51 protein-coding genes and 1 pseudogene (2 of these 52 cut by a window edge) are annotated in these 56,884 nt (G+C 72.4%); 23 read left to right on the top strand and 29 right to left on the bottom strand.

Features of this window, described 5'->3' with window-relative positions:
• The 3 genes from KME66_RS31505 to KME66_RS31495 all read left to right on the top strand — a co-directional run.
• Nucleotides 1-68: the end of a uracil-DNA glycosylase gene (locus tag KME66_RS31505; RefSeq protein WP_073225137.1), read on the top strand. 610 nt of this gene lie to the left of the window's left edge; the window shows 68 of its 678 coding nt (coding positions 611-678); its start codon lies off the left edge, out of view; its stop codon occupies nt 66-68.
• Entirely contained in the window at nt 65-1,231 is a 1,167-nt protein-coding gene (locus KME66_RS31500) for an N-acetylglucosamine kinase (protein WP_216328365.1), read from the top strand. Before KME66_RS31505 ends, KME66_RS31500 begins: the two co-directional genes overlap by 4 nt.
• A 156-nt stretch (nt 1,232-1,387) precedes the next feature.
• A complete protein-coding gene (locus tag KME66_RS31495; RefSeq protein ID WP_216328363.1) occupies nt 1,388-2,338 on the top strand; it encodes a sirohydrochlorin chelatase in 951 nt (316 codons plus the stop codon).
• A 134-nt stretch (nt 2,339-2,472) separates the two neighbouring features.
• On the opposite strand, the gene KME66_RS31490 is transcribed toward KME66_RS31495, so the two are convergent.
• Nucleotides 2,473-3,534, bottom strand: a complete 1,062-nt coding sequence (locus tag KME66_RS31490; RefSeq protein WP_216328361.1) for a lactonase family protein — start codon at nt 3,532-3,534, stop codon at nt 2,473-2,475.
• Between the two features lie 605 nt (nt 3,535-4,139).
• On the opposite strand from KME66_RS31490, the gene KME66_RS31485 reads away from it, so the two are divergent.
• The gene (locus KME66_RS31485; protein WP_216328359.1) at nt 4,140-4,886 is read left to right on the top strand and encodes a helix-turn-helix transcriptional regulator; all 747 of its coding nucleotides are present in this window, start codon (nt 4,140-4,142) and stop codon (nt 4,884-4,886) included.
• A 31-nt stretch (nt 4,887-4,917) separates the two neighbouring features.
• On the opposite strand, the gene KME66_RS31480 is transcribed toward KME66_RS31485, so the two are convergent.
• The 6 genes and pseudogenes from KME66_RS31480 to KME66_RS31455 all read right to left on the bottom strand — a co-directional run bounded on the left by KME66_RS31480 (nt 4,918) and on the right by KME66_RS31455 (nt 15,762).
• Nucleotides 4,918-5,502 (bottom strand): flavin reductase family protein, encoded by a 585-nt coding sequence (locus KME66_RS31480; RefSeq protein WP_216328357.1) that lies wholly within the window; start codon nt 5,500-5,502, stop codon nt 4,918-4,920.
• The gene (locus KME66_RS31475; RefSeq protein WP_216328355.1) at nt 5,499-5,957 is read right to left on the bottom strand and encodes a thioesterase family protein; all 459 of its coding nucleotides are present in this window, start codon (nt 5,955-5,957) and stop codon (nt 5,499-5,501) included. The genes KME66_RS31480 and KME66_RS31475 overlap by 4 nt, the downstream gene beginning before the upstream one ends.
• An 84-nt stretch (nt 5,958-6,041) precedes the next feature.
• A pseudogene (locus KME66_RS31470) lies at nt 6,042-11,902 on the bottom strand (SDR family NAD(P)-dependent oxidoreductase).
• On the bottom strand, nt 11,899-12,873 hold the full coding sequence (locus KME66_RS31465) for an RnfABCDGE type electron transport complex subunit D (protein WP_216328353.1): 975 nt from the start codon (nt 12,871-12,873) through the stop codon (nt 11,899-11,901). Before KME66_RS31465 ends, KME66_RS31470 begins: the two are co-directional and overlap by 4 nt.
• Nucleotides 12,874-12,878: 5 nt before the next feature.
• Nucleotides 12,879-14,726, bottom strand: a complete 1,848-nt coding sequence (locus KME66_RS31460; protein WP_216329734.1) for a CRTAC1 family protein — start codon at nt 14,724-14,726, stop codon at nt 12,879-12,881.
• A gap of 64 nt (nt 14,727-14,790) precedes the next feature.
• Complete coding sequence (locus KME66_RS31455) at nt 14,791-15,762, bottom strand: DUF1702 family protein (protein WP_216328351.1); 972 nt, start codon at nt 15,760-15,762, stop codon at nt 14,791-14,793.
• 263 nt (nt 15,763-16,025) lie between these two features.
• Between KME66_RS31455 and KME66_RS31450 the strand changes: the two genes are divergently transcribed.
• Nucleotides 16,026-16,778, top strand: coding sequence for a DUF899 domain-containing protein (locus KME66_RS31450; protein WP_216328350.1), 753 nt, complete (start codon nt 16,026-16,028; stop codon nt 16,776-16,778).
• Nucleotides 16,779-16,839: 61 nt separating this feature from the next.
• Here the strand turns inward: KME66_RS31450 and KME66_RS31445 are convergent, their stop codons facing one another.
• From KME66_RS31445 to KME66_RS31415, 7 genes are all read right to left on the bottom strand, one after another.
• Nucleotides 16,840-17,931, bottom strand: a complete 1,092-nt coding sequence (locus tag KME66_RS31445; RefSeq protein ID WP_216328348.1) for a ScyD/ScyE family protein — start codon at nt 17,929-17,931, stop codon at nt 16,840-16,842.
• 17 nt (nt 17,932-17,948) lie between these two features.
• The gene (locus KME66_RS31440) at nt 17,949-18,746 is read right to left on the bottom strand and encodes a class I SAM-dependent methyltransferase (protein ID WP_216328346.1); all 798 of its coding nucleotides are present in this window, start codon (nt 18,744-18,746) and stop codon (nt 17,949-17,951) included.
• On the bottom strand, nt 18,743-19,477 hold the full coding sequence (locus tag KME66_RS31435) for an SDR family oxidoreductase (RefSeq protein ID WP_216328344.1): 735 nt from the start codon (nt 19,475-19,477) through the stop codon (nt 18,743-18,745). Before KME66_RS31435 ends, KME66_RS31440 begins: the two co-directional genes overlap by 4 nt.
• Before the next feature lie 37 nt (nt 19,478-19,514).
• Nucleotides 19,515-19,985, bottom strand: a complete 471-nt coding sequence (locus KME66_RS31430; RefSeq protein WP_216328342.1) for an SRPBCC domain-containing protein — start codon at nt 19,983-19,985, stop codon at nt 19,515-19,517.
• Between the two features lie 37 nt (nt 19,986-20,022).
• Nucleotides 20,023-20,535: an SRPBCC family protein gene (locus KME66_RS31425; protein ID WP_253208528.1), complete on the bottom strand. Its 513-nt coding sequence runs from the start codon at nt 20,533-20,535 to the stop codon at nt 20,023-20,025.
• An 84-nt stretch (nt 20,536-20,619) separates the two neighbouring features.
• Nucleotides 20,620-21,822: a sugar MFS transporter gene (locus tag KME66_RS31420; protein WP_253208527.1), complete on the bottom strand. Its 1,203-nt coding sequence runs from the start codon at nt 21,820-21,822 to the stop codon at nt 20,620-20,622.
• A gap of 71 nt (nt 21,823-21,893) precedes the next feature.
• The gene (locus KME66_RS31415; RefSeq protein ID WP_216328340.1) at nt 21,894-22,328 is read right to left on the bottom strand and encodes a DUF1428 family protein; all 435 of its coding nucleotides are present in this window, start codon (nt 22,326-22,328) and stop codon (nt 21,894-21,896) included.
• Nucleotides 22,329-22,839: 511 nt separating this feature from the next.
• On the opposite strand from KME66_RS31415, the gene KME66_RS31410 reads away from it, so the two are divergent.
• The gene (locus KME66_RS31410) at nt 22,840-23,484 is read left to right on the top strand and encodes a helix-turn-helix domain-containing protein (protein WP_253208526.1); all 645 of its coding nucleotides are present in this window, start codon (nt 22,840-22,842) and stop codon (nt 23,482-23,484) included.
• Between the two features lie 124 nt (nt 23,485-23,608).
• Here the strand turns inward: KME66_RS31410 and KME66_RS31405 are convergent, their stop codons facing one another.
• Nucleotides 23,609-24,805: a HEAT repeat domain-containing protein gene (locus KME66_RS31405; RefSeq protein ID WP_216328336.1), complete on the bottom strand. Its 1,197-nt coding sequence runs from the start codon at nt 24,803-24,805 to the stop codon at nt 23,609-23,611.
• A gap of 178 nt (nt 24,806-24,983) precedes the next feature.
• Between KME66_RS31405 and KME66_RS31400 the strand changes: the two genes are divergently transcribed.
• Complete coding sequence (locus KME66_RS31400) at nt 24,984-26,294, top strand: AarF/UbiB family protein (RefSeq protein ID WP_253208525.1); 1,311 nt, start codon at nt 24,984-24,986, stop codon at nt 26,292-26,294.
• 96 nt (nt 26,295-26,390) lie between these two features.
• On the opposite strand, the gene KME66_RS31395 is transcribed toward KME66_RS31400, so the two are convergent.
• Nucleotides 26,391-27,104, bottom strand: coding sequence for a maleylpyruvate isomerase family mycothiol-dependent enzyme (locus tag KME66_RS31395; protein ID WP_216328332.1), 714 nt, complete (start codon nt 27,102-27,104; stop codon nt 26,391-26,393).
• Between the two features lie 27 nt (nt 27,105-27,131).
• Nucleotides 27,132-27,683: a carboxymuconolactone decarboxylase family protein gene (locus KME66_RS31390; RefSeq protein WP_216328330.1), complete on the bottom strand. Its 552-nt coding sequence runs from the start codon at nt 27,681-27,683 to the stop codon at nt 27,132-27,134.
• Nucleotides 27,684-28,080: 397 nt separating this feature from the next.
• Between KME66_RS31390 and KME66_RS31385 the strand changes: the two genes are divergently transcribed.
• Entirely contained in the window at nt 28,081-28,644 is a 564-nt protein-coding gene (locus tag KME66_RS31385) for a hypothetical protein (protein ID WP_216328328.1), read from the top strand.
• A 4-nt stretch (nt 28,645-28,648) separates the two neighbouring features.
• Nucleotides 28,649-29,125, top strand: coding sequence for a hypothetical protein (locus KME66_RS31380; RefSeq protein WP_216328326.1), 477 nt, complete (start codon nt 28,649-28,651; stop codon nt 29,123-29,125).
• Here KME66_RS31380 and KME66_RS31375 read toward each other — a convergent pair.
• On the bottom strand, nt 29,088-30,593 hold the full coding sequence (locus KME66_RS31375; RefSeq protein WP_216328324.1) for an FUSC family protein: 1,506 nt from the start codon (nt 30,591-30,593) through the stop codon (nt 29,088-29,090). The genes KME66_RS31380 and KME66_RS31375 overlap by 38 nt on opposite strands.
• A gap of 325 nt (nt 30,594-30,918) precedes the next feature.
• Here KME66_RS31375 and KME66_RS31370 point away from each other — a divergent pair, with 325 nt between their 5' ends.
• A complete protein-coding gene (locus KME66_RS31370; protein ID WP_216328322.1) occupies nt 30,919-31,422 on the top strand; it encodes an Lrp/AsnC family transcriptional regulator in 504 nt (167 codons plus the stop codon).
• A 310-nt stretch (nt 31,423-31,732) separates the two neighbouring features.
• On the top strand, nt 31,733-33,004 hold the full coding sequence (locus KME66_RS31365; RefSeq protein ID WP_253208524.1) for a serine/threonine-protein kinase: 1,272 nt from the start codon (nt 31,733-31,735) through the stop codon (nt 33,002-33,004).
• 81 nt (nt 33,005-33,085) lie between these two features.
• On the opposite strand, the gene KME66_RS31360 is transcribed toward KME66_RS31365, so the two are convergent.
• Complete coding sequence (locus tag KME66_RS31360) at nt 33,086-34,078, bottom strand: aldo/keto reductase (protein ID WP_216328318.1); 993 nt, start codon at nt 34,076-34,078, stop codon at nt 33,086-33,088.
• A gap of 112 nt (nt 34,079-34,190) precedes the next feature.
• Nucleotides 34,191-35,096, bottom strand: coding sequence for a family 16 glycosylhydrolase (locus KME66_RS31355; RefSeq protein ID WP_216328316.1), 906 nt, complete (start codon nt 35,094-35,096; stop codon nt 34,191-34,193).
• A 307-nt stretch (nt 35,097-35,403) separates the two neighbouring features.
• Between KME66_RS31355 and KME66_RS31350 the strand changes: the two genes are divergently transcribed.
• Both KME66_RS31350 and KME66_RS31345 read left to right on the top strand, forming a co-directional pair.
• Nucleotides 35,404-35,970 carry a DNA polymerase ligase N-terminal domain-containing protein gene (locus KME66_RS31350; protein WP_073225000.1) on the top strand — a complete coding sequence of 189 codons (567 nt, stop codon included), beginning with the start codon at nt 35,404-35,406 and terminating at the stop codon, nt 35,968-35,970.
• A 313-nt stretch (nt 35,971-36,283) separates the two neighbouring features.
• Complete coding sequence (locus KME66_RS31345; protein ID WP_216328314.1) at nt 36,284-37,651, top strand: geranylgeranyl reductase family protein; 1,368 nt, start codon at nt 36,284-36,286, stop codon at nt 37,649-37,651.
• A gap of 85 nt (nt 37,652-37,736) precedes the next feature.
• Here KME66_RS31345 and KME66_RS31340 read toward each other — a convergent pair whose 3' ends face one another.
• From KME66_RS31340 to KME66_RS31325, 4 genes are all read right to left on the bottom strand, one after another.
• The gene (locus KME66_RS31340) at nt 37,737-38,771 is read right to left on the bottom strand and encodes a hemolysin family protein (RefSeq protein ID WP_073224997.1); all 1,035 of its coding nucleotides are present in this window, start codon (nt 38,769-38,771) and stop codon (nt 37,737-37,739) included.
• Nucleotides 38,768-40,144: a hemolysin family protein gene (locus KME66_RS31335; RefSeq protein WP_216328312.1), complete on the bottom strand. Its 1,377-nt coding sequence runs from the start codon at nt 40,142-40,144 to the stop codon at nt 38,768-38,770. The genes KME66_RS31340 and KME66_RS31335 overlap by 4 nt, the downstream gene beginning before the upstream one ends.
• A 389-nt stretch (nt 40,145-40,533) precedes the next feature.
• Nucleotides 40,534-41,466 carry a M56 family metallopeptidase gene (locus KME66_RS31330; protein WP_216328310.1) on the bottom strand — a complete coding sequence of 311 codons (933 nt, stop codon included), beginning with the start codon at nt 41,464-41,466 and terminating at the stop codon, nt 40,534-40,536.
• 2 nt (nt 41,467-41,468) lie between these two features.
• Entirely contained in the window at nt 41,469-41,900 is a 432-nt protein-coding gene (locus tag KME66_RS31325; RefSeq protein ID WP_073224994.1) for a BlaI/MecI/CopY family transcriptional regulator, read from the bottom strand.
• Nucleotides 41,901-42,126: 226 nt separating this feature from the next.
• Here KME66_RS31325 and KME66_RS31320 point away from each other — a divergent pair, with 226 nt between their 5' ends.
• The 3 genes from KME66_RS31320 to KME66_RS31310 all read left to right on the top strand — a co-directional run bounded on the left by KME66_RS31320 (nt 42,127) and on the right by KME66_RS31310 (nt 44,194).
• Nucleotides 42,127-42,702, top strand: coding sequence for a TerD family protein (locus tag KME66_RS31320; protein WP_073224986.1), 576 nt, complete (start codon nt 42,127-42,129; stop codon nt 42,700-42,702).
• 32 nt (nt 42,703-42,734) lie between these two features.
• Nucleotides 42,735-43,316: a TerD family protein gene (locus tag KME66_RS31315; protein WP_065479425.1), complete on the top strand. Its 582-nt coding sequence runs from the start codon at nt 42,735-42,737 to the stop codon at nt 43,314-43,316.
• 110 nt (nt 43,317-43,426) lie between these two features.
• Nucleotides 43,427-44,194, top strand: coding sequence for a hypothetical protein (locus KME66_RS31310; protein WP_216328308.1), 768 nt, complete (start codon nt 43,427-43,429; stop codon nt 44,192-44,194).
• Here the strand turns inward: KME66_RS31310 and KME66_RS31305 are convergent.
• The 3 genes from KME66_RS31305 to KME66_RS31295 all read right to left on the bottom strand — a co-directional run bounded on the left by KME66_RS31305 (nt 44,097) and on the right by KME66_RS31295 (nt 47,256).
• On the bottom strand, nt 44,097-44,846 hold the full coding sequence (locus KME66_RS31305; RefSeq protein WP_216328306.1) for a gamma-glutamyl-gamma-aminobutyrate hydrolase family protein: 750 nt from the start codon (nt 44,844-44,846) through the stop codon (nt 44,097-44,099). The two genes, KME66_RS31310 and KME66_RS31305, sit on opposite strands and share 98 nt — an antisense overlap.
• Nucleotides 44,847-44,902: 56 nt before the next feature.
• Nucleotides 44,903-46,372 (bottom strand): ethanolamine permease, encoded by a 1,470-nt coding sequence (eat, locus tag KME66_RS31300; protein ID WP_216328304.1) that lies wholly within the window; start codon nt 46,370-46,372, stop codon nt 44,903-44,905.
• Between the two features lie 152 nt (nt 46,373-46,524).
• Entirely contained in the window at nt 46,525-47,256 is a 732-nt protein-coding gene (locus tag KME66_RS31295; RefSeq protein WP_216329728.1) for a FadR/GntR family transcriptional regulator, read from the bottom strand.
• A gap of 139 nt (nt 47,257-47,395) precedes the next feature.
• Between KME66_RS31295 and KME66_RS31290 the strand changes: the two genes are divergently transcribed.
• Genes KME66_RS31290 through KME66_RS31280 form a run of 3 tightly spaced genes read left to right on the top strand, consistent with a single transcriptional unit; the run spans nt 47,396 to nt 50,973 of the window.
• Nucleotides 47,396-48,760 carry a glutamine synthetase family protein gene (locus tag KME66_RS31290; RefSeq protein WP_216328302.1) on the top strand — a complete coding sequence of 455 codons (1,365 nt, stop codon included), beginning with the start codon at nt 47,396-47,398 and terminating at the stop codon, nt 48,758-48,760.
• A 27-nt stretch (nt 48,761-48,787) separates the two neighbouring features.
• Nucleotides 48,788-50,182: an aldehyde dehydrogenase gene (locus KME66_RS31285; protein WP_216328301.1), complete on the top strand. Its 1,395-nt coding sequence runs from the start codon at nt 48,788-48,790 to the stop codon at nt 50,180-50,182.
• 5 nt (nt 50,183-50,187) lie between these two features.
• Nucleotides 50,188-50,973, top strand: coding sequence for a 3-oxoacyl-ACP reductase (locus KME66_RS31280; protein WP_073224977.1), 786 nt, complete (start codon nt 50,188-50,190; stop codon nt 50,971-50,973).
• Nucleotides 50,974-51,033: 60 nt separating this feature from the next.
• Here KME66_RS31280 and KME66_RS31275 read toward each other — a convergent pair whose 3' ends face one another.
• Nucleotides 51,034-52,239: a helix-turn-helix domain-containing protein gene (locus tag KME66_RS31275; protein ID WP_216328299.1), complete on the bottom strand. Its 1,206-nt coding sequence runs from the start codon at nt 52,237-52,239 to the stop codon at nt 51,034-51,036.
• Complete coding sequence (locus tag KME66_RS31270; protein WP_178379095.1) at nt 52,236-52,388, bottom strand: hypothetical protein; 153 nt, start codon at nt 52,386-52,388, stop codon at nt 52,236-52,238. The genes KME66_RS31275 and KME66_RS31270 overlap by 4 nt, the downstream gene beginning before the upstream one ends.
• 185 nt (nt 52,389-52,573) lie before the next feature.
• On the opposite strand from KME66_RS31270, the gene KME66_RS31265 reads away from it, so the two are divergent.
• The 4 genes from KME66_RS31265 to KME66_RS31250 all read left to right on the top strand — a co-directional run.
• On the top strand, nt 52,574-53,557 hold the full coding sequence (locus KME66_RS31265; RefSeq protein WP_073224975.1) for a DUF3068 domain-containing protein: 984 nt from the start codon (nt 52,574-52,576) through the stop codon (nt 53,555-53,557).
• Nucleotides 53,558-53,818: 261 nt separating this feature from the next.
• Complete coding sequence (locus tag KME66_RS31260) at nt 53,819-54,988, top strand: glycosyltransferase family 4 protein (RefSeq protein WP_073224974.1); 1,170 nt, start codon at nt 53,819-53,821, stop codon at nt 54,986-54,988.
• Nucleotides 54,985-55,704, top strand: coding sequence for a class I SAM-dependent methyltransferase (locus KME66_RS31255; protein ID WP_073224973.1), 720 nt, complete (start codon nt 54,985-54,987; stop codon nt 55,702-55,704). Before KME66_RS31260 ends, KME66_RS31255 begins: the two co-directional genes overlap by 4 nt.
• A protein-coding gene (locus KME66_RS31250) for an alpha-(1->3)-arabinofuranosyltransferase family protein (RefSeq protein ID WP_216328298.1) crosses the window boundary here: on the top strand, nt 55,701-56,884 show its start. Its footprint extends 3,103 nt past the window's final position; only the first 1,184 of its 4,287 coding nucleotides appear in the window; the start codon lies at nt 55,701-55,703; the stop codon falls past the right edge of the window. The genes KME66_RS31255 and KME66_RS31250 overlap by 4 nt, the downstream gene beginning before the upstream one ends.

Raw genomic sequence — 56,884 nt, 5'->3', positions numbered from 1 at the left:
CGTTCAGCCGGGCCAACGAGCTCCTGGAGCGCCAGGGAGCGCGGCCGGTGGACTGGCGGCTTCCGTGACCCACGCCGCGTCGGCGGTGCCGCGGGCCGTGCCGGCCGGCTCCGGCGCGTATGTCCTGGGGGTCGATTCCGGGGGCTCCGGGCTGCGGGTGGCGCTCGGGCGGGTGGAGGATCCGGGACCTCTGGTGACGACGGTCTGCGCCGAGCCGGTGCGGACGGGTCCGGGCGGCATCGACGCCGGACACCTGCTGGACCAGCTGCTGCCCGCCGCCCGGGAGTTGCTGGACCGGGCGGCGTCCGCCGGCCCGGCCGAGGCCCGGAGCGGCGCCGCCCGGGACCGGGCGACCGCGGCCGATGGCACATCGCCTCTTGAGGTCGTGGCGGTGGCGGTCGGGGCCGCCGGGATGGCCACACTGGGCGAGCGGTTGCGGGCGGAGCTTCCCGGCACGCTCGCGGACGCGCTGGGGGTACGCCGGGTCGCGCTGGCCGCCGACGCGGTGACGGCCTACGCCGGTGCGGTGGGACAGCGCCCCGGCGCGGTCGTGGCGGGCGGGACGGGCATGATCGCCCTCGGCACGGACCTGAAGGAGTGGCACCGGGCCGACGGCTGGGGTCATCTTCTGGGTGACAGCGGCGGCGGTGCGTGGATCGGCCGGGCCGGGCTGGACGCGGCGATGCGTGCCCATGACGGGCGGCGCGGCGGTTCCGCCGCCCTGCTGGACCGGCTGCGGGCCGTGTTCGGGCCGCCGGAGGAGCTGCCGGGGCTGCTCTACCCGCGTTCCGACCGCCCCGCCGTGCTGGCCTCCTTCGCCCCGGAGGTGGCGGCGTGCGCCGGAGCGGATGCGGTCGCCGCCGGCATTCTGCGGCAGGCGGCGGGCCATGTCGCCGAGGCGGCTGCGGCCGTGTGTCCGGTGTCCGCCGGACCGGACGGCCAGGGCGACGACGTCAGCGAGACCGGTGAAGTGGCCCTGACCGGCGGCCTGTTCCGGATGGGCGAGCCCCTGCTCGCCCCCCTGCGCGAGGAGCTGGCGCGGCTGCTGCCCGGGGCCCGGGTGACCACCGCGACGGGCGATCCCCTGACGGGCGCACTCCGGATCGCGCGCGCCCTCGCAATCGGAGACCTGCGCCTGCCGCGTCACCCGACGATGTTGTTCGTGCCGCTGGAGCAGGAGAGCGGGCAGGGCGGCAGGACGGCGGTGTGCGAAGAGCCCCGGCCCTCGTGACGGGGAGAGGAACGGGCGGGAGAACCGGCCGGACAACGGGCCGACAGACAGGGACACTCCGGCGGTACATCACTCATCGGACATAAGCGGATAGTTAACGCCCGACCTGCCCCTCCCCGAACAGAGGGGCAGGTAAAACCAGTAGCATGCGGCGCCATGAGCACCCCCACTGGGCCCGCTTCCGGCCTGCCAGTACGAATGCCGCGACCTCGCCAGTCCGGACGGCACCGCCGCCCGGAGCCCGTGGTCGCACCCGAGGGCGCTGCCGCGCTCGTTCTCGCCGTTCCCGGTACTCCTTCCTCGGCGACGCGCAGCCTGGCCGAGGAGGTGATCAGCATCGCCCGGTCCGAGCTGCCCGGTCTCAACGCCCGGATCGGCTACCTCGACGGCGACGATGCCGAGTACCCCGCCCTTTCCACCGTTCTCACCCACCATGCCGCCGAGCGCGTCGCGCTCTTCGAGCAGGCCGTCGCGGCCGGCCGTGAGGTGACCGAGCCGACCGGCCCGTCGGCCGTCGTGGTCCCGCTGCTCGCGGGGCCGGACAGCGCGCTGATCCGCCGGATACGGCAGGCCGTGATGGACAGCGGCACACAGGCAGAGCTGACCGATGTGCTCGGCCCGCACCCGCTGCTCGCCGAGGCGCTGCACGTACGCCTGTCGGAGGCCGGCCTCGCTCGCGCCGACCGCGCCCGGCTGTTCACCGTCGCGACGGCGGCCGACGGCATCGTCCTGGCCACCGTGGGCGGCGAGGAGGCCGTGCAGGCCGCCGGGATCACCGGCATGCTGCTGGCGGCCCGGCTGGCCGTGCCCGTGATGGCCGCCGCGCTGGACGTGGAGGGCTCGGTCTCCTCGATCGCGGAGCAGCTGCAGGGATCCGGCTCCGCGCAGCTGGCGCTGGCGCCGTACCTGGTGGGCCCGGAGGTCGACCCCGGCCTGCTGGACGCCGCCGCCAAGGAGGCGGGCTGCGCGACGGCCGAGCCGCTGGGCGCCTACCCGGCGATCGGCAAGCTGGTGCTGTCCCTGTACGCCACGACGCTGGGCATCACGCCGGCGACGCCGCAGGGCGCCCAGGGAGCTCAGGGAGCTCAGGGAGCTCAGGCTCACTGACCGGGGGCCGTCGCCGTCGGGCGGCGGCTCGGGAAGCCGGACAGCACGGCGGGCCCGGACCGGGATTCTCCCCCGGTCCGGGCCCGCCGTGCTGTGTCCCTGCTGCCGCGACCGGGCGGGGGCGGCGACGAAGGTCAGACGAGGACGACGCAGGAGGCCGCGGGGACCTCCACGGAGCCCGCATGCCGGGGGATGCCCGTCTCGGCGTCCACGGCGAACCAGCTGACGTTCCCGGAGTGCTCATTGGCCGCGTACAGCCACTGGCCGCTCGGGTCGAGGGTGAGATCGCGCGGCCAGCGGCCGCCGCAGCCGACGGTCGCCACCAGGGCCGCCTTCTCGCCGCTCTCGTCGAGGGTGAAGACGGAGATGCTGTCGTGCCCCCGGTTGGCCGTCCACAGGAAGCGGCCGTCGCGGGCGACGACCACCTCGGACGGGTAGGTGCGCGCCGTCCGGCCGGCCGTCTCGTGCTCGGGCAGCACGGGAGTCTCCCCCAGCACGTCGAGGCGGCCCGCCGCCGCGTCCCAGCGGCACACGGTGAGAGTCGGCTCCAGCTCGCCCAGCACGTAGACGAGGGCGCCCGAGGGGTGGAAGGCCAGATGACGCGGGCCGGTGCCCGGGCGCAGCGCCGTCTCGCCGTGCAGGCTCAGTGCGCCGGTCGCGGGATCCAGGGCGCAGACGCGTACGGAGTCGGTGCCGAGGTCCACGCTGACGAGCCAGTTCCCGGAGGGGTCGGCGAGGACCTGGTGGGCGTGCGGGGCTTCCTGACGGCCGGCGTCCGGGCCGCTGCCCTCGTGCCGCAGCACCGAGGCCGCCGCCCCGAGCGCTCCGTCGGCGAGGACCGGCAGGGCGGTGACGCTGCCGGAGGCGTAGTTGGCGGTGACCAGATGGTTCGCGGCGAGCGCGAGGTGGGTGGGCGCGTCGCCGTCGACAGCCCGTGCGGGCCCGAGGAGCGTCGGCAGGCCGTCGTCGACGGCGAAGGCGGCGGCGACGCCCGGGGCGCTCTCGCCGACCGCGTACAGGACCGTGCCGCCCTCCCGGGGGCCGACGGCGAGGAAGGAGGGGTCGGGTACGGCGTCCGTCGATCCGAGGAGGGTCAGCGCCCCGGTCTCCCGGTCCACGGCGGCGGCGGTGACGCCGAGCCCGCCCGCCGAGGTGAACGACCCCACAAATGCCCGCTCGGCGCTGTTGCCGGTCATCGCGCTACCCCTCTTCGCCCTCGCCACGATCTTCAGGGGCGACGGTAGCAGGCAGCACGCTGCGGTCCAGACCAATCGAGCGGGCGATCCTCGCGGACCGGCAGCGGCCCCCGAGGGGGGCGTACCAGCGGCGCGGAAGACGCGCGTCGTTCGTCGCCGTGCCCCCTTCCGCTCCTTCCGCTCCTTCCGCCCGACGCGTTCGCCACTGCTGACATTCAGACACGGAGTCCCGGTATACCGCGCGTTACAGAGACCTTTTCGGTCATTTTTGCCCTACGTATCAGGATGAGCCGGACACCTAAGACGTCAAAATAAGCCGCTGAACAAAGGGCAACCTGTCGCCGTCGATCCGTTCCGGTCACGATGTCAGGGTTTACCGACCGGGCCGGGGCGGCGGCCCGAGTCGGTGAAAATCTCCTGCTCTCTTCGGACCGAGAGAGAGCCGATGCCCGGTCCTCACCCAGCGCGTCCGCCCACCGGACTCACCCGCAGGATGCGGCCGGGCGGCGCCCGGCCGCATACCACTGCGCATGCGCTCGCATACCCCGTTCGAACCGCACGACGAGAGCTTCGACAACTGGGCAGTTCCTGATGAGGGAGAGGCTATGGACTCCGCAATCACACAGGCCGTGGTCAGCGTGATCGCGAATATGCATCACAACTTCAGGGAAGACCTGACCATCAACGAGATAGCCCAGGCAGCGGGATTCAGCAGATTCCACTTATCCCGTGAGTTCACCCACCTCATCGGGGTATCTCCCCGGCGTTTCCTCAGAGCGATCCGCTTCGAGGAAGCAAAGCGGCTCCTCGCCGAATCCGGGCTCAACATCGCGGAGATCAGCCACACGGTCGGATACAGCAGCGTCGGCACCTTCAGCTCGTGCTTCAAGTCCTGCACGGGCGTCACCCCGTCCGCGTACCGGCAGCTCCGCTCGGCGGACCCCCGTGCCGCCGCAGGGGATCCGCACCCGGCCACCGGCACGCCGACGGCTCCGGCACCGCTCCGCGGACACGTGCAAGCGCCCTCCGAGGACCAGTCCGGGGTGGTCTTCGTGGGGCTCTTCCCCACGCCCTTCCCGCAGGGGCACCCCGTGCGGTGCACGGTGCTGCCCCGACCCGGGGCCTTCGTGCTCGACACCGTACCCACGGGACGATGGCACGTTCTGGCACGCTCCGTCACGCGCAGGACCCACGAAGGGCGTCCGGCCCGCCACACACCGACGGTCGGCGGCTCCGGGGCGATCACCATCGCGGCGGACCACGCACCGGAGCCGGTCGTGATCCGCCTTCGCCGGGTGAGCCTGGCTGCTCTCCGCCTCTTCTCCGTACCCGAGGAGCCGCGCCCGGCATAGGCCGGTTCATCACGCGCCCCGGACCCCGGTCTCACCGGTGCGGCCCCCGGGCTCCGGGGTCCAGCCCGCGAAGCCGCCCGCGGAAGTACAGCAGAGCGTCCCCGGCCGCCCCCCGGACCGCCGACCCCGCCTCCGCCACCGGCGGACCGTGCCAGGCGACCACCGCGCCGACGAGGATCGTGTGGTCGCCTCCGTCGTACGCACGCCACTTCTCGCATTCGAACCGCGCCGGCGCCGCGTCGATCAGGGGCACCGACGTGGTGGCGCCGGGGGACCAGCCGACCCCGTCGAACTGCCGCAGGCCCGCGGGGCGGGAATCGTCGGCGAAGTGCCGGGCCAAGGCCTCCTGGCCGGCACCGAGCACCGACACTCCGAAGTGCCGCGCGGGACGGAGGGCCCGCAGCATGACGGCGTCGTTGCTGACGCAGACGAGCAGCAGCGGTGGGCACAGGGACACCGAAGTGAAGGAGTTCGCCGTCATACCGCGCGGGAAGGGCCCGCCCACCGTCACCACCGTGACCCCGGTGGCGAACTCCGCGAACGCGCGACGCAGATCCGCCTCGCCCGCGTCCCGCGGCGCAACCGGCCGGGGGGCGGTCTCGCGTGGGCCGCTCACGAGCTCGCCCCGGTCCGCGGCCGGGACGGTGGAGCGTACGGCTCCAGAGCCCGCACCAGGGCTTCGGGCACGGGTGTCGGGACGGTGGCCGCGTTCGGGCCCCGCATGAAGGCGACCCGCTGCCGGCCCCGGGCCACGAGCCGCTCCGCGCCCCCGGGGTCGAGTCGGACGAAGTCGAAGGTGAACTCCAGCTGGGTCTGGCGCAGTTCGGCCAGCCTCATCCTGATGGACAGCTCGTCGAAGACGCTGATCTCGGCGAAGAACTCGCAGTCGACCTTCAAGGTGAACAGTTTGAGGTCCGCGAGGACGTCGGCGAGCAGCTCCGGAGTGTGGGTCCTCAGGAACAGCTCCCGGCACCTTCCCTGCCACCGGAGGTAGTTGACGTAGTAGACATTGCCGACGAGGTTGGTCTCCTCGAACCCGACGACATGCCGGTACTCGAAGTGGTCCGCCACGATCCTCTCCTTTCCTTCAGAGCGGTGCGGAGCCGGCCGCACGGATGCGGCGGGTACGCGCGGGCCCGGGGCGGGCCGTCATGGTCATGGCTCCGTCCGGACGAGAACCGCGATCGCGACCGGTTCCGGCAGGCCCTTGAGCCGGGTCGTCAGGACCGCCACGCGCACCCCGCCCGAGGCGAACACCGTCCAGTTGTCGGCGGTGCGCGGTGTCAGCGAGAGCGGGGCACGCGTGGTGAGACCGGCCTTCTGCAGGCACTCGATGGCGGTCCACACGGCCGTGGCCGCGGTGTCGTAGCCGTCTCCCGTCTCCTTCTCCAGCAACGCGGCCAGCGGCGCGTGATCGCCGAGGAGCCCCTCCCATGCGGCGGTCGTCCTGGGGACGACGCGCTCGATGTCGCAGCCCACGACGGCTCCTTCGGCCACCGCGCACAGCGTCCAGCCGGCCGTGTGCGAAGCGGAGACGACCAGGCCGTCCGCGACGAGCTCGGGCCGGCCGTCCGGCCGGTGGGCGACGGCGACGGCAGCGCCCAGCGCACGGCTGGCGGCACGCGCCGTCATCCGGCGCCGCGCCCCGGTGCCCGCCCGGGCGTCGGCCGGAGCGTTCTCGTCGTCCGGTTCCACCGCCAGGGCGACCCGCCGGCCGGTCAGCTCCTCCACGGTTCGCTCCATGTGCGAGGCGAGCAGCGGCCCGGCCCACGCCGTGGTCCGTGTCCTTCGGCGCACCGCCGTCAGCCGCAGTCCCTCCCACCGTTCCACGACGCGGCCGTCGGGGGCACAGGCGGCGATGTCGTACACGTACGTCTGGCCCTCGCGCTCCCGCTCGACCGCGGCGTAGCGCAGCTCCTTCGGTACATCAGCGCCCGCGGCGAGCGGGTACAGCCGGTCGATGCCCGACGGGAGCAGGGTGGCGTCGGGGACGCAGACCTGGTTGCCGTGCATCAGCGCGTCCCGCATCCCCGGATCGGCCAGGAGCAGCCCGCCGGGGAGGTACGCGGCGAACCAGTCCGCCACCTCGTCCACCGACACGTCCGCGTCCACGTGCCGCGCCGAGACGCGGTGGAAGCGGCGCAACCGCTGGAACCGGTCGCCCTGGAAGAGAACATCGCCGTACAGGTCCGCCACCGGATCGAGCGGTACGTCCCCGAGGCCCGGCCGGCCGGGAGCGGGAGGTCCGGCCGGCGCCGGCGGGCCGGGGAACACCAGCCGTGCCCGGAAGTGCTCGGCGACGAATCCGGACTCCTCCGCGTGCAGGACGGCCTCCACGGTGCCGGTGTCCGTGACGGTGGCCGCGATCCGCACCCGGGCCGATCCCTCGGGGGGCACCACGACGGGACGGAGGAACCGGACGTCCTCCAGCACGGGGACGCCGTCGCACCCGGTGACCGCGGCGGCCACCTGGCACATCGCCTCCATCCCGATCACGGCGGGGAGCAGCAGGTTTCCGTCGAGCAGATGATCGGCGAGGTAGGGGTCGGTGCCGACGTTCAGCTCCGTCTCCGTGACCAGTTCGGCTCCGTGGTAGTGGACCAGCGGAGCGACGGTGAACCGGTGCAGGGGCAGCTGCGGCCGCTCCCGACGCAGCGTGTCCATCTCGCCCGTACGCCCGGTGACGACGGTGACCGGCGGGGCGTCGGGATCGGCGATCAGACGCAGCAGCACCTCGACACCCTGGTCCGGCGAGATCGGGGTGATGCCCTCCCGGGCCAGGGACTCGACGACGGACAGCTTCTCGCCCATGCCGACTCCGGACCACACGGACCACTCCAGGCACCGCACACGGCAGTGCGGCGAGACCGCGGCGAACCGCTGGGCGAGGTCGGCGAGGCGTTCGTTGGCGGTGGCGTAATGCGCCTCGCCCCGCAGCCCGGTGCGTCCGATCACGCTGCCGAAGCAGACCAGCAGCTTGAGGGCGCCCGGGTCGACCGCCGCGAGGACTGCCCGCAGGCCGTCGACCTTCGGCGCGAGCGTGCGCTCGAAGTCCTCCTCGGTGAGATCGGCGAGCGCTGTGGGTTCGTTCCGTCCGGCCCCGTGCAGGACCGCGGTGACGGGCCCCAGCTGGGCGGTCAGTTCGGCGACCGCCGCACGCACCCGCTCCGCGTCGGTGACGTCCGCACGGGCGTAGCCCACCCGGATGCCCCGCTCCGCCATCCGCCGCAGGTTCGCGGCCAGGGCCGCGTCACCGGCCGGATCGGAGCGGCCCACGATCGCCACGGCGGCGCCGCTGCGGGCCGCCACCTCGAGCGCGCACTCCGCGGTGATGCCCTTGCCGCCCCCGGTGACCAGGAGGACGTCGGACGGGTCCAGCGGCTCGTCGGTGCGCTCCCCGCGCACCGGCAGCACCCGCAGCACCGGCACCCGGCGGACCCCGGCGTCGTCGTACGTCACCTCGGAGAAGCGGGCGGTGGCCACCACGTCGGCGACGATCCGGTCCACCACCCCCTGTGCGGCCGGGGTGTCCACGACGGTGGTCCGCAGGTGCGGAGCCTCCAGGTGAAGGGACTTCGCGAGGCCCGAAGCCCCCAGGCCCTCCTGCACCAGGACGAAGCGATGCCCGGCGCCACCCGCGAGGGCGCGCCGCGCCCCCTCCAGCGCCGAGGCCAGCCGGTCACTCGGGCACCGGGGGGGCAGACACACCAGGACACCGGGTCCCACGCGGGCACCGCGCAGCGCGCTCCGCAGCTCCTCGGCGTACGGGTGCTCCCGCGCCGCGAACAACTCCCAGTCGCCGTCCTGGGCTTCCGCCCGGACGGCCACCCCCCGCGGCTCCTCGTCGAGGTCCACGGCGAAGGCCCGCACCCAGGAGGCGGCGCCCAGCACGGCCGGTGCCGTCCCGGCTCCGTCGTCCGGGCCGATACCGCCCAACGACTCCAGGGCCTCGCCGAGTTCGGCCAGAGTCGCGGTGGCGAAGTTGGCCGGGGCGTGGGCGGCGGCGAGACCGAGCCGCCCGGCCGCCTGCTGGACGATCTGGCCCACGGTGATGGAGCTCATGTGCAGGTCGTCCAGCAGACTGCTGTCGTCCCGCACCAGGTCCACGGGAAGCTCCGTCCGCTCGGCCACCAGGGCGCGCAGTACCTCGACGGCCGACCGCTCCTCGCCGGGCACCGGGGCTCCCGTGCCGTCCGGCCGCTCGTCGGCCCCGGTCACGCGCGGCGGTGCGCCGGCGGCCGGCCCGGCCCCGTCGGCGGTCCGCTCCCCGCGCGCGCCACGGCCGCCAGGCCGTCGGGCGCGACACTCTCACAGGGGCTCGCCAGGAAGTCGAACTCGGCGTCGGTGTCGAGGGGCCGGGTGAGCCGGTCGGCGAACAGGCGCTCGTGCATCACGGGGGCACCGATCACGTACGCGGCTCCGGCGACCCGGAGCAGACCGCGCAGGGACTGTTCGTCCGTGTCCAGCGCGACGGACGGAACGCCTGTCGCACCGGTGGCCAGGGAGCTGAGCACCTGACCGGGCCCCACCTCCACGAACAGGCCGACGTCCCGGCCCGCCTCCTGGACGGCCCGGGTGAAGAGCACCGGCTCGACGATCTGCCGGTGCAGCAGCTCGCGGAGGTCGGTGTCCCGCGCCAGCTCGCGGCCGGTCACGGTGGACAGCACCCGGCCCCGGACCGGTCCGAAGCGGACCTCCTCCAGCCAGGCCCCGAAGACCTCGGCGGCCGGTGCGACCAGCGGGGAGTGGAAGGCGTGGGACACCGCGAGCGGCGTGCAGCCGACACCCTGCCCCGTGGCCCGCTCCGTCACGGCGGCCACGGCGTCGGCCGTTCCGGCCACGACCGTCCGCTCGGGGCCGTTGTATCCCGCGATGACCACGTCGAGGCCACGCGTCAGCGTCCGCACGCGCTCGGGTGGCGCCGCGAGGGACGCCATGGTGCCGGGCTCGCCGTGCGTGGCCATGGCCTCGCCGCGTACCCGGGCCGCCTCCGACAGCCGCGCCTCGTCCAGGGCTCCCGCCCAGTGCAGCGCGACGAGTTCGCCCAGGCTGTGCCCGACGGCCGCATCGGCCTCGATGCCCAGCCAGTCGAGCACGCGCAGTCCGGCGGTGGCGGCGGCGACGATCCTCGGCTGCGCCACCTCGGTCGCCACCGGGTCCCCGGCGCCGGACAGCCCGGCCCGTTCGTAGACCTCGGCGGCCTGCGCGAAGCGCCGGCGGAGGGCGCCGCCGTCGGTGCCGCGGCCGGAGCCCTGCCCGGGGAAGAGGAAGCCGATGCTCGCGGCCTCGTCGCTCACGCACCCGATGAAGGCCCGGTCGTCGACCGGGACCAGACCGCCCGGGTGCTGCTCCAGCGCGTCGGTCAACTGCCGCAGCCGGCGTTCCGCGTCGTCCGGCGAGGTGACCACCGCGGCCGCACGCCACGGCCGTTCCCTCAGGTCGCGCTGGAGGGAGTGGGCCAGGTCGCCGAGTTGCGCGTAGGAGAGCCGGGTCGCGAGACCGGCCGTTCTCGTCAGGCGCTCGCGGAGCTCGGCCGGCGACTCGCCGTCCAGGAGGAGCAGTTCGCAGTCCTGGAGCGCGCCGGCGAGTGTGAGGTGGCGCCGGTGGGGCGCCCGATGGCGCGCGGGCGCCTCCTTGTCGATGACGACATGGGTGTTGATGCCGCCGAAGCCCATCGCGGTGACCCCGGCGCGCAGCGGCATGTCCTGCGGCCAGGGCTCGGCGCTGCGCAGCGCGCGCAGGCCCGCCCCGGGTCCGGTGAGCAGGGGGTGCGGCTCCTGGCAGCCGATGGTGGGAGGCAGCAGGCGCGCGTCCACCGCCATCACGGCCTTGATCAGTCCGGCGACCCCGGCGGCGGCCTTGGTGTGGCCGATCATGGCCTTGGCGGAGCTGATGGCGGCGGCCGGTGCGCCGGGGTCGGCCTCCGTACGGGCGGCGGTGAGCGCGCCGAGTTCGTTGGCGTCGCCCACCGGGGTGCCGGTGCCGTGCCCCTCGAAGAAGGGGACGGTTTCGATGCCGAACCCGGCCCGTTCGTAGGCGCGTGCCAGGGCCAGCCGGTAGCCGCCCGACTCGGGGCGGGTGATGCTTCCCTGCCCGTCGGACGAGACGCCCCAGCCGGCGATCGTGGCGTAGCGGCGCAGGCCGGCCGCGCGGGCGTCCTCCTCGCGCATCATCACGACCATGCCGCAGCCCTCACCGGGCCAGAATCCGTTGGAGCCGCGGTCGTAGACCCGCATCTCGGACCGGGCCAGGGCCCCCGTCTTGGCGAAGCCCACGATCTCGAACGGGTCGATGGACAGGTCGACACCGCCGGCGACCGCGACGTCGAGGTCCCCGCTCAGCAGGGATCCGGCGGCGGAGGTGACCGAGAGCAGCGAGGAGGAGCACGCTCCGTCGACGGTGTAGCCGCCGCCGCCCAGACCGAAGTGGTTGCAGATGCGGCCGGCGATGGTGTTCGACAGGGCTCCGGCGAGCGAGTCCTCGTCGATCGCGGGGAACGGCTGCTTGTAGGTCTTCTCGACGCCGTCGAGAAACCCGGCGAGCCGGTCGTCGTCCCAGCCCTCGCCGCGGAGGGCCGCCGCGAGCACCCGGCGGACGTAGGGCCACCGCAGCCGCATGCCGCTCGCGCGGGTGAACTCCCCGGTGAGGGTGTTGCCGACGACGACACCGGTTCGGGCGCGGGGCAGGCCGCCTCCCTCCGGGAACCCGGCGTCGGCCAGCGCCCGGCCCGCGGTCTCCAGGGCGAGCCAGTGGGTGAGGTCCGTCGAGCGGTAGGTGCTGCCGGTGACCCGGTGCGCGACGCGGTCGAAGGCGTAGCCCTCCAGGACGGCGGCCGTACGCGCGTAGAACCGGTCGGGGGCGGCCGGGTCCGGATCCCAGTAGTCGTCCAGCCGCATGCGGACGTCGGGGATGCGGCGGAAGGCGCGCCGGCCGGCCACCGCGTTCTCCCACAGCTCGCGGGGCGACGCGGCGTCCGGGAACCGGCAGGCCATGCCGACGATCGCTACCCGGGTCATGCCGCCACCGGTGCCTTCCCGGTCTCCGACGAGACATCACGGGCCTCGACGGCCTGCACCGGGGCGGGGGGAGCCGTCCCGGCCGTCTCGGTACGCAGGTGCACCAGCCAGAGGTAGCCGCCGCGCACCAGGCACACGACGGCGGTGGCGAAGAACAGGCCGTACGCGATGCCCAGTCCGGTCATGACCCCGTACGTGACGGCGACGCCGCCGCCGAAGGCGACCTGGGCGACGGGCCGCGACGGCGTGGTGCCGGGGTCGGTGACCATGTAGTTGGTGAAGAGCACGAAGGCCACCCCGGTCATCATGCCCAGGGCCGGAGGGATCGCGGTGTCGAAGAGCACCCCCCGCAGTACGGCCTGGAGCACGAAGGCCGCCAGCCATCCGCCGATCAGCCACATGCGTCCGGTGAGCTTCGCGTTGAGCAGGGTCCCCAGGGTGACGATCACCGCGGGGATGATCCAGTCGACCGCCCCGTCGGTGTACTCGGTGAACTGGTACGGGGGCGCGATACTGGCCCAGGGGAACAGCAGCAGCACCACCGCGATGCCGAAGTTGGACGGGTTCATGAAGTGCCGGGGCTTGCCCCGTACCGGTGCGCGCAGGACCCACTTGGCGGAGACCGCGATGACAACCCCGAGGACCATCACCCACAGCCGGTCGTTCACGTAGAGCAGCATGTTGACGGCGAGGGCGGTGATGTGGCTGGGGTACAGGAACTCCATCACTCCCTTCGCCCCGCCTCCGGCGTAGCGCGGACGGCGTTCCTCGACCCGGGCTCCGACGTATTCCAGGAACGTCTCGACCGCGTAGGCGACGGCGACGGCGATGAAGGGCCACAACCAGGGCTGTTCGAAGCCGAGCACGGTGTAGCCGGCGATGTTGAGCACGGTGATCGAGATGGCGAACCGGCGCAGCGCGGTGACGATCTTCGGATCGTGCCGTGGGGGTGTGGTGGATGCCTCGGTCATCGCGATCACTTCTCCTTGACGTCGGACGCAAGCTGGAGGTCATGCCGGCCGGGGGCCAGCCTCAGGTCCTTCTCGTGCACCGTGCCGGAGCGGTCGCGCCACTTCAGGCGCACCGGCAGGGGTGAGGCGTTCTGCTCGCCCAGGCCGATGTGCACCTCGTGGCTGCGCTTGCCGGAATGTCCGCCGCCGCCGTCGACGCGGCTGACCCTCCGGGTGCCGTCGGGCAGGGTCACGGTCACCTGGGCGTCGACGACCGGTGATCCGGAGGGGTGGGTCAGGGTCAGGCCCAGGAAGTCGCCGGGGGCGGGGCTCTCGTTCAGGAAGAAGCCGGGTTCGCCCCACTGCCGTGCCACCGCCAGGTCGAGCCGGCCGTCCCCGTTGGAGTCCCCCACGGCGATGCCCCGGGTGGGAATGGGCACGGCGAGGCCGAGCCGGTCCGACAGGTTCGCGTAGTCGCCGCCGGAGGTCCTGGCGAAGAACCGCATGGTCTGGTCCCCGGCGAGGTCGTCGCCCTTGCGGACGTGGGGCCACCAGCCGGGGTGGGCGACGAGTCCGTCGTTGGCGGTGGCCAGCTCCTGGAGCTGGGCCCAGCGGTTGTTCCGGCCCTTGACGAAGCCGGTGGCCTGGGTGATCTCCAGTTGGCTGTCGTTGTCGAAGTCGCCCATCTTCACGTCCCAGCCCCAGCCCGACCAGGCCAGGTTGAGGGGGCCGCTGCGGTCCACGTACGGCGCCTCGCCCCGGAGCATCCGCTCGCGCACGTCGTCGGCGTCGGCGGCGGTGCTCATGAACGAGAAGTTGCTCTCCTGCAGACCGAAGGAGGTGGTGATGTTGGAGACGAACATGTCGTACAGCCCGTCCTGGTCCAGGTCCCCGAAGTCGATGCCCATTCCCTTGAAGGAGCTGGCGCCGATCCGCTTGGACTTGGGCACCAGCGGGTGGTGTGCGCCCTTCACCTCGGCGAACTCGATACGGCCGGGCTTCGACCGGTTGTGCAGCAGGCGTGAGGTGCCGAAGTCGTGGGCGACGTACATCTCGGGCAGGTGGTCGCCGTCGAGGTCGGTGGCGGCCGCGCCGAGCGTCCAGCCGATCCGCATGTCGCGGGGCATCACGTCCTCGGCCGGGACGAAGCCGTCCGGGGTCCACCGCAGGATGTGGTCCTCACCGCCGTTGAGGGCGTTGGACAGCGAGTCGTTCATGACCACACCGCCCCGTACGGAGGGGTCGAGGACGGGGCTGTCGGGGAAGTAGTTGCCGATGAAGACGTCCTCGTGGCCGTCCCCGTCGAAGTCCGCGATCGTCACCGCGTTGCTGTGCCAGCGGGGCCCGTCGTACGGTGCGCCGCCCACGCCCGCGACCAGTTCGACGGGCTCGAAGGAGTCGGCGCTCATGGCGTCCTGGCCGGGGCGGGCCTGGAAGATGACCGGGGTGCGGCCCCAGTAGTAGACGAGCAGGTCGCTGTGGCCGTCCTCGTTGAAGTCGCCGGCGACGCAGCCCATCGGCGCCATCAGGTCGTCCATGGGGAGCGGGGCGGGGTCGAGGACGAACGGCGTGTAGCGGTCGCCGCGTTCGTCGGGCGCGGGCGTCACCACGACCTGGTCGATCCGGGGGTCGGTGACGCAGAGGTCGTTGGAGAAGCCGTCGCCGTCGACGTCGTTCATGGCGACGGCGGCGCCCACCGAGGAGATCCATGCCTCGATGTGCTTGTACGCCTTGTTGACCTGGCGGATCTCCTGCTGGTCGTGGCCCGCGGGCATGGCGACGGTCTTGGGGGTGAAGGCGAAGGAGCCCGCCAGTTCGTCCGCCTGTGCCGCGGACGGGGTCGCGGGGCGCACCACGACGTAGGTCACCACCATGAGCAGGACGGCGACGATTCCGGGGAGCCTGGCATAGAGGCGGGATCGCACGGTGGACACGTGTCTAGCTCCTTCCCTCGCGGTCGATTGCTCCGGCTATGTGCTGACGCCATGTCTCGTACGCGGGGGCGTCCGACCGGTCGGACGCCCCCGGCCGCAGTTCTCGGCAGACACCCGCCGCCTCGTGCGGCTTCATTCCGCACAGCACCTCGGTGGCGAGCTCGGTGTGAGGGACCGTCAGGCCGGCCTTCTCGCGCGCCTCCGCGGCGAACGCCGAGCCCTGGAGGAGCTGCGGCCGGTAGGCGCCCGCGTTCTCCCGCAGGCGCAGCAGTTCGTCCGCACCGGCGCCGCCCGCGTAGGTCGCGGCCAGTCCCACCCCACTGAACAGGTCACCGCGCCGGGACGGCGGGAAGGCCTCGACGAGCGCCTGTACGGCGTCGACGTCGGTGCCGCCGACGAACCACAGCGCCCGGCCGATTCCCTGGTCCACCGCGCGTTGCGCGTAGGACGCCTGCCCCTGCGGCCAGGGCAGCCTCCGCTCCTGGTGCTGGGCGTGGACGTAGCGCCCGGTGTGGAAGTAGGCCTGGTGGAAGCCGTATCCGTCCAGGATCAGCCATCTGAGGAGCGGGTCCGTCTTCCGGATGTCGGGGTGCAGCATCCGCGGCAGCCGTGCCATGGCCCAGCCGACACCCACGTAGGCCATGTAGACGTGCCGGCCACCACGCCCGGCCAGCAGACCGCTCAGGCGCCGTCCTCTGCCGCCGGGCAGCGCGTCCATGACGGAGCACGCCATGGCCGCACCCTCGTAGGCGAATCCGCGGAACTGCCTGGGAATCGCTTCCAGTCGGGGCTCCGCGGCTTGCGAATGAGGCGCTTCGGCGATGTGCCCGTAGCCTTCGAGAAAGCTCCGCCCCACGGATTCCAGCAGTTCCCGGGCCGCCGGGTCTTTTTCCCGGAATCCGCGCTCTTCCAGACTGATGTTGGACAGGGCGGGGGTCAGTATTCTGCGCCGGAGCGCACGTAATCCAGCCGTCACTGTGCGGTACCCCCTCGTTTGGGTGCCTGCAGGCCGGTGCGGAAAAAACTATGCCGAATGTACCCGGGGGTTCCGGTCCGCTGTCCACTCCAAATGTGCGCTCCCCATTCCCGGTTCTGCGCGCCGGCTCGCGTGAGCACGGTTTCGAACACCGGAAGGGGGCCGAATGCACTGAGTGCCGCCGTCGGCGCCGAGCGCTGCGTCCGCGGCGCTTCCGGTAGGGTTCCCTGTGCTGGGAAAGCACGACGAAGGCGAGGCCAGAAATGAACCGTCCGGCGATTGTGTCCAGGGAAGAATGGTTAGCAGCCCGGAAGGAACTACTGGCACGGGAGAAGCAGTTCGACCGGGAACGGGACGCTCTCAGTGCACAGCGCCGCTCCCTGCCGATGGTCGAGATCACCGAGCCGTACGTCTTCGACGGGCCGAACGGCCCGGCCACGCTCGTCGATCTGTTCGACGGCCGCGGTCAGCTGATCGTCTATCACTTCATGCTCGCACCCGACTGGGACGCCGGCTGCACCGGGTGTTCCCTCCTCGCCGACAACATCGGCCACCTGGCGCACCTGAACGCGGCACGAACCTCATTCGCCGCGGTATCCCGGGCACCGCTCGCGAACATCACGAAATTCCGCGACCGCATGGGATGGAATTTCCCGTGGTTCTCCTCGCACGGAACGTCGTTCAACTACGATTTCCACGTCACGATGGATGAATCCGTGACCCCCGTTCTCTTCAACTTCCGCACAGAAGAAGAACTGCGGGAGGCCGGGATCGGTTCCTGGGCCCTGAGCGGCGAGCAGCACGGCCTCAGCGTCTTTCTCCGCGAGGACGACCGGGTTTTCCACACCTACTCGACCTACTCGCGCGGTACCGACCTCCTCAACGGCACCTTCAATTACCTGGACCTGACCCCCCTCGGGCGTCAGGAGGAGGCCGGAATCATGAACTGGGTCCGCCACCACGACGACTACGGCCCCCGGACCGCGGCGGACGGCTGCGACCACTGCGACTCCTGACGCCAGGTGGTTCCGGGCCGCCGGCGGGGCGGAGTGGACGCTCCCGCCGGCGGCCCGGGGGTCATCGGCGCGGACGCAGCCGCAGGAGCTGGCCGTCCGCCTCGCCGAGCGAGGTCGTCCGGTTGGTCAGGTAGATGTCGCCGTTGGGGGCGACGGTCACCCCGCCGGGGTGCTCCAGCCCCTCCCGCGCCAGCACCGTCCGGCTCCCGTCCCACTCGACCCGGACCAGTCGCCCGGTGCGGTCGGGCGAGTCGAAGCCCTTCTCCGCCAGTTCGAGCACCAGCATCCGCCCCTGGCGGTCGAAGGCGAGGTCGATGACGCCGGTGAACCCGCTCGTCACCACGACCGGCTTCCGTCCGGGCGCCATACGCCAGATCCGGGCCTTGCCCAGCTGGGTGGGCTCGCCGCTGTACTCGCTGATGTAGAAGGCCCCGTCGGGGCCCCGGACGATGGCCGACGGCACGGATTCGAGCGGCTTTCCGTCAACGATCTGGTCGGGCATCGGGGCCACCATACGGACCGATCCCCTGTCGGTCACCGAGAGGATGGTGTTGCCGCCGGCCTCCGCGACCAGGACTCCGCCCGGCACCCGGACCAGGCCGTACGCGTTGGCGTTGACGTCCGCGCGGTGCGGGTTGTACCGCTCTTCGAACGCGAGAAGGTCCCCCACCGGGTGGAGTCGGCCCTTCCGGTCGATGGTGCCGGTCTGTGCGAGACCCCGCGCGGCGGGGCCCAGCCCGTCGCGTGTGGCCATCTCGCCACCGAGGCCGAAGACGACGGAGATCCGGCCGTGGCTCGCGTCGATGTCATGCAGTCCGAGCACACTGAACTCGTTGATCACCGAGGGGAGACCGGTGGCGATGCGCTTGGTCCCGTGCTTCTTCCCGGGGGTGTAGGCGGTGATGGCCCCGGTGGCGCCGAAGCAGGCCGGGTAGCCCCCCACGCCGGGCGCGCACGGGGCGGACCCGCCCCGGCCCGCCTCGGTGACCAGGACGCGCCCGGCGCGGGCGTCCCAGGTGAGGCCGCGCGGGGTCACCAGGTTCTCGGCGACCACGTCGAGCCGCCCGCCGGCCCCGGCCGGGGAGGCGGCGCCGGTCATCAAACCGCAGAACATCGCGGTGGCGAGCGTGGCGGTGCACAAACGGCGCAGCATTCAGAGCCTCCTGGGCGTCATCGTGGCAGGGAGCGGGTCGCGCGGCGGGCGGTCCAGGTCTCGCGCCGGGTGGCGTCGGTCGCCTCACGTTCGGTGTAGTTGTCCGAGACCGTGATGTCGGTGAACCCGGTGTCGCGCAGGGCGCTTTGGACCTCGTCACGGGTGAAGTGGCGTTGCGCGTGCCGCTCGACTGACCTCCGGAACAGCTCGCCCTCGGGCACGAAGAGCGACACGAGGTACTCGTAGGCGGGGGTGTCCGGCTTGTGCCGGGTGTTCCAGATGTAGGCGAAGTCACCGAAGTCCTCGCCGAATTCACCGAGGGCGGCGATCTCCTCGAAGGTGCGCCGGGTGCTCAGGTCGAACACGAGCACCCCGCCCGGCCTGAGCGCGCGGGCGAGCTGGTGCAGCGCCGTGGGGAGGGCGTCCTGGCCCGTCAGGTAGTTCGCGCCGTCGAAGCAGACGAGGGCGGCGTCGAAGGGACCCAGCTCCGCGAGCCGCTCGTCGGGGACGGACAGGCAGAGCAGTTCGGTGCCGGGGGCGGTGCGGGTGCGGGCGACGTCCAGCATCGAGGGGGACGCGTCGACTCCGGTGACCTCGAAGCCGTGCTCCTGAAGCGCTTTGATCGTCATACCGGTGCCGCAGGCGACGTCGAGAACGCTCCGCACCTCACCACCGGAATCGGCGAATCGTTTCCCCGTGAAACTGAACCACTGGTCGTACGGCACGCGGTCGGCGGCCATCCACCGGTCGTAGACCTGGGCGAGCGCGCTGTACGGAGCGCCGTACCCGTCGTCCCCCTCGGGCCGGGGGCTCACCGGGCGTCCCACGGGCCGGCCTGCGCCAGGTACCGCCGGCCGGAGACCTCCGCGGAAGAGGTCCCCATGAGCCACTTCCAGAACGGCAGTGTCACGTCCGGGGTCGGTACGCCCGTGAGGTCGAATCCGGGCTCCGCCTCGGCGTAGCCGCGCGTGCGGATGCCGCCCGGGTCGACGGACGTGACCCCTACGCCGGTGTCGGCCAGTTCCGCCGCGATGATGCGTGAGGCCTGGTCGAGGGCGGCCTTGCTGGCCCCGTAGATCCCCGCGCACGGGAACACGTCCACGGCTGCCTCGCTGGACAGGTTGACCACCAGGCCGCTGGACTCCCGCAGCAGCGGCAGCGCGAGCTGCGCCAGTGCCACGGGAGCCACCACATTGGTGCGGAGCACCTTCTCGAACGTGTCGACCGGGTGGTCAAGGAGCGGCCTGATGGGGCTGACCCCCATCTGGGAGGCGTTGTTCACGAGCCAGTCCAGGCGGCCGAGCGAGCCGGCCTCGGCGATCAGCCGCTCCCGGTGCTCGGCGTCCCCCACGTCCCCCGCCACCGCGAGGACGGTGGTCCCCCGGTCGGTGAGCCGCTTGGCGACCGCCGCCAGGTCGGCCTCCGTGCGGGCGGTGAGCACCAGCCGCCAGCCGGCGTCGGCGAGGAATTCCGCGAGGGTCTCGCCCAGCCCCGTACTGGCGCCGGTGACCAGAGCGACGCGCGAGGGGGTGCGTGGATCGGTCATGAACATCAGCTCCTGTGTCGGCGGGGCGGCGCCCCGCTCAGGTGGACAGGCGGATTCCGTGTTCGGCGTAGCAGCGGACGAGCGTGAGGGCCTCGCCCCATCCGGGCGCGCACTCTCCGTACCGGGCGAGACCGGCCGCGGTCTGCGGCAGGCCCGTCTCCACGACCGTGAGCCAGGTCCCGTCGGGATGCTCGGCGGTGGTGAAGGTGACCAGCGAGGGCGGGGTGCCCCAGGTGAACGCGAAGCGTTCGTCGGGCACGCACTCCATGACCACACCGTCGTCGGTGACATCGCTGCCGTCGTCGGTCCAGCCGCGCCAGACCAGGTGCACCGGGCTGCCCTCGGCCGGGCCGAAGACCGAGCCGTCGGTGAACCACTTGTCCCAGCCCGTACCGCTGGACAGCAGCTCGAACACGGCTTCGGGAGCCGCGCGGACCAGTGTGGAGTGCAGGATGTCGGGGACCTGAACGGCTTCCTGAGGGGTGCCGTTCTCGTCGGTGGTGCTCATGGAGTGCTTGCTCCTTGCTCTGTTCTGTTCGGTGGGTTCAGTCGGCGGACGCCGCCGCGTAGACGGGCATCAGTTCCATCCAGCGCGCGTCGGAGTCCGCCACGCCGGGGGTGCCCGCGAGGTGTGCTTCCAGGTTGTCGGTGTACATGTGCCAGCCGGCCGCGTAGTCGACCGGGTCGGCCTCCGGGCCGAACCCGACGTGCTCCAGGAGCAGCCGGGTACCGCCGTCGTCGGTGGGCGTGAGGTCCAGCCGCAGCTCGGAGTCGGTCTCGCCGGTGTAGCGCCAGGTCACCCGCAGCCGGGTGGACGGCTCCCAGGTGAGGACACGGCAGACGATGGTGTCGCCGTGCTCACCGCGGCCTTCGAGGACGTACTCCACGTCGGGCCCCGGTATCCCCTTGAGGACCGGACCGAACCAGTGCGGCAGCCGGTCCGGTTCGGTCCAGGCCCGCCACACCTCGTCGGGCGGCGCCGGAAGAACCCGGTCCAGCGTCGCCGTGCGTGCCGTGCGCGATGCCGTTCCGAGGGCGCTGAGCGATCCGCTCATCATGAACTCCGCTTCTGTGCGTGGGCGGGGAGGGGAGTGCGCGGGCCGGGCGGGGTGGAGGCGTACGGGCGGGACTCGGCAGGGACCTCAGGTCTGGGCGGCGAGCGTGGAGTCCCCGGGCTCGGCCGGAGCCGCCGCCCGGTCGGCCGCCGCGATCGGACGGCTCAGGGCGAGCACGCCGACCCCGACGCCCGCGGCGACGACCAGCACCATGGCGACGTTGAGGGAGGTGGCGTCGGAGAGCCAGCCGTAGGCCGTCGGCGTCGCGATGAACGCGGCGTAGGCGGGCACCATCATGGCCGCCGCGACGATGTTGACGCGGCTCGGCGCCACCCGGGCCGCGGCGCTGAGGCAGGTGGGCTGTACGCCGGCGATGGCGATGCCCATGAGCAGGAAGGCGAAGACGGACAGCCACAGGTCGAGGGCCGCCATCAGCAGTCCCCCCGACAGGGCGGTTCCGACCGCGGAGATCAGGAACGACTTACGGATGCCGAGGGCGGCCACCAGCCACGCGTTGATCATGCGGCCGATCATCATCGTGAGGCTGAAGAGGGCGAAGGCGGCGCCGCCGTAGACGATGGGGGCGTCGAGGAGTTGGTCGACGTAGATGACCGACCACACCTGCACGATGCTCTCGACCGCGATGCCGAGGACGGTCATGACGAAGACCACGCGGAACAGCGGGTTGCGCATCAGCTTGAGCAGACCGACATCGCCCTCGGCCTCCGCGACACCCGGCGCCTCTTCCGGCTCGTCCTGGTTGACCGGCGGGTACATGATCACGAAGGAGGCGAGGAGCACCGGCGCCATGACGACGGCGAACAGCACGGCGACCCAGCGGTAGTCCATCCCCATGCTGATCAGGGCGCCGGCGCCCAGGGCGCTGATCACCGTGCCGCCGCTGTTGATCGCGTACATCATGTTCATCACTTCGCGGCCGCCGCGGGCCTGGATCTCCATGAACACGCTGTTGGTCGCGGTGTCGACCAGCGCGGACCCGAGTCCGGCGAGGACGAAGGCGATCAGCAGACCGACGAAGTGGTCGCTCACCGCCAGCATCACGAGCAGCCCGATGAGGGCGAGTTGGCCGTAGATGCCGATCCAGCGGTGGTCCAGGTAGCGGTAGATCCGCTTGGCGGCGAGCAGGGTCACGAGCCCGACGACCGGCAACAGCAGGTGCGCGGTGCCGAAGAACCCGTCACTCAGGTCGAGGGAGCGGATGACCTCCGCCCAGGCGACCGTCATCACGCCGATGGCGATGCCGAACATGAAGAACTGGGTGCCGGACAACCAGGTGACGGCCCGTAAGTTCCATGAGGGTTCGGCTAACGCCGATTCATTTCCACCCTGGTGTTCCGTCGTCACGCTGTCTCCTGATGTGCCGGATGCCAATGCCTGTGCGGAGTACGCCGGTACTTGGCGTACTCCTCGGTGTTCAAGAGCTCGAATACCGTGCTCATCTCGCTGCGGAGAATTCGTGAGATGTCGACCGTGTTCACGAGCTTCTCGTAGAGCTCCGCCAACTCGGGGTCGGCGTCGACCCTCGGCATGACCTCGTCGTAGTGCGCCCGGTCGTGGAAGTAGGTGAGCTCCGCGTAGAGCACCTCGTCCGGCGCCACGTCGACACCGGAGGCGATGTCCGAGCAGCCGTATTTCGCCTTGGGATCGCTCACCTCCATCACCGTGCCGCCAATGGCACCGTGCCGCCGGAAAACTTCTACGGCGTCGTGGACGACAGTGCGGAAATCCTCTTCGCGTGACCTGGGCACCCTGTGCAGGAACCAGATGAGATACACGGAATCCACCACCCCAGCGAGATCTGGCCCCGAAATGGGGGCCTGGGAATCGAGCTGTCCGGCAGGAGGCTATACGAATACGTAGTGAGTGGCAAGGATCACGCCTCCCGCCCACACCCCCGCAGGGCGGCGGCTCCCGCCGCTCGACGGCTGTGCGAACGCACGGCAGGCGGCTGCCCGTCACGCCGGAGCAACCGTAAGGCGACCGCCCCGACCCACCTGCGACGCGGCGGGGCAGGAGCCGACCCGCGCCCGATCGGCAGCTCAATCTCCCTACCCAGCAGCACTGATGGGGAAAGAGCACGCTCAGGCCTGTCCGACCCGGCCCGCCCCCGCCCCGGCCGCGCGGCGGCCCGGCCCGCCCCCGCTTCTTCCGTCGGCTCCGACCCCCGGTACGGCCCCACCTCGCGGGCTCCTCGGACCGGCCCTCGGCCCGGCCCACCTGCCCCTTCGCACTCCCTTGTAAGAAGCACGAATGTTACTATCGACAACGAGAGTAAAGGAGGCCGCTGTGAAACGGGACTACGGGCAGTTCTGCGGTCTGGCTGCCGGGCTGGACATCATCGGCGAGCGGTGGACCCTCCTCATCGTGCGGGAGTTGCTGATCGGCCCCGCCCGCTTCAAAGGCCTGCTGGAGAATCTCCCCGGGATCGGGCCCAACCTGCTGACCGATCGGCTGCGGATGCTGGGCGATCACGGCCTGGTCGAGCAGACGTCGGTGGCCGACGACGGACGCGCCCGCCTCTACCGGCTCACCGACTCCGGGCAGGAACTGCGCGAACCCGTCCTCACGCTGGCGCGCTGGGGGCTGAAGTTCCTCGACGCATCGGATGCCGACGGGGCGACCCGCGCCGAGTGGGGATTCCTCGCGGTGCAGGCGATGATCGTCGACGACGCCGTTCCCCAGGTGGACGAGGTCTACGAGTTCCGGGTCAGCGACCAGACCTTTCAGATCCTGGTGCGTGACGGCCGGGTGTCCTTCGAGCGCGGCGCGGTGGCCGAGCCCTCGCTGACCATCGAGTGCGACGCCGGCACGTTCGTCCGGGTGGGCGCTCGCATGCTGTCCCCGTTCCAGGCGCTCGCCACCGGTGACGTCCGGATCAAGGGAGAGCCGGACGCCGTGCTCCGCTGCTCGCTGATGCTCGGCCTGGACTGACCTCCCCGGGACGGCGGCCCGGCCCGCGGGCTCGCCCCGCCCGTTTCGGGGCCCCCGGCCGGGCCACCACACGACGGTGCGCCCCCACGTGAGGTGGGGGCGCACCGCCGTCTCAGGACTCAGGTCACTCGGCGGCCAGCTCGGCACCGCCCTGGACCACGTCGATTTTGCCGTCGGGACGGCCGTGGCACTTGATCGAGTTCAGGGTGTAGCGGCCCGCGCCGGTGTAGTCACCCGTCTTGCCGCGGAACGTGCCGTACAGCTTGGCGTTGGTCATCGGGCCCGCGATCGGGTCCGTCGGGTTCGACAGCTGCACGTCGCCGGCGCCGACGATGCCACGGTCGAAGGTCCGGTCGAGGTTGACCGCGGCCCAGCCGTAGTAGCGGCCGCGCACGCTCTCCACGAACGGCATGTCGGCGTCGCGCAGGCGCTGCGCACGCGGACCGTCGCCCTGGATGGCCACGTCACCCTTGCGGGCGAGCGAGGTCAGCGCGATACGGCCGAGCGAGACGGGCACCTCGACCATCTCGCCCTTGCCGACGAATCCGCTCGGGTAGAACGGACGCAGCGTCTCGGACAGGTAGTTGTGCTCCAGGTTGTTGCCGTCGTACTCGACGCTCAGTCCGCGGAACGGGAAGATCTCGTAGTGGCACGAGCCGTCCTCGTTCAGGCCCTTGAGCTCCTTCTCGACCGTGAGGTCGGTCCGGATCGTCTCGACGTTGGTGCTCGCGAGCACCCGGCCGAGGATGGAGTCGAACCACAACGGCGAGAGCACCGCGCGGACCGCACCGACGCCGGGGGTCATGATGACGACCCGGCCGCCGATGATGAGCGGCACCGTCTGGTCGAAGTACCCGGTCTCCTCGACCTCGGCCTCGTTGTACACCCGCGGCTGCTTCACGCCGGTGATGTCACCGGTGAGCACGCGCGCCCAGTCGGCCACCTCGGGGTCGTCGTCCGTGGCGTACTTCTCGAAGACGCCCAGAGCCCGCGGACCGGCCGAACGCAGGGCCAGCCACAGCGCCCCCGAACGAACCAGGCGGTCCTTCTCGGTGGCGATGGTGTCGGAGATGAACGCCAGGCTCTCCTCCGGGTTGCGGTCGGCGAGCTCCCAGAGCGCGCGCTCGCGCTCCAGGGGGCTCTCGTGCCCTTCCGTGACCTCCCGGAGCTCGCTGTCGCTACGGGTGTCGTACGGCAGGAACTTCTCGGTGATCGGCCGGGCGAAGTCCAGGTACTCCGCGGGGTCGTTGTACCGGGCGGCCGGCGGCGGCGTGAGGGCCACCAGGCCTTCCTGCATCCGGGATTCGATCGATTGGGTCATGTTTCCTCCGCAGTTAGGTAGTGCACCCCATGCGAGGTAGCTATATGAAAACTAAGTCACATGAGCCTGTCAAGGACGTGCATCCCGGGATCACTTGACAGATACTGGGGTCCGTAGATCATCAACTTAAGGAACGTGTGGCCATATGGAGCGAGCTGAACGTCCTGATCTGCCTTCCGTGACCACCACAGCGGCCCTGCTGCGCCTGGGCCGGATCCTGTCGACCGTCTCCGCCGGCACTGCCCGCCACCTGGTACGACACTCCTGGCGGCGGCTGCGTGGACGGCCCACCACCGCCGCCGACTGGCCCGAGGAGCTCTCCCGGATCGTCGAGCGGCTGGGCCCGGCCTTCATCAAGTTCGCCCAGATAGCCAGCACCCGCGAGGACGTCCTGCCGCCTCGCGCCTGCGCGGCGCTCAAACGCCTTCACGACAGCGTCGAACCCATGCGCACCCAGGACGTCCACCGGGTGCTGGCCGCACATCTCGGCCCGGGGCGAGCCGAGATGCTGACCGATTTCCGTCCCGAACCCCTGGGATCGGGCAGCATCGCCTGCGTCTATCCGGCCCGGCTCAGCGACGGGACCCAGGTGGCCGTCAAGCTCCGCCGCCCCGGCATCACCGACACGGTCCGCCGCGATGTCGCCATCCTCAGCACGGTCTTCGCGCTCGCGGGCCGTCTGCCGGGGCTGCGCGGAGCCCCGCTCGCGGGCATGGCGCAGGCCGTCGGGGCGAGTGTGCTGCGCCAGCTCGACCTCGGCACCGAGGCGCGCAACCTCGCCCTGCTCCGCGACGACCTCTCCACCCTCACGTTCGTCGCCGTACCCGCGCCGGTGAGCGCGCTGTGCTCGGACGCCTGCGTGGTGATGGACTTCGTGCCCGGGGTGCGCGACCACGTCGAGGTGAGCGAGTTGAGCCAGGAGCGTCGCCGGGCCCTCGCCGACCAGACGCTCCGGGCCGTCTTCGAGATGCTGTTCTGCACCGGACTGGTCCACTGCGACCTGCACCCCGGCAACCTGCGCCTGACCCGCACCGGTTCCGTGGTCGTCCTCGACGCCGGATTCGTCTACCGCGTCCCCGAAGTCGTACGGGAGAACCTGGCCCTGTTCTTCCTCAACCTCGGCTTCCGCAACGGCCCCCGGTGCGCCGAAGCGGTCCTGGCCAGCGCCGAACAGGTCGACCGGCGCAGCGACACCGCCGCCTTCACCGCGGACATGACCCGCCTCGTCGGCCGGTACGGCGGCACCACCGCCCGCGACTTCGACCTGATCGCCTTCTCCACCGAACTGTTCGCCAGCCAGCGGCGCAACGGCATCTACGCCTCGTCGGAGTTCGTGTTCCCGCTCCTCGCGCTCCTCATGGTGGAGCAGACGGTCCGCCGCCTCGACCCCGACGTGGACTTCCAGGCCATCGCCCGCCCCATCGTGTTCCGCGCGGCGTCCGGCCGCCCCGCCGGGGAGCGCCGCCGCCGGCTGGAGAACGCGGGCTGAGGGAGCGGCCCCGCGGGAATCCGGGGCCTCGCTCCGGTGACGGCCGCCACCCGGCGTGCGGGGCGGCGGCCGTCACCGGGTGCGGGAGGGACGGAGTTACGCCGAAGCGAGGGGCGCCGCCTCCTCGACGGTGCGCGTCGCCGGAGTGAAGGGGCCCCACGTGAACGCGGGCAGCCATGGCGCCGGCGAGGCGCTCCAGGACAGCTCGCCGATCTGCCGGACCGTACGGCGCCCGGTCAGCGCGCGAAAGACCTCCAGGCTCTCGCCGCGCAGTGTGACGGCGGGTTCGCCCTGCCCGGCCGTCCACTCCCGGTCGGGCGTCCGGACGCGCAGTGCCGGCAGGCCGTGGCCGTGCAGCGACAGCGTGAAGCCCATGACGGCGAGATCCAGCGCGTCGGCGAGGGCGGGGGACCTTTCGGGCGGCGGCAGCCCCAGGGCCGTACGGAGGTCGAGCTCGTGCGAGAGCGCGTCGAGCGGGAGGATGCGGCGACGCAGCCGGTCCGCGCGCGGCAGGACGTCCGGCAGCCGCTCCTCCAGCACGGCCCAGGTGGCGACGAGTTCGTCGATCGGTATGCCGGGAGGCGGAGGTGGGGGTTCGCTGATCTCACCCGGCGCCTCGTCGACGGCCATCCGGCAGACCAGGACGAGGTGCCCGACGAGATCGCGCACACTCCAGCCGGGGCAGGTCGGCACGGGCACTTCCGCGACCGACGGGCCCGAGGTGACGAGTCGGGTGATGTTCAGCCGGCAGGCGCGGTAGGCGAGGTGGTGGTCGGGGTCCGGCGGCGGTTCGGCGGTCGTGTCCGTCATATAGCGGCCTCCTGCTTCCGGGTCGGGTCAGGCGCCCTGGACGGTCCCGGCACGGTAGCCGTCCGTCACGATCCGCAGGGCGGCGTGCTCGTAGTACGCGTCGTCGTCGGGCAGTTCGGTCGCGAGACCGCTGACGTAGCGGTTGTACATGCAGAACGCCGCGGCGATCAGCACCGTGTCGTGCAGGTCCGTGTCGTCCGCGCCCTCGGCCCGCGCCGCCGCGATCGCCTGGTCGGAGACCGGACGGGCGGCGCTCTGGACCTCCGCGGCCACGGCCAGCAGCGCACGCAGCCGGGCGCTGATCGGTGCGGTGCCGGGGTCGGCGAGCGCGTCGCGGACCAGTTCACGGCCCCCCGCGAGTTGCGCGGCGGCGAAGGCTCCGTGCGAGGAGGAGCAGAACTCGGTGCCGTTGAGCTGGGAGACGTAGGCCGCGATCAGCTCGCGCTCGCCCGGTCGGAGCGAGGACGGCGCCCTCAGCAGGGCGTTCGCCAGGTCACCCAACGGCCCCCCGGTGTCCGGGCGTTGGGCCATCAGCCCGGTGATCCCGGGCAGGTCGTTGTTCAGCGAGATGTGAGGCATGGCTCTTCCTCCGGGAGAGGGGGGAGACAGACATCCGGTGCGGACCGCACGGCCGCGGCACGCCAGGCCCCCGCGGCGATGCCAGGAAGCTAGTGAACGCTCCCGTCGGTGGCAACCGCGCCTCGAAGCGGTGAGGCTCCCGCTCCCACGGCCGGGCCCGTGCCCCTCGGCGGGAGCGAAGCGGCCGGTCCTTCCGCGATCATGTCGCTGAGCAGCGGCATCCGTTCGGCGCGCGCCGGGGGCGTCGGCGCCGCGGACGCCGGGGGCCTGCGCCGGGCCGTCCGGGAGAACGCGGGGGTTCGCGAACCGGCGTGCAAAGGAGAGCACTTCGGGAGAAGAACTCCTCCGCAGGGCCCTGGTCTAATGGGCCACCGTTCCCCACCGTGGAGGTTCAGGCATGGCCATCAGCACGGGAGCGTTACCGCACACGCTGCGAGGCGGGCTCGACTCGCTCAACGGCAGGCATCACCAACTCGGTCTGCGGATCTTCGTTTTCATCGTCGTCGCGCACTGGGCCGAACACCTGGTCCAGGCCTACCAGATCTACGTCATGGGCTGGCCGATCCCTGAGGCGCGCGGGGTGCTCGGAGTCCCGTTCCCGTGGCTCGTCACGTCGGAGTGGATGCACTACGGCTACGCCCTGGTGATGATGGCCGGCCTGTTCCTCCTGCGTCCCGGCTTCACCGGCCGTGCGGGCACTTGGTGGAAGGTGTCGCTCGGGATCCAGGTGTGGCACCACCTGGAGCACCTGCTGCTGCTGGTCCAGGCGCTCGCCGCCGTGAACCTGCTGGGCAAGGAGGTTCCCACGAGCCTGATCCAGCTGATCATGCCCCGTGTGGAACTGCACCTCTTCTACAACACCCTGGTGACGGTCCCCATGGTGGTGGCGATGTACCTGCACACCCGCGCGAACCGGCCGGACAACGCCACCGCACGGTGTTCCTGCGCGCCGAAGGACTGACCGCGTGGCGGCGAGCGGAAGAAGCCCCTCGGGGTTCGTCTCCCTCCTGCTCCTGCTGGTCGGGGTCCTGCTCTTCTGGCTGACGGTGCCGAACCTCGGCACCGCCGCCCGGGCCGCCACGGCGGACGGGCCGCGGGGCACCTTCACCGCGGCCCGCCTCGTGTGCGTGGGTCACGCCGGGCACACCTCGTGCGAGTGGTCGGGGACGTTCCGGTCGGACGACGGCACCGTGGAGCTCGCGGGCGTCAAGCTGTACGGGAGCGGCCGGGAATCCTTCGAGGCCGGCCAGACGGCTCCGGCGGTGGACGTGGGCAACGCGGGGCGGGTGTACGACCCGACCGGTTCGCGGTCGTGGATCGTCACGGTCGTGCTGGTGGTGCTCGCCTACGTCCTGCTCCTGGCGGTGGCCCGACGGCACCTGATGCCTCCGGCCCTGCCCGGGATCAGGCGGCCCTCGATGCCGCGTAGGGGGCGTGGCTGAGCGGGCTGACGAGCTCGGCGAGGGCCCGCTCCAGGTCGTGGAGGTGGGCCAGGGCCGGATCTGCGGCGGTGGCGCGGTGCGCGGCGGCGGCCGCTGCCGGAATCGCACCGGGCTGGGGAGAAGTGAGGATCTCCACCGCCGACCGGACCCGCCAGCAGGCGGCCGTGAGGCGGTCGTCGTGCGAGGCGTCCGGGTCGGCGGCGACCAGCGCCAGGCCGCGGACCTCGCGGGCGCAGTCGTCGAGCAGGGCCAGGACCTTGCGGGCGCGGGCCTTGCGGGCGCGGAGCGGGTTGAGCGGGTGGACCAGGGGGGCGAGGGAGAGCCGTACGCGCCCGAGCAGGAGTTCCAGCTCGGCGATGTGGGGCTCCGGGTCGGCCCCCGGAGTGCCCGCGAGTCGTGCGGCGGCTTGGGCGGTGCACGCGTGGACGCAGCTCAGTGCGCGCTGGATCCACGCATGGGTCGTCGCGTGCGTGGTCACGGGAAGCACCAGCAGCACCGCGAGGGCGGCCCCGAGCGCCCCGACCCCGGTCTCCGCCAGCCGCAGCACGAGCAGTTCCGGGTTCAGCACCCCCAGCAGGCCGTAGAGGAGGGAGATCATCAACGTGACGGCGAAGATCATCCAGGAGTACGACACCGCGGCCGTGTAGAAGATCCCGAAGACGCACACCGCCACCAGGACCGCCGTGCCCGTGAGGTTTCCGTGCAGGGGGACGGCGATGAGCAGCCCGGCGGGAATGCCCAGGACGGTGCCCAGGACCCGGCGGAAGCCGCGGACCAGGGTCTCGCCCCGTGAAGCGGTGTTCACGAAGATCCACCAGGCCGTGCCCACCGCCCAGTACCAGCGGTCGTGGGACAGCACCTGCCCGGCCCCCAGAGCGAACCCGCACGCCACGGTGGCCTGTACCGCCTGGCGGGTCGTGGCCCGCCCCAGCCCTCGCCCGCCCGCCGGAGCGGGCACAACCGCGGGCGGACGGCGGCGCTCGAAGCACCACAGACCGAAACGGACGGCGGACGAAACCAGTAGGGCGAGGACGACCGCGGTGAAGAGGCCGGGCAGCCGGCCGGGGGTGGCGTGCAGGAACTGGGCGACGAAGAACATCATGAACGCGAAGATGCCCAGCGCGTTCCCGCGCGGGCCCCATCGCCGCGCGAAGACCCCGGCACCGATCACCGCCAGGAACGCGGCGTCCCGGACGAGTGGTGCTTCGTGCAGCGCGCTCGCGAGCGCGAGTACGGGGAGACCGACCGCCGGCAGCAGCGCGGTGGTCACGCCCTGGGCGCGGACGTCCGCGTCGGCGACCGTGAAAAGGGCCAGAAGAGCGGCCAGACCGCCGGTGATCACGGCCACCAGCGAGTGCCCGGTCACCGCGCAGGCGGCCACCGCTCCGCCGACCCCCACGACGGAACGCGCGGCACTCCGCAAGCGCAGCCGACCCGGGTCCGGCGCCACGAACACCCTCTTCAGCACGCTTCCACCCCTCCCGCGTCACCGCAGAGCTCGCATGAAAAAGGCGCCGCGGAAGTCCGCAGCGCCATCGACCTGACCATTGCAGCATCCATCGGGCGTCTGGATCAAACCGAGCGGATTAGGCTGTACCAATGGCACAGTAGAATGGCCGATGGTCCAGCCATCAGCATGCCAACGGACCACTCCGGGGCGGGTGCGCACCCGCAGCCCGTGCCCTGCCGCGGCGGTCGGTGCGCCGGCCGCCGCACCGACGGCCCGGAGCGGCCCCCTCACTCCGGGTACGGACGTGCCCGGACGGAACGGCTCGGAAGGAGATCTGCGGATCATGGCGGTGGACGCTCTCGACACCCGCATCCTGCGCCTGCTGATCGAGCAGCCGCGTACCAGCGTCCGGGAGTACGCGCGCATCCTGGGCGTGGCGCGCGGCACGCTGCAGGCCCGACTGGACCGGCTGGAGCGCGACGGTGTGATCACCGGCACCGGGCCGGCCCTCTCCCCCGCCGCGCTCGGCCACCCCGTACTCGCCTTCGTGCACCTGGAGGTCACCCAGGGGCATCTGGTCGAGGTGGGCGACGCGCTGGCGGCCGTGCCCGAGATCATCGAGGCGTTCTCGACGACGGGGGGCGGCGATCTGCTGACCCGCGTCGTCGCCCGGGACAACGGGCATCTGGAAGACGTGATCCAGCGGCTGATCCAGCTGCCGGGGGTCGTCAGGACCCGGACCGATGTGGCGCTGCGCGAGCGGGTGGCGCACCGGGTGCTGCCGCTGGTGGAGTCCCTGGGGCGCGCGGCGGGTGACCGGCCGGGAACGGGGACCGCTCAGCTCTGACCGGAGAGGTGTCGCGGCGGACGCCGGGCGGCTCGGCGGCGGGAGTACGCCGCAGCCCGCGCGGCCGTCCCGCCCCTGGGGGCCGGGTGGTTGGCGGGCCGTCAGCCGAGCTTGGTGAAGGGGCCGTCGGGGCATCCGGGCTCCGCCGGACCGATATCCTGATCATGTCGTTCACCACACCGCCCGGGACTCCGCCGGAGACCGAGTGTCCCGGGGTGCCGACAGGCGGAGCGGGCCACCATTCGAGATAGGTGCACAGGTGCTGGTAGCTGGTCGGTACCAATTGGTATCCCCCATCGGTCGCGGCGGCATGGGCGAGGTGTGGCGCGCCACGGACGAGGTGCTGGGGCGGCCCGTAGCCGTGAAGCTCCTGCTGGGTGACCAGGCCGACGCCTCGTCGACCGCCCGCTTCCGCCTGGAGGCCCAGACAGCGGCCCGGTTGAGCCACCCGCACCTGGTGGCGGTGTTCGACTTCGGCGCCTGGGAAGACCGGTTCTTCCTGGTGATGGAGCTGGTCGAGGGGCAGAGCCTCGGAGACCTGCTGGCCTCCCAGGAGCGCGTCCATCCCGAACTGGTCGCCCGGATCGCCGGGCAGGCGGCCGCCGGGCTGGCGGCCGCGCACCGCCAAGGCATCGTCCACCGCGACATCAAGCCGGGCAACCTGATGCTGGACACGGACGGATCGGTGAAGATCGGCGACTTCGGGATAGCCCAGTTCGTCGACGATCCCTCGACCGCGCTGACGACGGCGGGTCATATCGTGGGCACGAGCCTCTACTTGGCGCCCGAGCGCGCGCTGGGACGTACCGCCGACTCCGCGTCCGACATGTACTCCCTGGGCTGCGTCGTCTATCAACTGCTGCTCGGACAGCCCCCGTTCCGCTCCGACACGGCGACCGCGACGCTGTACCAGCACGTCGACACCCCGCCGGTCCCACTGCGGGAGCGTGGCGTGGAGATCTCCCCCGCCTTCGACTCCTATCTGCTCGGGCTGCTGGCCAAACAGCCGGAGGAGCGGCCCACCGCGCAACAGGTTTCTGACTGGTTCCGCACCGACGCCTGGCGCGGCCGGCCGGAACCCCTCCCCCTGCAGGCACCGCCGTCGCACCGTGCCGTCGCCCCCGCAGCCCCGCGGCCGTCGCACCCTGCCCCGGCCGCGCCACCCGCGCCGGTCGGCCCGGCGACCTACCGGCTCCCGGGACCCACGGGGCGCAGACGGCAGGCGCCGGCCCGTTCGGCTCCGGGACGTCGGCGCAGTACCCGCGAGGCGATCCGGCGGCGCCCCAGGGTGGCGAGCGCCATCGCGGGCACGGCGACGTTCCTGGCCGCCGTGTATCTGGGGATGGTCCTGTTCTCCCCGGACTCCAGCTCCGCCGGCACCCCGGACCAGAGCCCGTCCTCGGCGCCCTCGGCCCCTTCGGCTCCCTCACAGGACGCCGGCGACGGCACTCAGCAGCAGGGCGATCAGCTGCCGGACGGTGATCAGCACAACGGCCGGCAGCAGCTCGACCAGCGGCAGGGCGGGGAGAGCGGCGAGGACGGGGACCGGGACGAGGACCAGGAGGACGAGCGGGACGACTGAGCCCCCGGCTCACCACGCCCCCGTACACCGCGCCCCTGTTCGCCGCTCTCTCCCCGTACACCGCTCCCCCGCAGGCGCTCGTCACCAGTGGCCGTGGACCTCTGCCCGGATCGACCGGTCGTACAGCTCGCGCACGGAGTCCAGCGTGCTCTGCGGCAGCGGCGGCAGGGCGGCGGCCGCCGCGTTGGCGCGGGCCTGTTCCACGGAGCGCGCCCCGGGGATCACGCTGGTGACGCCCGGTTGCTGGATGATCCAGCGCAGCGCGGTCTGCGCGGAGGTGGCGCCCTCCGGGGCCAGCTCGGCGAACTCGGCGGCCGCGGTGACGCCGGTGGCGTAGTCGATGCCGGAGAACGTCTCGCCCCGGTCGAACGCCTCGCCGTGGCGGTTGTACGTCCGGTGGTCCTCGGGGCCGAAGACGGTGTCCTTGGTGTACTTCCCGGAGAGCAGTCCGGAGGCGAGCGGGACCCGGGCGATGATGCCGACGCCTGCGGCGACGGCCGCCGGGAGGACATCGTCGAGCGGCTTGAGACGGAACGGGTTGAGGATGATCTGCACGCTCGCGACGCCGGGGCGCGCGATGGCGGTCAGCGCCTCGGCGCAGGTCTCGACGCTCACCGCGTAGGCGGCGATCCGCTGCTCGGCCACCAGGGTGTCCAGGGCGTCGTAGACCGCGTCGGAGGAGTAGACGCTCGTGGGCGGGCAGTGCAGTTGTACGAGGTCGAGCGTGTCGGTGCCCAGGTTGGCCCGGGAACGGTCGTTCCAGGCGCGGAAGTTGTCCAGGACGTAGTTCTCCGGCACCTGGTCGGCGCGGCGGCCCATCTTGGTGGCGACGAAGACGTCCGCGTCGGGGCGGCTCTGGAGGTACCGGCCGATGAGCTGTTCGCTGCGGCCGTCGCCGTACACGTCCGCGGTGTCGAAGAAGGTGACGCCGGATGCGACGGCCGCGTCGAGGACGGCGAACGCGTCGTGCTCCGCGACCTCTCCCCAGTCACCGCCGAGCTGCCAGGTGCCCTGTCCGACGACCGAGACGTCACGGCCGGTCCTGCCGAGTGTGCGCTGTTCCATGGGGATCATGCTATTCCGCTTCTCGTGCCGGACGGGGTGGGCGGGACGGGTGGGGTGGGCGGCGGCAGGAGCACCTCTGCCGCCGTCCACGCCTCCGGGACGTCCGGTCAGCCGTCGGTCGTCACGAGGTCGTCACCCGGACGTAGTCGATGACCATCTGCTGCGGGAACCGGGTCGAGCCGTCGGGGTCGCCCGGCCAGTAGCCGCCGACCGCGAGGTTCAGGATGAGGAAGAAGGGCTTGTTGAACACCCACGGGTTGCCGCCCAGGTCGGCGGGGGTGCGCCGCTGGAAGACCTGGCCGTCGACGGACCAGGTGATGGAGTCGGGCGCCCAGTCCACGGAGAAGGTGTGGAAGTCGTCGGCGAACGCCTGCCCGCCGGGGAGGGTGTACGCGGCGCCGATGCCGCCCGAACCGGAGTAGCCGGGCCCGTGCAGGGTGCCGTGGACCGTGCCGGGCTCGAAGCCGACGTTCTCCATGATGTCGATCTCGCCGCTGTTCGGCCAGCCGACGTTGCCGAAGTCGTCGCCCAGCATCCAGAACGCGGGCCAGATGCCCTGGCCGCGCGGGATCTTGATCCGGGCCTCGACATGGCCGTAGGCGGCGGCGAACGTGCCGGAGGTGTTGAGCCGGGACGAGGTGTACTCGCAGGTCCCGTACCAGCAGCGGTAGTTGCCCGGGTTCTCCTTGCGGGCGGTGATCACGAGGTTGCCCCGGCCGTCGAGAGCGGCGTTGCCGTTGCCCGGGGTGTAGTACTGCCGCTCGTGGTTGTTGACGTTGTCGCCGGTCTCGGTCCGCCACTTGCCGCCGTCCACAGCGGCACCGGCCGGCCCGTCGAACTGGTCCTCGAAGGCGACGGCCATGGTCCCCGGTCCGGGAGCCGGAAAGTCCGCGGCGGGTGCGGCGGACGCTCCACCGGGGAGTGCGGCGAGGATGGCGGAGCAACAGAGCAGAGAGGCCGCGTGGAGGGCGACGCGGCGGCGCCGGGAGACGCTGCGCGCCGTGGAGTGCGTGGGGTGCACGGTCATCACATCACTTCGCGTGGGGACACGCACATGACGGCCCTGCGCATGGCGCGGAAGACACACAAAGGGAAGGCATGTACATGACAGGTCAACGCCGAGAGGTGAACGGTTGGGGCGATCACCTCGGGCGCATATTTCACTTCTTGATTTAAGGGAGTGCCGCAGGGGCCGTCAATATCCTGGTCCGGACCGGAGAAGGAACGGCACGTCTCCATGGCATATGCGACTGAAGGCACGTGGTCCCGTCGTGCGGTTCTTTCCGCCCGGTCGCAGAGTGGAGGTAGCGACCGGGCGGCGAAGGGAGCACGACGTGGAGAACGACGGCACACCGCGGCCGCACTTCGTCGTGCAGATCCATGACGCGCGACGACTGCACTTCGACTTCCGGCTGGAGGTCGACGGGGTACTGAAGTCCTGGGCGGTGCCCCGCGGGCCGTCCGAGAACCCCAGTGACCGCAGGCTCGCCGTGCCGACGGAGGACCACGCCCTGGAGTACCGCGAGTTCGAGGGGGTCATCCCCCGGGGCGAGTCCGGGAGCGGCACGGTCATCGTCTGGGACCAGGGGACCTACCGGCCGCTCGGACACGACGGGCAGGGCGGCTCCGTCCCCTTCGCCACGTCCCTGGAGCTGGGTCACGCGACGTTCTGGCTGTACGGGTCGAAGCTGCACGGCGAGTTCGCGCTCACCCGTATCAAGAAGGGCGACGAGCCGGACAGCGGCGGCCACGAGGCCTGGCTCCTGATCAAGGCCAACGACCGCCTCGCCGTCCGCGGCAGGCCCGGTTCCCCCGACCCGTACCACGCGCGGTCGGCCCGTACGGGACGGACGCTGCACCAGGTCGCCGCGGCGGCGGCCGCCCGGGGCGGCGGGGGCTGAGAGGCCGGCAGCCGCGGCGAGGACCGGACCGCCGGGCAGGGCTTGCCCCTCAGCAACCTCCGCCGGTGATCTCGCCGTCCGTGATCTCGCCGTCCGTGATCCCGGCTAGCACGTCGGTGCGGAGCGGCCGCCGGTCGGGGCGGTGCGGCCCCGACCCCCTCGTAGCACGGCCTGCCGCGCGCGAACACGACCGGTTCGGCCCGCCGTCCCCCGCTGTCCGGACGCCGGGTACCGCCCCGGCCCTTCGTGATCGATGATGTTGCCCGGGGATCCGCCCCGCCAGGAGCAACGACCGTCGGACGAAGGGGTTGTGATGCGGGAACTGCCACCGGACCCGGCGACGACGGACGCACGGGAGGCGTCCCCCGCGGAGACCGACGCCCAGGTGATCGTCGTGGGGGCGGGCCCGGCCGGCTCCTCGGCCGCGTACCACCTGGCGCGGGCCGGGGTGGACGTGATCCTGCTGGAGAAGGCCCGCTTCCCCCGGGAGAAGGTGTGCGGCGACGGTCTCACCCCGCGCGCGGTGCATCAGCTCATCCGGATGGGAGTCGACATCACCGGACCGGGCTGGACGCGTTCGCGCGGGATGCGCTGGGTGGCGGGGAAGCACCGCGTGCACATCGAGTGGCCGTCGCTGGGCCGCTATCCGGACTTCGGGCTCTCCCGCAGCCGGCACGACTTCGACGACATCCTCGCCCGGCACGCCGTGGCGGCGGGGGCCCGGCTGTACACCGGCTGGAAGGCGGAGCGGCCGCTGACGGACCGGGCGGGCCGGGTCACCGGGGTCGCCGCGTCCTGCGACGCCCCGGACGTCCCGGAACCGGTCGGCTTCCACGCGCCGGTCGTCATCGCCGCCGACGGGGCTTCCGCACGCCTCGCCCTGGCGCTGGGCCTGGAGCGGGACCCGCGACGGCAGATCGCGACCGCCGCCCGACGCTACTACCGCAGCCCCGAACGCTCCCGGGAGGAGTACCTGGAGCTGTGGGCCGACCTCCGCTTCCCCGGCGGGGGCCCGTACCTCCCCGGCTACGGCTGGATCTTCCCGATGGGCGACGGCCGGGTCAACGTCGGCCTCGGGGCGCTCCCCCACCGGCGGCACGGCAAGGCGGACCTGCGCGCCACGCTCGACCAGTGGCTGGCCCGCACCCCCGAGGAATGGGGGCTGCGGGAGGAGAACGCGCAGGGCCCGGTGCGCAGCGCCGCCCTGCCCCTCGGGTTCAACCGCCATCCGCTGTACGCCCGGGGGCTGTTGCTGGTCGGCGACTCCGGCGGGATGGTCAGCCCCTGGAACGGCGAGGGCATCGCCCAGGCGATGGAGGCGGGCGAGGTGGCCGCCGAGACCGCGGCCCTCGCCCTGGCGCACCCTCAGGGGCCCCGCCGCGAGCAAGTGCTGCGTGGCTACCCGGTGGAGATGAACCGGCGCTGGGGCCGCTACTACCGGCTGGGCAACGCCGCCGCCGACCTGGTCTTCAGCCGTTCGGGCTTCCAGCCGGTGCTCAACCGGTACGTCATGGGCTCGCCGTTCCTCCTGGACCTGCTGGCCCGGCTGCTCACCGACCTGACGGACAAGCCCTCGCGCGATGTCGCCGACCATGTGCTGAACACGGCGTTCCGCCTCGTCCCGGCTCCGGGACCCCGTGCGCGGCCGGGGGCGTGGCGGCCCCTGGGCGGCAGGCGCTGACCGGCCGCACCCCAGCAGAGCAGGAGACGGCCGGGCGGAACACGTCCCGTGACCCGCCCGGCCGCTGTGGCCCTCGGGCCCTCGCCTAGGACGCGGCCCCGGGGGGCGTCCGCGGGTGCAGCAGCCTGGTGAGCAGGTCGTCCAGGCTGACCAGTCCGGTGAGGCTGCCGTCCGCGTCGCGCACGATCGCGATCGTGGCACGCCGCTCACGCAGCTGCTCCACGGCGTGGGCGGCGGTCTCCTGCGGGGCCAGCTCGGGGAGCGGGCGTGCCAGGTCGCGGGCGCGGACCGCCCGGCCCCCGGCTCGGGCGACCAGGGCGTCGCGGGCGTGCACCGATCCGAGGACCCGCTCCCCGTCCCGTACCAGCAGGCGGGTCCGGTCGGCCTCGGCCGCGGTGGCCAGGACCTCGTCGAGTCCGGCGTCGGCGGGGACGGTCACGATCCGCTCGGCGGGGATCTGGAGGGCGGAGACCGGGGACTGGGGTTCGGTCAGGGTCCGGGTCATCAGGCCGGAGTCGCCCTGGCTGATGAGCCCGAGGCGTTCGGACTCCTCGATGAGGTGGGTCAGCTGGTCACGATTGTGCACCGAGGTCAGCTCGTCGCGCGGGGTGACCCGGCACAGCCGTACCAGCGCGTTGCTGACCGCGTTCAGCAGCCGGATCAGCGGCCGTACGGCCTTGACCAGGGCCCGGAAGGCCGGGCTCAGCAGCATCGCCGAGCGCTCGGGGTGGGCGATGGCCCAGGACTTCGGGGCCATCTCCCCGACCACCATGTGCAGGAAGACGACGACGATCATGGCCAGCGCGAAGGCGATGCCGTAGCTGACGGCGGCGGGCAGCCCGAGCTTCTCCAGCAGCGGGTCCAGCTCGTGCGAGATGGCGGGCTTGGAGACGGATCCGAGGCCCAGCGTGCAGATGGTGATGCCGAGCTGGGCGCCCGCGAGCATCAGCGACAGCTCGCGCATCCCGGCGAGCGCCGCCTTCGCCCCGCGCTGCCCGCGGGCCACGGCCTGCTCCATGCGGTGGCGCTTGGCGGCGACCAGGGCGAACTCGGCGGCGACGAAGAAGCCGCTGCCGATCAGGAGCAGGACGGTCACGAAGAGCGCCATCGGAAAGCTCATGCCTGCGGCTCCTGTCCGGTGCGATCGTCCTCGGCCGTCCGATCGGCTTCAGCCGTCCGGTCGGCTTCGGCGGTGCGGTCCTCCCGCTCGATGCGGACGTACTCGGCGACGTGCCGGTCGAGCGATCGGACGTCGATCCCGACTCCGGAGACCGTCAGCCGGTCGCCCACCGTCGGGAAGCGGCCGAGCCGGTCGATGACCAGTCCGGCCAGGGTGTCGTAGTCGTCGCTCTCCTGGGGCAGCGCGATCCCGGTGGCCTCCTCGATCTCGTCGAGGCGGCGGCCCGCGTCCACGATCCAGCCGGAGCCGTCGGCGACCGCGAGTTCGACGACGGTGTCGGACTCGTCGGCGATGTCCCCGACGAGTTCCTCGGCGATGTCCTCGTACGTGACGATCCCCGCGAGACCGCCGTGCTCGTCCAGGACCACGGCGAACTCGTCGTCGCGCTCCCGCATCTGCGTCACGGCGGCGGGCAGCTTCAGCAGCTCGGGCAGCAGGAGCGGATCGCGGGCCAGCGACCCGACGGTGGTGCGGCCGACCTCCGCGGCGGGCAGGCTCATCAGCTCCCGCACTCCCAGGACGCCCGCCGGGTCGTCGGGGTGGTCACCGAGCACGGGGTAGTTGGAGTGGCCGTGGCGGGCGATCAGCTCTACGGCCTCGGCGGCCATGGCGTCCCGGCGGACGAACGCGACGTCGGCGCGCGGGATCATCACCTCGCCCAGCGTCCGCTCGGAGAACTCCAGCGCGTGGTCCATCAGTTCGGCGGTCGCGGCGGGCAGCTCACCCTGCTCGTGGGACTCGCCGATGAGGTGGCCCAGCTCCTCCAGGGTGGCGCCGTGGTGCAGTTCCTCGACGGGTTCGATGCCGATCCGGCGCAGCAGCCGGTTGGCCGCGCTGTCGAAGACGTGGATCACCGGGCCGACGAGCCGGAGGTAGATCAGGGTGGAGGCCGCCAGGGACTTCGCCATCCGTTCCGGGACGGCGAGGGCCAGGTTCTTGGGGGCGAGTTCGCCGAGGACCATCTGGATGACGGTCGCCACCACGAAGGACAGCACGACGGAGATGCCGGAGACCACGCCGTCGGGCACGCCGGTGCCGCTGAGGGCGGGGCGCAGCAGCGCCGAGACGGACGGTTCGGCGAGGAAGCCGACGACGAGCCCGGTGACGGTGATCCCGAGTTGGGCGCCGGAGAGCATGAACGAGAGGCGTTCCAGCACCTTCACGGCGCGGGCGGCCCGCTTGTCACCGGCCGCGGCCTGGCGGGCGAGGGTCAGCCGGTCCGCGGAGACGTACGCGAACTCCTGGGCCACGAAGTAGCCGGTCCCGGCGGTGAGGACGAAGACGGCCAGGAGGCCGAACAGCGCGGCGATCATCGGCCCCTCGCCCCGCAGGAGCGGCGACCGGCCCGGCCCGTGGCCGCGTCGGCGGGCCGGACGCGGGGCACGTCAGGTGCCGGAGGGCGAAGGTCGGACCCCGAAGGGCCCGTACTGGCAGACAACGCGTGGCTCCTGTCCGGCTGGAGGTTCCAGCCACTGTACGGAGGGGTCGGCCCGTTCCGCCGCACCGGTGCGTCTCCGGCTGTGCCCACGGTCGGACCTGCGGTCCATGAACTCTACAGCGGAGTAGACGGGCCGTCCGGGGCGGCTTCCGTGACGAGAACCGTACGCCAACGGGCAGGTCCCGGGGCTGGACGGACACTCTGGGCGGCCCTGTCGGGCCGGGCGCCGCACAGGCCGGCCCCGGCCTCCCGCGGCGGCGCCGGCTACAGCGGGGTGGCCGCCTCCAGGACGAGGAAGAGGGCGACGGCCGCGTTCAGCGCGGAGAGTGCGGAGACGGTCGTTCCGGCCGCGGCGACGAGCGCGGCCGCCCCGGCGGGGGTGAGCGTCGGGGGCCAGCTCCGGTCCGGCGGCACCGGCCCGAGGAGCGCCGCCACCCGGCGGGGCACCGGGCCCGCGGTGGCGAAGGCGGCGAAGGCCGTGCCGCCGTGGACCGGACGGGCGACCAGGGCCGCCTTGCCGACGGCGCGGGCGGTCAGCCGACGGTCACCGGTGACCCGGGCCGCCTCCTCGTCCGCCCAGCGTTCCGTGCTGTAGACCAGGGCTCCGAGCAGGGGCCACAGCAGGGGGTTGACGCAGCCCGCCAGCCGGGTGGCGAGCAGCAGCCGGTGGTGGCGCCCGGTCAGATGGGCCCGCTCGTGGGCGAACAGCGCGCGGTGCTCGGCCGGTTCGAGGGAGGCCAGCATCGCCGTGGAGACCATCACCCGCCCCGGGGAGCCGGGGAGCGCGTAGGCGTAGGGCATGTCGTCGGGCAGCACGGCGACGTCGCCCCCTCCCAGCCTTCCGAGCGCCCGGTGGGCGCGGGCCCGGAAGCGGAAGTGGCGGTGAACGGTGAATCCGCAGGCCGCGGTCACGACGACGAGCGCCAGAATGGACGCCTTGCCCGCGAACGCGTCGTGCGGCACCGCGTCCCGGACCTCGTCGTCGGACCAGCCGTCGGGCAGCGGGTTGCCGGGCAGCTGGGCGGTGCCCACGACCACCAGCAGCCCGAGGCAGAGGAGGCTGCAGGAGGCGAGGATGACGGCGACGGTGGTCAGCAGCCGGGCGGCCCTGCGGGGGTGCAGGTGCTGTTCGGCCAGGCGGGCGATCGGCAGCGCGGTCAGGGGGAGTACGAGGGGCAGGTAGACGAAGACCCCCATCGTCAGCGCTCCGGCCGGTCCGGGGCCGCGCCGGTGCCGTCGGGGCCGCCCTCGGCGAGCAGGGACCGCAGCAGGTCCTCGTCGTGGGAGGAGAGGACGGAGACGAAGCTGGAGAGCACCGCGTCGCGGTCGCTCTGCTTGTCGAGCAGCCGGCGCATCCGCAGGGCGGCGAGCCCGGCCTCGTTCGCCACGGGCTCCCACAGGACGGGGCGCCCGCGCCCGGTGCGGCTGACCGCCTGCTTGGCGTGCAGCCGGGTCAGGATGGTGATGACGGTGCTGTACGAGAGGCCCGCGCCGAGCCGCTCCAGCACCCAGGCCGCGGTCACCGGTTCGCTCGCCTCGCCCAGCACCGACAGCACCTGGGCCTCCAGCTCGCCCTGGCCGCGCCTGCGGGCGGGCGTCTCGCGTTCACCACCGGCTCTTTCGGCGTCCACGGCACGGCCTCCCTCTCCGTCTCGCCGCCCGGCTCTCTCCGTTCGGCCGCCCGGCTGCGGCACCGGACCCGCCGGGCATCGGGGAATCGTATCCAGCCGACGGCGGGAGAGGCCACCGGGCGGCACAGGACCACCCGGGCGGGCCGGCCCCGGTCCCCGCCGCCTGGCCCGGCAACTCTACAGTGCTGTAGATTTACCCCACTGCCGCCGGACAAGGGAGAAGATCATGGGTGTGAGCCTCGCCAAGGGTGGAAACGTCTCGCTGAGCAAGGAGGCCCCGGGGCTGACCGCGGTTCTCGTGGGTCTCGGCTGGGACGTGCGGACCACCACCGGCGCCGACTACGACCTGGACGCGAGCGCGCTGCTCTGCGACGAGGCGGGCAAGGTGCTGTCCAACGGGCACTTCGTCTTCTACAACAACCTGAAGAGCCCGGACGGTTCGGTCGAGCACACCGGCGACAACCTCACCGGTGAGGGCGAGGGCGACGACGAGACCGTCAAGGTCGACCTCGCCTCGGTGCCCGCCACCGTCGCGAAGATCGTGTTCCCGGTCTCGATCCACGACGCCCAGAGCCGCGGCCAGAGCTTCGGCCAGGTCCGCAACGCGTACATCCGGGTGGTGAACCAGGCCGGCGGCGCGGAGATCGCCCGCTACGACCTCAGCGAGGACGCCTCCACCGAGACGGCGATGGTCTTCGGCGAGCTGTACCGGCACGGCGCCGAGTGGAAGTTCCGTGCGGTCGGGCAGGGTTACGCATCCGGGCTGAGCGGCATCGTCGCCGACTACGGCGTCAGTCTCTGAGCCGCTCGGACACGATCACGGAAGGCACAGCGATGACGATCAACCTCACCAAGGGCCAGCAGGTCAGCCTCACCAAGTCCGGCGGCGGCGAACTCGACGTCGTACGGATGGGGCTGGGCTGGAAGTCCGCCCCGCGCAAGGGATTTCTGGCGCGGCTGACCGCCCGCGAGATCGACCTGGACGCCTCGGCGGTGCTCTTCGCGGGCCGGGACCCGCAGGACGTGGTCTTCTTCCAGCACCTGACCAGCGACGACGGCTCGGTCCAGCACACCGGGGACAACCGGGTCGGCGGCGCGGGCGAGGGCGGTGACGACGAGTCGATCGTCGTCGACCTGCGGCGCGTACCGGCCCATGTGGACCAGATCGTCTTCACGGTGAACTCGTTCACCGGCCAGACCTTCGAGGAGGTCGAGGCGGCGTTCTGCCGGCTGGTCGACGAGAGCAACGGCCAGGAGCTGGCCCGGTACACGCTGACCGGCGGCGGCCGGCACACCGCCCAGATCATGGCCAAGGTGCAGCGGACCGGCTCGGGCTGGCAGATGACGGCGATCGGCGCGGCGGCCGACGGGCGGACCTTCCAGGACCTCATGCCCGCGGTCGCCCAGCACCTCTGACCCCGTCCGGCGGCACCACGGGGGTGCGCACGTGTCGCGTGCGCACCCCGCGCGGCCCTGACGGCCACCCGCCCCCCACGTATCGACACACGGATCGACCGAGGAACAGCATGGGCAGACCTTCCCGGCTCGGGGACGAGGACAGGGCCGACTACGCGAGCGTGCTCGACGAGGTGATCGCCTCACCGGAGATCCGCCGCCTGCTGGAGCGCTCGGGCGTGCCCGGCGACCGGCTGCGCTTGCGGGGACTGGCGGCCGTGGCACGCACGACGGCCACCGCCGACGCGGAGTACCGGAGGTACGCGGCGCTCCGGGTGCGGGGCGGGCGGCCGGACGCCGGGGCGGCGCCGCTCTCCGGGCCCGGCGATCAGGAGCGGCCGGGAGCCGGGGTGCTGGCGGTCCTCGGGGTGCTGACGCCGGTGCTCGCGGCCGTGGCCGCGGCGACGTTCCTGCTGCTGGGGTACGGTCTGCGGCTCGCCGACGCCCTGCCCTCCCTGGCCGGCACCCTCGTCGGCGTCGGCTGGTCCAGTCTGCTGGTCGCGGCGGTCACCGCCCTGGTCAGTGTGGCCGCCCTCTACCGGACGGCGGCGCGGCAGTCGGCGGCGGACGCGGTGGCCGGACCCGACGCGTGGGCCACCGCTGCCGCTCCCGCGCTCGCCGAGGCCCGCCGGGCGTGGCTCGTGGCGCTGCGCGACCGGGGAATCCGGCCGTTCCTCCTGAAGGAGCTCGCCGATGCGGCGGCGTCCGCCCCGGATGGGGGCGAGGGCGGCGGCTCCCGCTTCAGTTCACCGGCGTTCGCGGGGCCCGACTACTCGGGCCCGGGGTTCGAGGGGCCGGTGCCGCCCGCTCCCCTGCCGCCCGGACCAGGGCGGCCATGACCCGGGTGTCCTGACCCATCTCCGGGTGCCACTGCACCCCGAGCACCAGGCTTCCGTGGTCCGGGAGTTCCAGGGCCTCCACCGTCCCGTCGGGGGCGTGGGCGGAGGCCACCAGGCCGGCGCCGAGGCGGTCGACCGCCTGGTGGTGGTAGGCGGGCACCATCGTGGTCTCGGGGACGGCGTCCGCGTACGCGGTGCCGGCCACGGGGGTGACCGGGTGGCTGCCGAAGACGCCGAGGCCGCCGGTGTGGTCCTCCAGGTGCTGGATCAGCGTGCCGCCGAGGGCGACGTTGAGCAGCTGCATGCCCCGGCAGATGCCGAGCAGGGGGACCTGCCGGTCGATCGCCGCCCGGATCAACGCCATCTCCCAGGCGTCGCGTTCGCGGGCCGGGGGCCCGGTACGGGGGTCGGCTGCCGCCCCGTACCGGGCCGGCTCGACGTCCGCTCCCCCGGCGATGACCAGCCCGTCCAGGGCGGCGACGGTGTCCCGGGCCGCGTCCTCGGCGTCATCGGGCGGCAGCAGCACCGCGAGTCCGCCCGCAGCCCGGACGAGGCGCGGATAGGCGGCGGGCAGCAGCACCGCGGGCATCTCCCACACACCCCACCGGGCCGGGTCCTGGTAGGTGCTGATGCCGATGACGGGCCGGGACATGGAACGTGCTCCTTCGGATCGGGGGATCGCGCCGGCGGCCGGGGCCGCCGGCGTACTCAGTCGCGGGCGAGTTCGGCCTCGGCCGCCGCCAGTGCGGCGAACTCCTCCTCCGGAGCCCCCGCGACCAGCCGATGGCGGCTGTAGAAGGCGAAGTACGCCAGCGCCACCGCGTACACGGCGAGGGCGATGAACGCCGCGTCGCGGTCCACCAGGAAGGTCGCCACCAGCGCCGAGCATGCCAGAGCGAAGGCGACGGACGAGGTGAGCGCGCCGCCGGGGGTGCGGTAGGGGCGCGGCAGCTCCGGTTCGCGGCGGCGCAGCACCAGGTGGGAGAGGGCCATGAGGGCGTAGCTGATGGTGGCGCCGAAGACGGCGACGTTGAGCATCCGGCCGCCGTTGCCGCTCCAGGCGGCGAGCGCGAAGCCGATGGCGCCGGGGATCAGCAGGCCGAGGTAGGGGGACTTGCGGCGGTTGGTGAGGGAGAGGAAGCGGGGCAGATAGCCGGCCCGGGAGAGGGCGAACAGCTGACGGGAGCCCGCGAAGATCAGGGAGAAGAAGGAGGCGACGAGTCCGGCGAGGCCCGCGTAGTTCACGAAGCGGCTCAGGGCGGTCGGCTCGCCGTCGCCCTGGAGGGCCACCACGAGCGGGTTTCCGGCCTCCTTGATGGCGTCCGCCCCCTGGGCGCCGGTGGCGGAGACGAAGGTGATGAGGGCCAGGAAGACCAGCACGGCCAGCGAGATGGCCAGCGCCTTGGGCATCGAGCGGACCGGGTCCTTGGCCTCCTCGGCGGCGAGCGGCACTCCCTCCACCCCGAGGAAGAACCACATGCCGAAGGGGAAGGCGGCCCAGATCCCGAGGAGTCCGAACGGCAGCCAGGAGGAGGAGCCGAAGGCGGAGGCGTCGGCCGGGATGTCGTTGAGGCGGCCGGCGTCGAACTCGGTGAACGCGCCGACGGCGAAGATCAGCAGCGCGACGACGGCGATGGCGGTCACCACCAGGCTGAAGCGCAGCGCCTCACCGACGCCCCAGAGGTGGATGCCGATGAAGATCGCGAAGCAGGCGAGGTAGACGGGCCAGCCGGAGGTGAGGCCGAACAGGCCGAGCGATTCGACGTAGTCGCCGATGAAGAGGGAGATGGCGGCGGGAGCGAGGATGTACTCGATGAGGATGGCCGTCCCCGTCAGGAAGCCGCCCCAGGTGCCGAGCGCCCGGCGGGCGAAGCCGTAACCGCCGCCCGCCGTGGGGAGGATGGCGGAGAGTTCGGCGAGCGCGAAGACCAGACACGCGTACATGACGCCCATGAGGACCATGGCCACGGCCAGTCCGCCGAACCCGCCCTTGGACAGGCCGATGTTCCAGCCGGAGAAGTCGCCGGAGACCACGTAGGCGACGCCGAGTCCGGTCAGCAGGAGCCAGCCGGCGCTGCCGCGGCGCAGGGTCCGGCGGTGCAGATACGCGTCCGTGCCGGACTTCGCCGGGCCCGCGTCACCGGGTGGTCCGGCGGGTGTTTCGGTTCCCTGAGCCATGAGGCGCTCCAGATGTGTGTCGACTTCATCGTTGGAACTGCGTCGATCAAAGGTTCGTCGGCACACCTTTGTGGAACGGTGCGGCGCCTGGCAAGGGGCGTGCGTTAAAGAGTGGTTACGGATTCGCCTCGCCGGGCATCCCGGACCCGGGGTCAGGCGAGGAAGCCGCGCAGCAGGGCCGCGGTGCCGCCGCAGTGCTCGCGCATCATCTCGCGCGCGGCGTCCGGGTCCCGGTCGAGGACCGCCTCGACGACGGCCCCGTGCTGCTGCTGGGAGTGCTCCAGGTTGCGCACCAGCAGGGGGATGCCGTCGAGCAGTTCGTTGAGGGTGGCCCGCACGGCGGCGTACTGGGCGGCGAGGGTGCGGGATCCGGAGAGTTCGGCGAGGGTGAGGTGGAGCAGGGTGTCCTGGCGGCGGTAGTCCTCCAGCCGGGCGCCCCGGGTGGCGTCGAGCGCTTCCCGCAGCCGCGTTTCACCGTCGCCCGTGAGCCCTTCGGCGCACAGGCCCGCGGCCCCGGCCTCCAGCACCTCCCGGAAGCGCAGGGTGTCCTCGACGTCGACGGCGGCGATGCGGCGGCGCAGTGCGCCGCTGTCCTCGGGAGCGGCGGTGCGCGGCAGGACGAACGTTCCTCCGTAGCGGCCGCGGCGGCTCTCGACCATGCCCTGGTCCTGGAGGACCTTGAGGACCTCGCGCAGCGTCACCCTGCTGATCCGCAGCTGCTGGGACAACTCGCGCTCGGAGGGCAGGCGTTCACCCGGCGGCACCAGACCGAGGCGCAGGAGCTGGAGGATCTGCTCCAGCGCCTCCTCGAAGCCGTTGCCCGCGCGGACCGGGCGCAGCACGGAGTCCAGCTGTCCCGGCGCACCGCCGCCCGCGCCGCGCACCGGCCCGCCCTCCCCTGCCGCCCGTACCCCCGGACGGGTGTCGTCCGCCCTTCCGCTCGCGCCCACTGGTGGATCCCCTTCCCAAGCAATGGTTCTCTGTCATACCTTAACCCTCCCGGTTCACCCAAGGAGGCATCCCGTGGCAGACCGCACACCCCCGCTCGGCGTCGACGAGCTCCGCTCACGGGTCGCGGACGGGTCGATAGACACCGTGGTGCTGGCCTTCCCGGACATGCAGGGCCGTCTTCAGGGGAAGCGGTTCGCGGCCGGGTTCTTCCTCGACGAGGTGCTGGAGCACGGCACCGAGGGCTGCAACTACCTGCTGGCCGTGGACACCGAGATGCGGACGGTCGACGGTTACGCGATGTCCTCGTGGGAGAGCGGCTACGGCGACTTCGGCATGGTCCCCGACCCCGCGACCCTGCGCCCCGTCCCCTGGCACGAGGGGACGGCCCTGCTCATCGCGGATCTCGCCTGGCACGACGGCAGTCCGGTGGCGGCCGCGCCCCGGCAGATCCTGCGCAGCCAGCTCGACCGGCTGGCGGAGCGCGGCTGGACGGCCCAGGTGGGCACGGAGCTGGAGTTCATCGTCTTCCGGGACAGTTACGAGGAGGCCTGGGACCGCGACTACCGCGGGCTGACCCCGGCCAACCAGTACAACATCGACTACTCCATCCTCGGCACCGGCCGCATCGAGCCGCTGCTGCGCCGGATCCGCAACGAGATGCAGGGCGCGGGGCTGACCGTCGAGTCCGCCAAGGGCGAGTGCAATCCCGGCCAGCACGAGATCGTCTTCCGCTACGACGAGGCGCTCACCACCTGCGACCAGCACGCCGTGTACAAGACGGGCGCCAAGGAGATCGCGGCCCAGGAGGGCGTCGCGCTGACCTTCATGGCCAAGTACGACGAGCGCGAGGGCAACTCCTGCCACATCCACCTCTCGCTGACCGACGCGGACGGCGAGAACGTGATGGCGGGCGACGGACCGGACGGCATGTCCGAGGTGATGCGCCACTTCCTGGCCGGCCAGCTCGCCGCCCTGCGGGACTTCTCCCTCCTCTACGCCCCCAACATCAACTCCTACAAGCGTTTCCAGCCCGGCTCCTTCGCCCCCATCGCCGTCGCCTGGGGCGTCGACAACCGCACCTGCGCCCTGCGGGTCGTCGGCCACGGGCGCTCGATGCGCTTCGAGAACCGGCTGCCCGGCGGCGACGTCAACCCGCATCTGGCCGTCGCCGGACTGGTCGCCGCCGGACTGTACGGGGTCGAGCACCGGCTGGAGCTGCCCGAGGTCTGTACGGGCAACGCCTACACCGCCGGGTACGACCAGGTGCCGACGACCCTGCGCGAGGCCGCCGAACTGTGGGAGGCCAGCCCGATCGCGAAGGAGGCGTTCGGCGAGGAGGTCGTCGCGCACTACCTGAACATGGCCCGGGTCGAACTGGCCGCGTACGACTCCGCGGTGACCGACTGGGAGCTGCGCCGCTCCTTCGAACGCCTCTGACCACCCCTTCCCGATCGAGGTCCGTACGTGTCACAGCACCTTGCGGCGTCCGCCCTGGACGTCCTCAACCCGGCGACCGCCGAGGTCATCGCCACCGTCCCCGCCGCCCTGGCCGCCGATGTGGACGCCGCCGTCGTCCGGGCGGCCGCCGCCCAGCGCTCCTGGGCCGCCGCCGCGCCCGCCGACCGGGCCCGGCTGCTGCGCCGGTTCGCCGTCGTCGTCGACGAACACCTGGAGGAACTGGCCCGGTCGGAGGTCCGGGAGGCCGGTCACACCATCGGGAACGCCCGGTGGGAGGCGGGCAACGTCCGCGATCTGCTCGACTACAGCGCGGGCGGGGCCGAACGGCTGCTGGGCCGCCAGATCCCGGTGGCGGGCGGCATCGACTTCACCGTCCTGGAGCCGCTGGGGGTCGTCGGGGTCATCGCCCCGTGGAACTTCCCGATGCCGATCGCGGCCTGGGGCCTCGCCCCGGCCCTCGCGGCGGGGAACGCCGTCCTCCTCAAGCCCGCCGAGACGACCCCGCTGACCGCTCTGCGACTGGCCGAACTCGCCCTGGAGGCAGGCCTTCCCGAGGATCTCTTCCAGGTGCTGCCCGGCGAGGGTCCGGTGGCCGGGAGCGCGCTGGTGGAGCACCCGGGCGTCGCGAAGATCGTGTTCACCGGCTCCACCCGGACCGGCAAGCACATCATGACCCGCTGCGCCGAGCGCGTGAAGCGCCTGACCCTGGAGCTGGGGGGCAAGAGCCCCAACGTCGTCTTCGCGGACGCCGACGTGGAGGCCGCGGCGGCCGCCGCCCCGATGTCCTTCCTGGACAACGCCGGCCAGGACTGCTGCGCCCGGACCCGGATCCTGGTCGAGCGGGCCGTGTACGACCGGTTCCTCGACGCTCTCGTCCCGGCCGTGTCCGCCGTGATGGTGGGTGACCCGGCCGACGAGAGGACGCAGATGGGCCCCCTGATCTCGGCCGTCCAGCGGGACCGGGTCCGGGGGCTCGTCGACGGCGGCCGGGAGGCCGACGGCGTACGGGCGATGCTCGGCAAGGCGCCCGAGGGCCCCGGGTTCTGGTATCCGCCGACCGTCCTCGCCGGAGTCTCGCCCGAGGCCCCGGTGGCCGTCGAGGAGGTCTTCGGGCCGGTGGCCGTGGTGCTGCCGTTCGAGGACGAGGCGGACGCGGTGCGGCTGGCCAACGCCACCGACTACGGGCTCGCCGGCTCGGTCTGGACCCGGGACGTGGGCCGCGCGCTGCGCGTGAGCCAGGGGCTGCGGGTGGGCAACCTCTCCGTCAACTCGCACTCCAGCGTGCGCTATTCGACCCCCTTCGGCGGCTACAAACAGTCGGGTCTCGGCCGCGAGCTCGGCCCGGACGCGCTGGCCGCCTTCACCGAAACCAAGAACGTCTTCATCAGCACGGAGGCCTGAGCACCATGACCGACACTTCTTCCGTCTGCCGCCGCCTGGTCGGCCGCACCGCCGTCGTCACCGGAGCCGGCAGCGGCATCGGTCTGGCCACCGTGCGGCGGCTGGCCGCCGAGGGCGCCCGTGTCGTCTGCGCCGATGTGGACGAGGAGCGGGGCAAGGCCGCCGCCGAGGAGGCCGCCGGGCTCTTCGTCCGTACCGACGTCACGGACGCCGACGAGGTGGACGCCCTCTTCAAGGCCGCCCACGACACCTACGGTTCGGTCGACATCGCGTTCAACAACGCGGGGATCTCGCCGCCCGACGACGACTCCATCCTGGAGACCGGCCTGGAGGCCTGGAAGCGGGTGCAGGAGGTCAATCTGACCTCGGTCTACCTCTGCTGCAAGGCGGCCATCCCCTACATGCGCGCGCAGCGCAGGGGCTCCATCATCAACACGGCCTCGTTCGTGGCCCGGATGGGCGCGGCCACCTCGCAGATCTCGTACACCGCGTCCAAGGGCGGGGTGCTGGCGATGTCACGCGAGCTGGGGGTGCAGTTCGCGCGGGACGGCATCCGGGTCAACGCGCTGTGCCCGGGGCCGGTCAACACCCCGCTGCTCCAGGAGCTGTTCGCCAAGGACCCGGAGCGGGCCGCCCGGCGGCTGGTCCACATCCCGCTGGGGCGGTTCGCCGAGCCGACGGAGATCGCCGCCGCCGTGGCGTTCCTGGCGAGCGACGACTCCTCGTTCGTGAACGCCACGGACTTCCTGGTCGACGGCGGGATCGCCGGGGCCTACGTCACCCCGGTCTAGACCCGGCGGACGCACGCGCGGCCCGCGCGTCCGAGGACGTGCGGGCCGCGGCGCCCCGGCTCAGGCCTGAGCAGGGGCCAGGTCGCCCCGCAACCGCTGGGCGCGGAGGACGAGCAGCATCTCGAAGCGCTGGTCCGGTTCGTCGATGGCGTCGCCCCACAGCTCGCGGATCTGCCGCAGCCGGTAGCGGGCCGTCTGGGGGTGGACGCCGAGGCGGGCGGCCACCTCGGGAGCGCCGCCGGGGGTCTCGATCCAGGCGAGCAGCGTCTCCGCCAGCCGCCGCGACTGGGTCGGGCTGAGGCCGTCCAGCGGGGCGAGGCAGCGCCGGGCGGAGGCGTCGATCAGCTCCTGGGCCGGCAGCAGGACCAGCTCCTCCACGCGCTCGGTGCAGTGCAGCACCCCGCCCTGGGGGAGCAGGTCCCTGGTGATCAGCTGGACCGCGGTCTCCGCCCAGCGCAGCGAGGTCGCGGCGGCGGCCAGCGGGACCGCAGGGCCGATCGCCCCGGACCAGCCCGCCGTGGCCCGCCGCAGGGTCTCGGCACGGCCCGCCGTGTCCGGGTCCGGGATGACGATGCGTGGCTGCTCGCTCTCCATCTCCAGCAGGATGCCCTGGCCGACCGCCGGGGCCACCGCCTCCCGGGCGGGCCGGATGAGCACGCCCACCGCGATCGTCTCGGGGAGCTCCCAGCCGATGCGGGCGGCCCGCTCGGCGAGGGTCCGGGGCGATTCGGCACGGTGCTCCATGAGCAGCATCTCGATCAGCTGGCGCTGGAGGCGCAGGCGTTCGCTGGCGCGCCGGGCCGCAGCCTCGGCGTAGCCCCGTACCGACTGTTCCACGAGCCCGTCCAGATACTCGAATCCCGATTCGGCCAGCTCGTACATGGCGGGCGCCGGGATGTCGACCTGCTGGCCGATCTCGGCGAGCCTGCGCCAGGTGAGCCGGACGCCGAAGCGGTAGATGGCCTGGAGCGAGTCGAGGCTGCGGCCCTCCAGACCCTCGCCCCGGCCGAACTCCTGGAACATCTCCGGCGGCACCCGGGGGTGCACGCCGGAGGTGAGGTTGTCGACGAACCCCTCGATGGCACGGCGGATTCCGACCAGGGCCAGCGGCTCCCCTGACTCGTCCTCGACCAGGTGGAGGTAGGGGTAGTCCCGGCGGATCGCGTGCAGGATGGTCTGGGCGAGTTCCGGGGCCTCCGACAGGGCGATGGCGGCGAACCGGTCCAGCTGGGCCCGGGGCACCTCCTGCCAGGCCGCGCGCGTCACGGAGCCGCCGGTCCCGTGTCGTAGCTGATCAGTGGCGTGTTGGGCTGGTCGGGGGTGGCGTCGAGCAGTGCCACGACACCGACCGCCGCGCCCACGGCGAGCGCCGCGGCCATCACGGTGGTGGAGAGAGCGGCGATGAGTCTGCGCATGGTCGGGTCAGCTCCTTGCTGGAGGCGATCCCCACCCCGTGAGCCGGGCCCCTCCGGCTCGTGCACAGTGTCAGCAGGTCATTGACATCTCGTCAAGGCCTTGCCTACTCTTCACGCCATTCAAGGGCTGACCGGCCCGGGGCCCGTGCACCTCCGCGAAGAGACTTCGACCCAGGAGTGCCCGGATGCGCCGCAATGCTTCACCCCTCTCGCTCGTTCTGCTGGGGGCGGGGGTCTTTCTGCTCGTGCTCGCACCCCTGCTCGTCTGGTATGTCCAGCCGCATGCCAAGCGCACCCCCATCGACACCGACACCACCACCGTGTTCACCGGTACCGGCAGCTACTTCGACACCGGCAGGGTGGAGACGGTGGACGACGAGACGATCACGATCACCCGGCAGGTGCGCGGGGACGTGGCCGACAGCGAGAAGAGCGGCAACGCCGTCTGGGACGTGTCCACCTCCGTCGACCACGACGGCACGCTGCCCGCCTCCGATCCCCGGGACGCCCTCCAGTGGACGCTGGAGCGCTGGGTGACCGACCGCACCACCAACGAGCCGGTGCACTGCTGCGAGGAGTCCCCGACGTTCGACGGGGAGGCGTACCTCAAGTTCCCCTTCGACGTCGAGAAGCGCGCCTACCGGTGGTGGGACAGCACGCTCGGCGGTGTGGTGCGGCTCTCCTACGAGGGCGAGAAGAAGATCCAGGGCTACACCGGCTACCTCTTCACAGGCGAGGTCGAGCCCACGAAGACCGGGGTGCGCCAGGTGCCCGGGGTCCTCGTCGACCGGAGGAAGACGCCCCAGGTCCTCGCCGAGGAGTGGTACTCCAACAGCGGCATCGAGCTGGTCGTGGACCGGCGCACCGGCCGCATCATCAATGCGGCGATCGGTCCGAGGAAGACGCTGCGCGCGCCCGGCTCGAAGAAGGACGCCGTGGTGCTGCTGGAGAGCAAGCGGGTGGAGTTCACCGAGGCGACCCAGAAGAAGCAGGTCGAGCTGGCGTCGGCGGACAGCGAGCGGCTGGCGATGCTCGGCGGGACCGCGCCGGCGGGAGCGGCCGGAACGGGGCTCGTACTCACCGTCGCGGGGGTCGTCCTCGTCGTCCGGGGGCGCCGGGAGGCGCCGGAGGCCCCGAACACTCACATGACGACGAGTACGCACACCTGAGTTACCCGCAAGTTGTTGCACCGGTGAGTAGCCGGGCGGTAACCCGTGCCCAAAACTGTCTATCCCCACCAGAGCACGGCCCCCCGGTCTTTCCCTTTCCGTCACACCCTGTGCGATCCCCGCCCCGCCCCGTACGCCCCTCTCTTCCCTTCCCGTCCCCTCCCTCCCCTCCAGCCCCCTTCCGTTCTCTCGCACCTCCGCGGACAACCCTCTTTCCGCTCATCCGCGAGTCCCCGCACCCCGAGCCGAGTTGGAGCGCTCATGCCCCAGCACGTACCTCCCCCACTGCTCGACGCCGTCGCGCGCCAGGGTCAGGGCCCGGCGTCCTCCAGGGGCCCCGCCGCCCCGCGACGCATCGTCTTCCTCGCCCACCGCGACCTCGACAACCCGGCCGCCGGCGGCTCCGAGCTGCTGATCGACCGGCTGGCCTCGGGGCTCACCGAGCAGGGCCACGACGTCACCCTCCTGTGCGGCGGCCGGGCCGCGCGCAGGCCCTACCGAGTCGTCTCGGCGGGCGGCGCCCTGGGGCACTACCTCGGTGCGCGGTCCGCCTTCGCCCGGCAGGTCGGCGACTGCGACCTGCTGGTCGAGGTGTGCAACGGGATGCCGTACCTCGCTCCCCTGTGGCATCGCGGTCCCACCGTGTGCCTCGTCAACCACGTGCACACCGACCTGTGGGACATGCGGTTCCCGATGCCGGTGGCGCGGGCCGGACGGCGGCTGGAGCACTGGGCGCTGTCCCGCGCCTACCGCGACCACCTGATGATCGCGGTGTCCCCGTCCACGGCGGGTGCGCTGCGGGAGCTGGGCGTGCCCCACCACCGGATCAGGGTGGTGCACAACGGCGTCGAGGAGCCGAGCCCGCAGGGCGACCGGTCCGCGACCCCGCTGTTCGTGGCGCTCGGCCGGCTCGTCGACTACAAGCGCATCGATCTGCTGCTCCAGCTGTGGGAGCGGGTCAGGCCGGTCACCGGCGGTCGGCTCGTCATCGTCGGCGACGGCCCCGAGCGGGCCCGTCTGGAGCGGCTCGCCGGTCCCGGTGTGGAGTTCGCCGGCCATGTGACCGAGGCGGAGAAGCACCGGCTGCTCTGCGCGTCGTGGATGCTGCTGCATCCGGCGGCCGTGGAGGGGTGGGGGCTGGTCGTCACGGAGGCGGGCGCGCGCTCCACCCCGACGCTGGGCTTCGACGTCCCCGGACTGCGGGATTCCGTCGAGGACGGGGTCACGGGCGTGCTGGCCCGGGGCGCGTCGTCCTTCGCCGCGGCCTGGTGCGCGCTCGCCCTGGACGACGAGCGGCGCGAGGCGATGGGCAAGGCGGCCCGGGAGCGCGCCGCCGCGTTCCGGTGGACCAGCAGTGTCCGGCAGTTCACGGCGGTCGCCGCCGAGGCGACCAGCGGCGTGATGGCCCCGGAGATCGGTGCGAGCGCGTGAGAGACCCTTCCTTCCGGCGCTCGGCCGCCCTGTTCCGCGCCTTCCTCCGGGAACAGGGCGACCCGGCGACGGCGTACACCCTGCTGGCCCGCGACGCCGCGGACCAGGTGGAGCGGTACGGTCCGGTCCGGGGCAAGGTCGTCGTGGACATCGGCGGCGGCGACGGCTACTTCACCCGGGAGTTCCGTCGGCGCGGTGCGCACGGCTACCTCTTCGAACCGGACACGGCCGAGCTCGGCCCCGGCGAGCGCGGCGACACCGTCGTCGCCGACGGCTATCTGCTGCCGCTGGCCGACGGTGCGGCGGACGTCTGCTTCTCCTCCAACGTGCTGGAGCACGTCGCCGACCCGCACACCTTTCTCAGCGAGATGGCCCGGGTGACCCGCCCGGGCGGTCTGATCTACGTCTCCTTCACCAACTGGCACTCGCCCTGGGGCGGCCACGAGTGGGCGCCGTGGCACTATCTGGGCGCCGAGCGCGCCCGGAAGCTCTACGAGCGCCGCACCGGCCGCCCGGCCAAGCACCGCCTGGGCGACAACCTCTTCCGGATCGGCGTCGGCGAGACGCTGCGCCACGTCCGGGGCCGCGGTGACGTGACCGTCCTTTCCGCACGCTCGCGCTACTGGCCCGTCCTTCCCCAGCTCGTGCCGCGCATCCCCGTACTGCGGGAATGCGCCACCTGGAACCTCCTCCTCATTCTCCGGCGGTGTTCATGACCAGCGCTGTCCACCCACCCCGGCCCGCGGCCCCGGACGGCCCGGGTCCCGAGCCCGCCGTCCCCGCCGACGGCCCGCCGCAGGCGCGCTCCCGGCGCTGGCTCCTGGGGTTCTGGGCCGCCGTGTTCACGGCGTTCCTGGCGGTGTCACCGGGCCGGATGACCTTCGACACCAAGCTCGGTGTCATAACGGCCCCCGGCAGGTTCCTCGGCGACCTGGGCGAGCTGTGGCACAGCCGCTCCGGGTTCGGCGGGATCGCCGACCAGTACATCGGCTATCTCGTGCCGATGCTGCCGTACTACGGCGCGGCCGAGCTGCTGCGGGTGCCCACCTGGCTCGCGGAACGGCTGTGGCTCTCGGTGATCGTGGCGACCGCCTTCTGGGGTGCGCTGCGGCTGGCGGAGCGACTGCGGGTGGGGTCGCCGGCCACCCGGCTGCTCGGCGCGGCCGTCTACGCGCTGTGGCCGACCTACACCATCGTGGTGGGTTCGACCTCGGCCGCCGCACTGCCGGGCGCCCTGCTGCCGTGGGTGCTGCTGCCGCTGACGAACCCGCGTCTGACGCCGCGGGCCGCGGCGGTCCGCTCCGCGCTGCTGATCCCGCTGATGGGCGGGGTCAACGCCGCTTCCACGCTGGCCTCGCTGCTGCCGGTGGGGCTGTATCTGCTGTCCCGGCCGGGCGGGCCGCGCAGGCGCGGGCTGCTGCTGTGGTGGATACCGGGCGTGATCATGGCGACCGCCTGGTGGATCGTCCCCCTGCTGCTGCTGGGCGCCTTCGGCGAGAACTTCATGCCGTACGTGGAGTCCTCGTACACCACGACGACCACCATGTCCGCGACGGAGATGCTGCGCGGTGCGGGCAACTGGGTGGGCTATCTGAACTTCGGCGAGGCCTGGCTTCCGGCCGGGTGGACCGTCGCGACCTCGACCGTCACCATCCTCGGCTCGGCGCTCGACGCCGCCCTGGGGCTCGCGGGCCTGGCGCGGCGCGATCTGCCCGAGCGCCGCTGGCTGGTGCTGACCGCGCTGTCCGCCGCGCTGGTCACGCTCGCCGGGTACGGCGGGGCGCTGGGCGGTCTCTTCCACGGCACCGTGCAGGACTGGCTGGACACCTGGCTGGTGCCGTTCCGCAACATCTACAAGTTCCAGACGGGGCTGGCGCTGGCGCTGGCCCTGGGGCT

It is taken from the genome of Streptomyces sp. YPW6, assembly GCF_018866325.1.
Taxonomy (GTDB): domain Bacteria; phylum Actinomycetota; class Actinomycetes; order Streptomycetales; family Streptomycetaceae; genus Streptomyces.
Note: the sequence above shows the minus strand (reverse complement) of the source record. Positions and strands in the feature narration are given on the sequence as shown.

Coding starts and splice junctions, on each gene's coding strand:
- KME66_RS31345 (WP_216328314.1), top strand. CDS start 36,284: ATGCGGGAACTGCCACCGGACCCGGCGACGACGGACGCACGGGAGGCG.
- KME66_RS31335 (WP_216328312.1), bottom strand. CDS start 40,144: ATGATCGCCGCGCTGTTCGGCCTCCTGGCCGTCTTCGTCCTCACCGCC.
- KME66_RS31315 (WP_065479425.1), top strand. CDS start 42,735: ATGACGATCAACCTCACCAAGGGCCAGCAGGTCAGCCTCACCAAGTCC.
- KME66_RS31425 (WP_253208528.1), bottom strand. CDS start 20,535: ATGATGAGCGGATCGCTCAGCGCCCTCGGAACGGCATCGCGCACGGCA.
- KME66_RS31340 (WP_073224997.1), bottom strand. CDS start 38,771: ATGAGCTTTCCGATGGCGCTCTTCGTGACCGTCCTGCTCCTGATCGGC.
- KME66_RS31405 (WP_216328336.1), bottom strand. CDS start 24,805: ATGACCCAATCGATCGAATCCCGGATGCAGGAAGGCCTGGTGGCCCTC.
- KME66_RS31320 (WP_073224986.1), top strand. CDS start 42,127: ATGGGTGTGAGCCTCGCCAAGGGTGGAAACGTCTCGCTGAGCAAGGAG.
- KME66_RS31260 (WP_073224974.1), top strand. CDS start 53,819: ATGCCCCAGCACGTACCTCCCCCACTGCTCGACGCCGTCGCGCGCCAG.
- KME66_RS31265 (WP_073224975.1), top strand. CDS start 52,574: ATGCGCCGCAATGCTTCACCCCTCTCGCTCGTTCTGCTGGGGGCGGGG.
- KME66_RS31435 (WP_216328344.1), bottom strand. CDS start 19,477: ATGACCGATCCACGCACCCCCTCGCGCGTCGCTCTGGTCACCGGCGCC.
- KME66_RS31310 (WP_216328308.1), top strand. CDS start 43,427: ATGGGCAGACCTTCCCGGCTCGGGGACGAGGACAGGGCCGACTACGCG.
- KME66_RS31465 (WP_216328353.1), bottom strand. CDS start 12,873: ATGACCGAGGCATCCACCACACCCCCACGGCACGATCCGAAGATCGTC.
- KME66_RS31365 (WP_253208524.1), top strand. CDS start 31,733: ATGGGCGAGGTGTGGCGCGCCACGGACGAGGTGCTGGGGCGGCCCGTA.
- KME66_RS31490 (WP_216328361.1), bottom strand. CDS start 3,534: ATGACCGGCAACAGCGCCGAGCGGGCATTTGTGGGGTCGTTCACCTCG.
- KME66_RS31430 (WP_216328342.1), bottom strand. CDS start 19,985: ATGAGCACCACCGACGAGAACGGCACCCCTCAGGAAGCCGTTCAGGTC.
- KME66_RS31445 (WP_216328348.1), bottom strand. CDS start 17,931: ATGCTGCGCCGTTTGTGCACCGCCACGCTCGCCACCGCGATGTTCTGC.
- KME66_RS31460 (WP_216329734.1), bottom strand. CDS start 14,726: ATGGTGGTGACCTACGTCGTGGTGCGCCCCGCGACCCCGTCCGCGGCA.
- KME66_RS31370 (WP_216328322.1), top strand. CDS start 30,919: ATGGCGGTGGACGCTCTCGACACCCGCATCCTGCGCCTGCTGATCGAG.
- KME66_RS31305 (WP_216328306.1), bottom strand. CDS start 44,846: ATGTCCCGGCCCGTCATCGGCATCAGCACCTACCAGGACCCGGCCCGG.
- KME66_RS31270 (WP_178379095.1), bottom strand. CDS start 52,388: ATGCGCAGACTCATCGCCGCTCTCTCCACCACCGTGATGGCCGCGGCG.
- KME66_RS31355 (WP_216328316.1), bottom strand. CDS start 35,096: ATGACCGTGCACCCCACGCACTCCACGGCGCGCAGCGTCTCCCGGCGC.
- KME66_RS31280 (WP_073224977.1), top strand. CDS start 50,188: ATGACCGACACTTCTTCCGTCTGCCGCCGCCTGGTCGGCCGCACCGCC.
- KME66_RS31330 (WP_216328310.1), bottom strand. CDS start 41,466: ATGGGGGTCTTCGTCTACCTGCCCCTCGTACTCCCCCTGACCGCGCTG.
- KME66_RS31485 (WP_216328359.1), top strand. CDS start 4,140: ATGGACTCCGCAATCACACAGGCCGTGGTCAGCGTGATCGCGAATATG.
- KME66_RS31360 (WP_216328318.1), bottom strand. CDS start 34,078: ATGATCCCCATGGAACAGCGCACACTCGGCAGGACCGGCCGTGACGTC.
- KME66_RS31390 (WP_216328330.1), bottom strand. CDS start 27,683: ATGCCTCACATCTCGCTGAACAACGACCTGCCCGGGATCACCGGGCTG.
- KME66_RS31385 (WP_216328328.1), top strand. CDS start 28,081: ATGGCCATCAGCACGGGAGCGTTACCGCACACGCTGCGAGGCGGGCTC.
- eat (WP_216328304.1), bottom strand. CDS start 46,372: ATGGCTCAGGGAACCGAAACACCCGCCGGACCACCCGGTGACGCGGGC.
- KME66_RS31395 (WP_216328332.1), bottom strand. CDS start 27,104: ATGACGGACACGACCGCCGAACCGCCGCCGGACCCCGACCACCACCTC.
- KME66_RS31495 (WP_216328363.1), top strand. CDS start 1,388: ATGAGCACCCCCACTGGGCCCGCTTCCGGCCTGCCAGTACGAATGCCG.
- KME66_RS31450 (WP_216328350.1), top strand. CDS start 16,026: ATGAACCGTCCGGCGATTGTGTCCAGGGAAGAATGGTTAGCAGCCCGG.